A 57,671-nucleotide genomic window follows, 5' to 3' on the forward strand; every position below is an offset into this window, starting at 1 on the left:
ACTTCGGTCGGGGCGAGGCGCTGGCCGACGCCGGTGCGGTGCTGTCGCGCTACGTCGCGGCGATCGTGCTGCGCACCCACGGCGACGAGCGGATCGTGGAGGTGGCGGCGGGCGCGACCGTACCGGTGGTCAACGCGCTCACCGACGGCTTCCACCCCTGTCAGCTCCTGGCCGACCTGCTCACCGTCCGCGAACACCTCGGCGGTACGCAGGGCCGGACCCTCGCGTACGTCGGTGACGCGGCCAACAACATGGCGCAGTCGTACCTGCTGGCCGGGGCACTGGCCGGGATGCACGTACGGGTGGCCGGACCGGCCGGTTTCGGCCCCGATCCGCAGGTGCTGTCCCGGGCCGCGCAGCTCGCCGCCGGCACCGGCGGGTCGGTGCGGGCCCTGACCGACCCGGTGCAGGCGGTCCAGGACGCCGACGTGGTCGCCACCGACACCTGGACCTCGATGGGCCAGGAGGGCGACGGGCTGGACCGGATCACCCCGTTCCTGCCGTACCAGGTGAACAAGGAGCTGCTCGGCCACGCCGCGGCGGATGCGATCGTGCTGCACTGCCTGCCGGCGCACCGGGGCGAGGAGATCACCGACGAGGTGTTCGACGGCCCGCAGAGCGCCGTGTTCGACCAGGCCGAGAACCGGTTGCACGCGCAGAAGGCGCTGCTGACGTTCCTGCTGGACCCGACGATCTCGGCCGCCGACGGGCCCCGGCCGTGACCAGCCCGGTGACCCGGGCGGCCCGGCACGCCCGGATCGTCGAGCTGATCCGCGACCGGGCGGTGCGCTCGCAGACCGAACTGGCCGACCTGCTCGCCGGGGACGGCGTGGCGGTCACCCAGGCCACCCTCTCCCGGGACCTCAAGGAGCTGGGCGCGGTCACCGCCCGGGGCGGCGACGGCCGTCCGGTGTACGTCATCCCCGAGGACGGCCACCGGCCGCTGCGCGACGCCGAGGCCGCACCGGCCCGGCTGGTCCGGCTGCTGCGGGAGCTGCTCAACGAGGTCGACTCCAGCGGCAACATCGCGGTGCTGCGTACCCCGCCGGGCGCGGCACACTACCTGGCCAGCGCGCTGGACCGGGCCGGTCTGCCGGACGTGGTCGGCACCATCGCCGGCGACGACACCATCCTGGTGGTGGCCCGGGAGAGCGTCGGCGGGGCCGCGCTCGGCGACAAGCTCGCCGGCTGGGCCCGGCGGGAGGACAGTGCGGAAGGACACCCCGCGACGTGACCGAGATCATCGCCGGGTGGATGGTGCCCGGCGCACCCGACGCCCGGTGGGAGGGCTGCTGAGGATGGCAACGACAATGGGCGGCGTGGACGACAAGAGCCTCACCGAGAACAGCGCCGCCACCAACCGGACGAGTCTGTGGGGTGGCCGCTTCGCCGGCGGCCCCGCCGAGGCCCTCGCGCGGCTGTCGGTAAGTGTCCAGTTCGACTGGCGCCTGGCCCCGTACGACATCGCCGGCTCCCGGGCGCACGCCCGGGTCCTGGCCGGCGCCGGCCTGCTCGACCCGGAGGAACTGGGCCGGATGCTGGCCGCCCTGGACGACCTGGAGGCGGCCTGCGCCTCCGGCGCGTTCCGCCCCACCGTGGACGACGAGGACGTGCACACCGCCCTGGAACGCGGGCTGCTGGAGCGCCTCGGCAGCCTCGGCGGCAAGCTGCGCGCCGGCCGGTCCCGCAACGACCAGGTCGCCACCGACCTGCGGCTGTACCTGCGCGACCACGCCCGGGGCGTGGCCGCCCGGCTGGTGGAGCTGGCCGAGGCGCTGGTGGAGCAGGCCGAGCGGCACGTGGAGACGGCCGCGCCGGGCATGACCCACCTGCAGCACGCCCAGCCGGTCACCTTCGGGCACTGGCTGCTGGCGCACGTGCAACCGCTGCTGCGGGACCTGGAACGGCTGCGGGACTGGGACCACCGGACGGCGGTCAGCCCGCTCGGCGCGGGCGCCCTGGCCGGTTCCGGTCTGCCGCTGGACCCGGTGGCGGTCTCCAAGGAGCTGGGCTTCCGTACATCCTTCGCCAACTCGATGGACGCGGTCGCCGACCGGGACTTCGTCGCCGAGTTCCTCTTCGTCACCGCGCTGATCGGCGTGCACCTGTCCCGCCTCGGCGAGGAGGTGGTGCTCTGGACCTCGCACGAGTTCGGCTGGGTGGAGCTGGACGACTCGTTCGCCACCGGTTCGTCGATCATGCCGCAGAAGAAGAACGCGGACATCGCCGAGCTGGCCCGGGGCAAGTCCGGGCGGCTGGTCGGCGGGCTGGTGAGCGTGCTCACCATGCTCAAGGGGCTGCCGATGGCCTACGACCGGGACATGCAGGAGGACAAGGAGCCGGCCTTCGACGCGGTCGACACCCTGGAGCTGCTGCTGCCGGCGCTGGCCGGGATGATCTCCACGATGACGGTCCGGGTGGACCGGCTGGTCGCCGCCGCGCCGGTGGGCTTCTCGCTGGCCACCGAGGTGGCCGACTGGCTGGTCCGCAGGAACGTGCCGTTCCGCGACGCGCACGAGATCACCGGCAAGCTGGTGGCGCTCTGCGCGGCCCGGGACTGCGCCCTCGACGAGGTCACCGACGACGACCTGGCGGCGGTCAGCGAGCACCTCGACCCGTCGGTGCGCGACGTGCTCTCGGTCCGCTCGGCGCTGGCCGCCCGGACCACCCCCGGCTCCACCGGGCCCGGCCCGGTCGCCGACCAGCTCGCCACCGCCGGGGACAAGCTGGTCGGCTGGCGGGAGTGGTCCGCCGAGTCGGTCGTACCCCGCTGATCCTCAGGCCGTGGCGCACGGACCGTTCGCGCGCCACGGCCCAGGGCGGTACGGACACCGCCGGGGCGGCCATCCGGGGCGCTCGGGCTCGTGCCGGTCGGCCCGGTCGGGGGTGGTGACGGGTCAGCCGGGTGTCGGCCGTTCGCGGCGGGGGAGCTTGCCGACCACCGTGTCGTAGGAGGCGTCGACCGCCTCGACCAGCTCGTCGTCGTCGATCGCCCCGCCGAGGCGGAGGGTGTTCCACCCGGACCGGCCGATGTACGGCATCACCCGGGCGTCGTGCGGGTAGCGGTGCAGCCACTCGTCGGCCACCTCCCGGCTCGGGCCGCACTTGATCCCGACCGTCGCCCCGCCGTCGCCGGAGCCGAGGAAGGCGAAGATCCGGCTGCCCACCTTGACCACCTCCGAGTCCTGCCAGGGCCGGTCGAGCCAGGCACCGGGCTTGGCCAGGCAGTACGCCAGCATCTCGGTACGGTCCATGGGGGCAGTGTCCTCCTGATCGGGCCAGGTACGGGTTGGAGCGCCGGCGTCGGCGCGGGTCGGTGTCGGCGTGCCGGTCGGTGATCCGGTACAGGGCGGCGTACAACCAGTGGCGTTCATCCAACCTGCGGCACGTTCTACTATCTGAGCGGAACGCGGCCATCCTCACCTGCAACGGGGCGGAAACCGGGGTGCCTGCCTGATGGGAACCGATCGTCCCCCGAGGACGTGTGTCGGGCAACCGTTCGATCGACCGGATGGAAGTCGACGAGGTCCGCTCGATCATCGAGGCAGCGTGCCAGTCGATCCGGCTCATGCCGCGCGGCAAGGGTGCCAGGCTGCCCCGTGGTGAAGATGTTCAGATCACCTGGCGGATGCCCCTGACGGAAGGCTCGCCCGTTGTCGCCTGACCTGCTCGCCATCCTCGCGCAACCCGCTCCCCTGGTCGCCCCCCACCTGATCGGTTGGACGCTGACCCACCACACTCCCCACGGATCGGTCGCCATCGAACTGACCGAGGTCGAGGCGTACGCGGGGGAGAGCGATCCCGCCTCCCACGCCTGGCGTGGGCCGACCGCCCGCAACTCGGTTATGTTCGGCCCCGCCGGTCGGCTCTACGTCTACCTGTCCCACGGGCTGCATCACTGCGCCAACGTGGTGACCGGACCCGAGGGTGAAGCGTCGGCTGTCCTGCTACGCGCTGGCCGGGTGGTCGCGGGGGTTGATGTGGCGCGGCGTCGGCGGGGCGAGCAGGTAGCGCGGCACTCGCTCGCCCGTGGGCCAGGCAACCTCGGGCAGGCGCTGGCACTGACACGCCAACACAGCGGCGCACACCTGTTCGACGGTGGCCCGCTGGTGCTGTCCCCGCCCAGCCGTACCCCTGCTGCTGTGTCGAGCGGCCCGAGGGTTGGCGTCAGCCGGGCGCACGACTGGCCCTGGCGGTACTGGCTGCCTGGTGACCCGACCGTGTCCGCGTACCGGCGAGGCAAGACGGCCGACACGCAGCCTGTTCCGCACCTTCCGCTGTAGCCGCTTCTGCGAGGCGGCCAGCGCACTCCCCTTGGACCGGCATCGTCGATGTCCGGGCGTGGGGTCGCTATCAGCCGATGGCGGTTGCGTCCTCGGCTCGGTCGCCGGATTCCGTTGGTTCGCTGTCTACTGTGGGCAGTTTGTTGCCGCGCAGGAGTAGCCAGGCCAGTCCGAGGACCGCGGCGAGCATCAGCGCGTTCTGGCTCAGCTTCGCCGCCAGACTGACCCCTTCGGGCACGGGTGCCAGGAAGCCGATGAGGGTCCGGCTGACCAGCGCACCCGCGGTCAGCGCCCCGATCTGCCGCCCCGACCAGGCGGTGGCCTTGCTCCACCACCGGACGAGTGCGGCCGCCGTGACGAGCAGCAGCGCCAGCACTGCGACACCCACCCAGATCGGCGGCAGGACGTCGAAACTGAACATGCCGACCGCACCGATGAGTACCAGGGCCCAGGTCGGCGCCGGTGCTCTGTCGCCAGTCTTGACCGGTCGTCCGACACGGGTCATGGCCACTGCCCCGAGCGTGACCACGATTGCGATCACGACGAGGGTGGACGCGAGACCGGGGTGGTACTGGCGATCGGTGTCGCTACGGATCAGTAACGCCACGAGGGCACTCAGCAGCCCGATCAGGACGATACCGACGGGGCCGAGCAACGGACGGCCCCGGTGACGGGGCGCAAGCACGTGGAAGACCGCCAGGGGCGCGCCGACGCTCATCAGGACGTGGCCGGCGACCCACGACATGGCGGGAAACGCGGCGACGCCGAGTCCGTGGACGAGCGTGCCTTGGCGCAGCTCGTCCCAGTAGGCGATGTCGTCATTGTGCTCGACAAACAGTGACAGGTCCACGAGCCCGGGCATGGCGACACCGAACGCGGCAGCGAGCAGGAGAACCCCGGTCCAGCCGAGCCCCCACCGGACCGCCACCTCCCGGATGAGCAGGGCTGCGCCACCGTAGAGGGGTGCGAGGATGAGCAGGGACAGCAGCATCTCCGGTGCGTCGCCGGTCGCCGGCAGGTACGCCTGAAGGAACTCGGCGGATACGGGTGCGCCGAATAGGATCGCCAGCACGGGCAGCACTCGCTGCCGAAATGACAGTTTCGGCAAGCCCATCGTGCCAGCATAGCAGTTAATAGAGCAGCTACTCCACTAACTTAGGCTACCTGTATGCCCCGTCCAGTCGACCCAGAGCAGCACCTCCAGCGCCGTCTACACATCATCGACGCCGCGCTGACCTGCTTTGCCGCCAACGGGTTCGATGGCACCTCGACCGCGGCGATCTGCCGCCTCGCGGGCATCGGATCCGGCACCCTCTTCCACTACTTCCCCACCAAGGTCGATGTCATGGTGGCGATCCTCGAGCTCGGCGCGGAGGAGACCAAGGAGTTCTTCAACTCGCAGGCGAGCCAGCAGGACGCCGTCGATGTGCTGCTCGCCTACGCCGACCACGAGGCGGACAACGCGCAGGACCAACGGGCGAACAGCTTCATTCGCGCGGTCGTCGTCGCCGCGTCGCACGCCCGCGTCGCCACGGCCCTGACCGAGCACCAGCGACAGGTGCGGACAGGACTGACGCCGTGGGTCGAGCGCGGGCGCGAGCAGGGCGGCATCCGCACCGATCTCTCGGTGGAGCGGACGATCAGCTGGATGCTGGCCCTCATCGACGGATTTCTTAGTCAGACGGCGGAATGGCCAGCATTCGACCCCAGCCGCGAACGCGTTGTGTTGCGGGAGACCATCAGCCGGTTCCTTGCACCCTGAGCAGTCCGTGCACCCGCCCGCGCCACCCGGGCGTGCCGGACCGGGACCTCGCCCGCGGGCCGGCCCGGCTGGTGAGCCCCTGTCGTCGGCACGTGCCCCGGCTGACCCCGGCGGCGTGGCCTGGGAATTCTGTCGGGGGGCGTGGTCATAATCACGCTGCGTACTCGTCGACGGAACGGAGGACGGTCATGCCCACACTGCTCGCGGTCGGCACCGCCAAGGGGCTCTTTCTCGCCACCCGGGGTGGCGGGCCCGCCGGGTGGGAGGTCAGCGGCCCGCACTTCCCGATGACCGGCGTCTACGCCGTCGCGGTCGACCTCCGGCCCGGTCATCCCCGGCTGCTGGCCGCCATGAGCAGCTCACACTTCGGCCCGAGCGTGGCCAGCAGCGACGACCTGGGTGCTTCCTGGCAGGAGCCGGAGCAGGCACCGGTGGGTTTTCCCGCCGACACCGGGGTCAGCCTCGGCCGGGTCTGGCAGCTCACCCCCGGCGGGTCCGACGCGCCCGGGGTGGTCTGGGCCGGCACCGAGCCGTCCGCGCTGTTCCGCTCCGAGGACGGCGGTCGTAGCTTCACCCTGCTCCGTTCCCTCTGGGATCATCCGCACCGCGAACAGTGGGGGGAGGGCTTCGGCGGTCAGGCGGTGCACACCGTGCTGCCCCACCCCCGCGACCCGGACCGGATCATCGTCGCCATGTCCACCGGCGGGGTCTACCGCTCGACCGACGGTGGGGCGAGCTGGTCGGCGTCGAACACCGGGATCCGCGCCTACTTCCTGCCCGACGAGTGGCCCGAGTTCGGCCAGTGTGTGCACAAGGTCGCCCGGGACGCCGGCAACCCGGAGCGGCTCTACGCGCAGAACCACCACGGGGTCTACCGCTCCGACGACGACGGCCGTAGCTGGACGTCGATCGCCGCGGGCCTGCCCAGTGACTTCGGCTTCCCGATCGTGGCCCACCCGTCGCGCCCCGGCACGGTCTACACCTTCCCGCTGGTCGCGGACGCGCAGCGGTTCCCGGTCGACCACCGGTGCCGGGTGTTCCGGTCCACCGACGCCGGTGACAAGTGGGAACCCCTGTCGGTCGGGCTGCCGGAGGGGCCGTTCTATCCGGCGGTGCTGCGGGACGCGATGGGTGCCGGTGGTGCGGGTGACGTCTACTTCGGCACCCGCTCCGGGGAGGTCTACGCCAGCGGCGACGACGGTGACTCCTGGTCGCTGGTCGCCGCGCACCTGCCGGACGTGCTCTGCGTGCGGGCGGCGGAGGTCTGAGGCATGATCACCGTCCTGGTGCCGGGGCCGCTGCGTGGGGAGGCCGGTGGCGCGAGCCGGCTCACCGTGGTCGCCACCGGCTCGGTGGGCGCCGTCCTCGACGCCCTCGCCGTCACCTGGCCGCGACTGGTCCGCCGGATCCGCGACGAGCGCGGTGAGCTGCGTCGGTACGTCAACGTCTACGTCGACGGGGAGGACTGCCGGCACCTCGGGGGAGTGGCCGCACCGGTGGCCGACGGCGCCGAGGTCCAGGTGCTGCCCTCGGTGGCCGGTGGCTGACCCGGCGGGCCGGGGCCGGCTGCTTCACGGAATATTTGACTCGTCAAGTATGTTGTGCGCTGCGTCCGGGATCACCGGCCCGGTAGCGAGGCGAGGAGCAGATCATGCAGTTCGGAGTCTTCACCGTCGGCGACGTCACGGTCGACCCGACCAACGGGCGGGAGCCGTCCGAGCACGAGCGGATCAAGGCGATGGTCACCATCGCGCAGAAGGCCGAAGAGGTCGGCCTGGACGTCTTCGCCACCGGTGAGCACCACAACCGACCCTTCGTGCCCTCCTCGCCGACCACCATGCTCGGTTGGATCGCGGCCCGTACCGAGCGGTTGCTGCTCTCCACCGCCACCACCCTGATCACCACCAACGACCCGGTGAAGATCGCCGAGGACTACGCGATGCTCCAGCACCTGGCCGACGGCCGGGTGGACCTGATGCTCGGGCGCGGCAACACCGGCCCGGTCTACCCCTGGTTCGGCCAGGACATCCGCAACGGCATCGCGCTCGCGGTGGAGAACTACGCCCTGCTGCACCGGCTCTGGCGCGAGGACGTGGTCGACTGGTCCGGCCGGTTCCGCACCCCGCTGCAGTCGTTCACCTCGACCCCCCGTCCGCTCGACGGCGTCCCCCCGTTCGTCTGGCACGGCTCCATCCGCAGCCCGGAGATCGCCGAGCAGGCCGCGTACTACGGCGACGGCTTCTTCGCCAACCACATCTTCTGGCCCGCCGAGCACACCCGGCGGATGGTCGAGCTGTACCGGCAGCGCTACGCCCACTACGGCCACGGCAGCGCCGACCAGGCCATCGTCGGCCTCGGCGGGCAGGTGTTCATGCGCCGCAACTCCCAGGACGCGGTACGCGAGTTCCGCCCGTACTTCGACAACGCCCCGGTCTACGGGCACGGTCCGTCGCTGGAGGAGTTCACCCGCGAGACCCCGCTGACCGTGGGCAGCCCGCAGCAGGTCATCGACCGGACCCTCGGCTTCCGCGAGTACGTCGGCGACTACCAGCGTCAGCTGTTCCTGCTCGACCACGCCGGCCTGCCGCTGAAGACGGTGCTGGAGCAGCTCGACCTGCTCGGCGAGGAGGTCGTCCCGGTGCTGCGGCGGGAGTTCGCCGCCCGGCGTCCGGCGCACGTGCCCGAGGCACCCACCCACGCCTCGCGGCGCGCCGCCGGGACCGACGCCTCCCCGGCGACCGAGGCCGACGGCACCGGCGGCACGTCGGCCGGAACCGACGGCACGCCGGCCGAGCCGGCGGGAGCGCAGGCGCGGCGATGACCGACCGTAGCCTGGTCGTGCTCTCCGCCGGCCTGCGTCAGCCCTCGACCACCCGGTTGCTGGCCGACCAGCTCACCGCCGCCGTCGCCGAGCAGGCGCGGCGGCGGGAGCTGCCGCTGCGCGTCACCCCGGTCGAGGTCCGCGAGCACGCCCACGACGTGGTGAACAACCTGCTCACCGGGTTCCCGTCGACCGCCCTCGGCACGGCCCTCGACTCGGTCACCCGGGCCGACGCGTTGATCGCCGTGACCCCGGTCTTCAACGGGTCGTACAGCGGGATCTTCAAGTCGTTCCTGGAGGTGCTGGACCGCGACGCGTTGGCCGGCAAGCCGGTGCTGATCGCCGCCACCGGCGGCACCGCCCGGCACTCGCTGGCCCTGGAGCACGCGGTACGTCCGCTGTTCAGCTACGCCCGCGCGGTGGTGGTCCCCACCGCCGTCTTCGCCGCGCCCGAGGACTGGTCGGAGCAGAGCGCCGACGGCCCGCTGCGGGCCCGGATCCAGCGGGCCGCCGCCGAGCTGACCGAGCAGATCAGCCGGTACGGCGGCGCCGCGACGGCCGACCCGTTCGCCCTGACCACGTCCTTCGACCAGCTCCTCGCCAGCGGCGACTGACCCGCCCTGCGCCGGCGGCGACTGACCCGCCCTGCGCCGGCGGCGACTGACCCGCCCTGCGCCGGCGGCGACTGACCCGCCCTGCGCCGGCGGTGGCCCGGTGGGCCGGCCTCGCGCCGGCCCGCCGAGCCCGGCGGTCAGTCCGCCGAATACGGGCGGACCACCAGCACCGGGCAGTGCGCGTGCTGCACGAGGGCCTGACTGACCGAGCCGAGCAGCAAACCGGTGAAGCCACCCCGCCCCCGGGAACCCACCACCAGCAGGGTCGCGTCACCGCTGGCCGCCACCAGCGCCGGCACCGGCTTGTCCGCGCGGAGCGGCCGCTGCTCGACGACGAGGTCCGGGTGCTCGGCCCGCACGACCACGGCCGCCGCGGCGAGCAGTTCGTCGGACTCGGCCCGCCCCGCCGCCTCGGTCTCGGCCACCTCGTCGGGCACCGCCCGGGCCTCGTCGTCGCCGCGGACGTGCACCAGCACCAGCGAGGTGCCCCGCTGCGCGGCCTCGTCGGCGGCGGCCCGGACCGCGCCCAGCGCCGGGTCCGAGCCGTCCAACCCCACCAGCACCGGCCCGGCCACCGGGATCGGCTGCTCGGCCGGGCGGACCACCAGCACCGGACAGTGCGCGTGTCCGGCCACCTGCTGGCTGACCGAGCCGACCAGCAGCCCGGTGAAGCCGCCCAGGCCGCGGCTGCCCACCACCACCAGGCCGGCCCGGCGGGACTCCTCGACCAGGGTCGCCCCCGGACCGCCGGCCACCTGACGGACCTGCGCCGACAGACCGGAGAACCGGTCGCGCAGCTCCGCCGCGGTCTGTTCCAGCATCTTCTGCGCCTGCTCGGTCGGTGCCGGCACCCCCAGGTCGTACGGGTTCAACGGCACCCCGTACCCCAGCGGATGCAGGTAGCCGTGCACCAGGTGCAGCGGCACGGAACGCCGTACGGCGACCTGTGCCGCCTGTTCGGCGGCGATCAGACTGGCCGGTGAGCCGTCCACGCCCACCACGACAGGTCGGTCCATCAGCACTCCCCAGTGTCATCGGTGTGGACCCCATTGTCCGGTGCGCCGTACCCTCCGCCGGCATGCCGCGCCGACGCCGGCGTTCGGCCGGCGTTCGGGTGGTGCGTATCGTCGGTGCGGTGACCGCCGAGTTGCGCCTGCGCGAGGTCCGTGACACCGACCTGCCCGAGTTCTTCCGGCACCAGTCGGACCCGGCGGCGGTCCAGATGGCGGCCTTCGCCGCCGACGACCCGCACGACCGGCGGGCCTTCGCCGCGCACTGGCACCGGATCCGCACCGATCCGGCCATCGTCGCGCGTACGGTGACCGTCGCGGACCGGGTCGTCGGGCACGTGCTGGCCTTCCCGGTCGGCGAGCGGACCGAGGTCAGCTACTGGATCGACCGGCCGCACTGGGGCCGGGGGTACGCCACCGGCGCGCTGGCCGCACTCCTGCGCGAGCTGCCCCGACGGCCGGTGCACGCCCGCGCCGCCCAGGACAACCGGGGCTCGCTGGCGGTGCTGCGCAAGTGCGGCTTCGTGATCCGCGGCACCGACCACGGGTACTCCACGACCCGGGGCGCCGACGTGCCGGAGTACGTGCTGGAACTCACCGACTGACCCGAGCCGGCCGGGACGGGCCCGCGGGCCGACTACCCTCGCGGGGTGAGCTGGTTGGACGTCGTCGGTTGGGCCGGGTCCGCGCTGCTGGTCTGGTCCCTGGTGCAGGCGCGGATCGTCCGGCTGCGCGCGCTCAACCTGGTCGGCTGTCTGGTGCTGATCGGCTACAACGCCGCCCTGGCGGTGTGGCCGATGGTCGGCCTCAACGTGGTACTCGCCGTGATCAACCTGTGGTACCTGCGCGGCATGCTCGCCACCCGGCACGACGAGGCGACGTACCAGGTCGTCGAGGTCGGGGTGGACGACGCCTTCCTGGCACACACCCTGCGGGTACACGCCACCGACATCGCCCGCTTCAACCCCGACTTCCGCTGGACGCCGGACGTACCGCGACGCTCGGCCTTCCTGGTGGTCCGCGCCGAGGAGGTGGTCGGGGTGGTGCTGGCCCACGCCGAGCCGGACGACGTGGCCCAGATCGACCTCGACTACGTCATCGAGCGGTACCGGGACCTCACCCCCGGTGAGTTCGTGTACCGGCGCAGCAGCCTCTTCACCGACCGGGGATTCCGTCGGGTGGTGAGCCCACCCGGCATGGTCGCCCCCTACTACGGCCGGCTGGGCTTCCGGCCCGTCGCCGACCGGTGGGTGCTCGACCTGACGGCGACCGCGGTGAGCGACCCGGCCTGAGCACGTCGGCCCGGGGCGTGGGAGCCGTCGACCCCAGGCGTGAGTACCGAGGATTCACCGACCGTCGAGTTGGGCAAAAGACTGCCCTACGCCGCTGCGGGATCTCCGGGCGGCGATGCCGGTCCGTCGGCCGGCGCCGCTACGGTGAGGGAGCCCCGGAGTGCAGAGCATCTGGACCCAGTTGGCCCTGGTCGGGGTCCTGGTCGTCATCAACGCGATCTTCGCGGGTAGCGAGATGGCGCTGGTCTCCCTGCGGGAGAGCCAGATCCAACGGCTGGAACGGGCCAGCCGGTCCGGACGGGTGCTGGCCAAGCTGGCCAAGGACCCCAACCGGTTCCTGGCCACCATCCAGATCGGCATCACCCTCGCCGGCTTCCTGGCCTCCGCCGCCGCGGCGGTCTCCCTGGCCCGACCGTTGGTGCCGCTGCTGGGCTTCCTCGGCGGCGCGGCCGAGCCGGCCGCCATCGTGTTGGTGACCCTGGCGCTCACCTTCGTCACCCTGGTCTTCGGTGAGCTGGCCCCCAAGCGGATCGCCCTGCAGATGCCCGAGCGGTGGGCCCTGCTGATCGCCCGCCCGCTGGACCTGCTGGCCAGCCTCACCCGGCCGGCGGTCTGGGCGCTCGGGGCCACCACCGACCTGGTGGTACGCCTGTTCGGCCTCAACCCCGACTCCCAGCGTGAGGAGATCAGCCCGGACGAACTGCGGGACATCGTCTCGGGCAACCACGGCTTCACCAAGGAGCAGCAGACGATCATCGCCGGCGCGGTGGAGATCGCCGACCGGCGGTTGCGTGCGGTGCTCGTACCCCGGTTGCAGGTCTTCTGCCTGGACAGCGGCACCACGGCGGAGGCGGCGCGGTTGGTGCTGGCCGCCTCCGGCCACTCCCGGGCGCCGGTGGTGCGCCACGGCGGTCTGGACGACACGGTCGGGGTGATCCACCTGCGGGACCTGGTGGGCCTGCCGGACGACCGGCCGATCGACGAACGGACCCGACCGCCGATGCTGCTGCCCGACTCGGTGCCGGTGGTCGACGCGCTGCGCCAGTTCAAGGCGGAGCGGCAGCACATGGCGCTGGTGGTGGACGAGCGTGGCGCGGTCGAGGGCATCGTCACCCTGGAGGACATCCTGGAGGAGATCGTCGGTGAGATCTACGACGAGACCGACCGGGACGTGCACAGCGTCCGGACCGAGCCCGACGGCACCCTGGTGCTGCCGGGCACCTTCCCGGTGCACGATCTGCGCGACGTGCGCATCGAGCTGCCCGGCCGCCCGGAGGGTGACTACACCACCATCGCCGGGCTGCTGCTGAACTGCCTGGGGCACATCCCCACCGCGCCGGGCGAGAACGTCACGATCGACGGCTGGGAGCTGACCGTCGCCGACATCGACCACCACGCGATCACCGAGGTCCGGGCCCGCCAGACGGCCGTCCGCCCCGGCTCCGACGCCGCCGATGCTGATGCCGCCGATTCCGATGCCGCCGATGCTGATGCCGCCGGTTCCGACGGCGGCACCGGCTCTGCCGCCGCCGGTTCTGCTGGCATCGAGTCCGACGACCCGGGCAACACCGCCACCTCGGATTCCGCCGACACCCCGCAGCGCCCGACCGCGGCTCGCGACACCGACGGTCCGGACCGGCTGGTGTCCACCGGGCCGGCCGGGGACTCCCCGTCGCGGCCGGCCCCAGACACCGCCTGCGGCTGACCGGTCCGGCACGCCGCGCCGACGGGTGGTACCCGGCGGCGGCACGACCGACCGGCCGGTCGATGGCCAGCGGTCAGGGGTGGCCGGCGTCGGCCGGCGGTCCGGTGGGGAACCAGGGCAGCGGCGGATCGAACCGCACCCGCTCCACCGGGTACTGGTGGGTGCTGCGGTTGATCAGGCGGGCCGTCATCCGGATCAGCCACGGGCCGGACGGATGGTGCTCGGCGCCGACCAGCCGGCCCGCCACCCGCCCGTACCAGTGTCCGGCCACGATCAGGTCGGTCAGCCGCAGCCGGCCCCGCGTGCCGTCGGCGCGTACCACCACGTCCACCACCCGACCGAGCCGCCGCCCGTCCGGGGCGTACGCGGTCCGGCCGAGCAGCTCACCCGCCCGCACGGTGCGCTCCCGGGATCCGGTCGATCAGGTGCCGGCGCAGCCACGTCTCCACCGGTGCGGCGGGCAGCCGGTCCGCCGGCACCCGCAGCCGCACCGCGCTGTCCACCCGCGCGACCAGCGGGTACGGGATCCGCAACGGCACCACCGGCGGATCGTCGACGAACCGGTTGGTCACCGCGACCAGGAGCCGGCCCGTCCGCCCGCCGATCCGCTGCCCGAGCGCCCCCTGTCCGGTGAGCAACGCCCCCACGTACGGCACCCCGTCGGTGTCCACGGCGAACTCCACGTCGTCGACCTTCCCGACGAGCAACCCGTCGACGTCCACGATCTGCCGGTCCAGCAACTGCCGGCCGAGCTGCACCCTCACCTCACTGTCCCATCCTCGTGCCGACGGCCAGCGGGATGGCGGCGATCGACGCCGCCACGATCACCACCATCACCACCGCGCCGAGCAGGTTCGTCCACCGACCGTTCACCCGCTCACCCAGGTACGTCCGGTCGTTGGCGACGATCAGGATCGGCAGGTACGTCATCGGCAGCGCCACCGCGCTGATGATCAGCATGTACTCGGTAAGCGTGATCGGGTCGATCGTGGTCATCAGCACCAGCACCCCGAGCAGCACGCTCACCAGCAGCACGCTGTGGAACCGGGCCGCCTGGTGCGGGCTGACCTGCTTGCCCCACTGCCAGCCGAAGTACTGCGCCGCCGCGTACGCCGCGGAGAGCCCGGTCTCCAACGCGGCACCGAAGGTGACCGCGAAGAACGCCAGCACCGCCCCGGCCAGGCCGACCACCCCGAAGGCGACGACCACCGGCTGCGCCACCTGGTCCAGCCCGGTCAGCGGGGTCCGGCCGGGGTGGTACAGCACCGCGGCGGTGGCGATCAGCGACAGGGCGAGGAAGGCGCCCACCGGGAAGCCGACCAGCGCACTGAACCGGGCGTCGGCCAGGTCACGCACGCTCCAGTTCTCCTCGACCCCACCGGAGGAGAAGAAGAACACCTCGTACGGGCTGACGGTCGAGGCGAACAGGGCCACCGCGATGAACCAGTAGGCACCCCAGCCCTGCCCGGCGACCTCGGGCACCAGTGCCTGCCGACCCAACGCGGCCCAGTCGGTGGGCAGCCGGGTCAGCGCCACCGCGAACACCACCAGGGCCAATCCGGCCAGGCCGAAGACCCGCTCCATCAGCTCGAACCGCATCCGCCACAGCACCAACCACACCGCCAGCGCGGCCACCGGCACCCAGAGCAGGTACGGCAGGCCCGAGGCCAGCTGCAGCACCAACGCCACCCCGCCGAGTTCGGCGGCCAACGTCAACACCGTGACCAGGTACGACGCCACCAGGTTGAGCAGCGCCACGCGTGGCCCGAGCCGTTCCCGGACCAGGTCGAAGACCGCCCGGCCGCTGACCGCCGCGATCCGTCCGGCCATCTCGGCGTACGCGCAGATGCCGATCACGCCGACCAGCAGCACCCAGGCGTGTCCCATCCCGAAGCGGGCCCCCGCCTGGCTCGCCGCGACCAGGTCGCCGATGTCGACGAAGCCGCCGACCGCGGAGAGGACACCGAGGGTGGTGGCGAGGAGTCTCCTCACCTCGGCGGCGGATCGGGCCTGGTCATCGCCGCGACGATAACCGGACGAAAGCCGCCATCGCGGGCAGAGCGGCGATCAACCGTCCGTTCGGTCAGCCACGGCGCGGCGGTGGGGTCAGGCCGGGGAGAGGTTCTGCAGCCGGACCTGGCCCCGGGCGACCAGTCGTGCCTCGCCGTCGGTGATCTCCACCTGCCACAACTGCTGACTACGCCCCCGGTGCACCGGAGTGCCCACCGCGGTCAACTCACCCTCGCGCACCGCCCGGAGGAAGTCGGTCTGGTTGGACACCCCGACCACCCGTCCGCGCTCGCCCCACCAGAGCGCCCCGCCCACGCTGGCCGCCGTCTCCACCACCGCGCAGTACACGCCGCCGTGCTGGATTCCGTGCGGTTGGTGCAGCTGCGGTCGTACCTGCCAGCGGATCACCACCCGTTCCGCGCCCACCTCGTGGAACTCCAGGCCCAGCAGGCTGGCCAGGCCGTCCGTCAGTTCCGGCATCTTCACCGGTTCCTCCCCGATCATGTCGTTCTCCTCCCCGGTCACCGCACCGGCCGAGCACGCGACGGCCAGGGTAGCCGGGCCCGATCCCGCCGAACCCGCTATGGCCCGTCCCGGTCGATGGGGGAGAATCGGTCCCCGTGACCGACAGCAGCCTTCCGCCGTCCGGGCGGGACTCCCTGACCGATGACCTGCGCTGGCGGGGCCTGATCCAGGACTCGACCGGCCCCGACGAGCTGCGCGACCTGCTCGACGGCGGGAGGGCCACCTTCTACGTGGGCTTCGACCCCACCGCGGCCAGCCTGCACGTCGGGCACCTCGTGCAGGTCGCCACGGCCCGTCGGCTCCAACTCGCCGGGCACCGGCCGTTGCTGCTCGTCGGCGGGGCGACCGGCCAGATCGGCGACCCGAAGGAGAGCGCCGAACGTACCCTCAACTCTCCCGAGGTGGTCGCGGGCTGGGTCGACCGGATCCGCGAGCAGCTCGCGCCGTTCGTGTCGTACCAGGGGGAGAACGCCGCGCAACTGGTCAACAACCTGGACTGGACCGGCGAGATGTCGGTGGTCGAGTTCCTCCGCGACGTCGGCAAGCACTTCCCGGTGAACAAGATGCTGGCCCGGGAGGTGGTCCGGGCCCGGCTGGAGAGCGGCATCAGCTTCACCGAGTTCAGCTACCAGCTGCTGCAGGCCAACGACTTCTTCGAGCTGCACCGTCGGCACGGCTGCCAGCTCCAGTTCGGTGGTTCCGACCAGTGGGGCAACATCACCGCCGGGGTGGACTACGTGCGCCGCCGCGGCGCCGGCCCGGTGCAGGCCTTCACCACGCCCCTGGTGACCCGGGCCGACGGCACCAAGTTCGGCAAGACCGAGGGCGGCGCGGTCTGGCTCGACCCGGAGATGACCAGCCCGTACGCCTTCTACCAGTTCTGGGTCAATGTCGACGACCGCGACGTGGCACGGTACCTGCGGTTCTTCAGCTTCCGGCCCCGGGCGGAGCTGGAGGAGTTGGAGAAGGCGACCGCGGAGCGTCCGGCGGCCCGCCAGGCACAGCGTGCGTTAGCCGAGGAGCTGACCACCCTGGTGCACGGTGCGCGGGAGACGGCCCAGGCGGTGGCGGCCAGCCAGGCGCTCTTCGGTCGGGGCAGCCTCGACGACCTGGCGCCCGAGACCCTACGGGCGGCGTTGGCCGAGGCCGGTCTGGTGCGCCTCGACGGGGCGTTGCCCGATGTCGCCGGGTTGCTCAAGGAGTCCGGGCTGGTGCCGAGCATGAAGGAGGCACGTCGGGTGATCGCCGAGGGTGGCGCGTACGTCAACAACAACCGGGTCGACGCGGTCGACGCGGCCGTCACTCCCGCCGACCTGCTGCACGGGCGATACCTGGTCCTGCGCCGGGGGAAGCGGTCGTTCGCCGGCGTCGAGCTGCGGAGCTGACCCGCGGTTCCCACCGACGGCCGGCGGTTGCGCCGCTGGTCGCCCGGGCGCGCTCCGGGTCGTTCGGCGCCACGGCCGGTGGTGCGGCGGCCGGTGGTGCGGCGGCAGCCCACCACCGGTGTGACGTGCGACGCGCTCGGCCGATTTGACGATCAAACCATCGGGCGCGTAACTTTCTCTCTGCCAGCGCGGAACGGACGAAACAGGGCAAACGCCCTGCAAGGCCGGAGCGGGGTGGCCACTTCCAGGTCGACGAGCGACTCGTCAGTCCTGATCCGGGCGGTGCTCTGAGGTCGACCACGGGGTCGATTTGGCGGAGCGCAGCCGACCGGGTAGAGTGGCCCGTCGGCAGGGAAACGGGCGAGCAGCGGGTAACCGTAGCGGCCGGCCTGCCAAAACCACGGGAGATCTATCCGGCGCAAGTCGGCCTGATCGTGGTGCCCGAAAAGATTGAAAGTGTGACAGACCAGGAAACACCGGTTTGACACGGCGGAAATCAGCGGGTAACGTAGTAAAAGTGCCCGGCGCGAGAGCGGTGGGGGCGAGCGAACGAAATACCCCAGGTGGGGCTCGGTGATGCCGGGTTTCTGGTTGGTGTGTGGTTGTTCTTTGAGAACTCAACAGGGTGCTTGATAAGCCAGTGCCAATTGTTTTATACCCCGGGCTGGCCGGTTTCGATCGGTTGGTTTCGGATTCCTTTGGCAACATGTTGTTTGTTGTCGGGGTTGATTTTTCGACAAGTTTTTGTTGGAGAGTTTGATCCTGGCTCAGGACGAACGCTGGCGGCGTGCTTAACACATGCAAGTCGAGCGGAAAGGCCCTTCGGGGTACTCGAGCGGCGAACGGGTGAGTAACACGTGAGCAACCTGCCCCAGGCTTTGGGATAACCCCGGGAAACCGGGGCTAATACCGAATATTACTGCTGATCGCATGGTTGGTGGTGGAAAGTTTTTCGGCTTGGGATGGGCTCGCGGCCTATCAGCTTGTTGGTGGGGTGATGGCCTACCAAGGCGACGACGGGTAGCCGGCCTGAGAGGGCGACCGGCCACACTGGGACTGAGACACGGCCCAGACTCCTACGGGAGGCAGCAGTGGGGAATATTGCACAATGGGCGGAAGCCTGATGCAGCGACGCCGCGTGAGGGATGACGGCCTTCGGGTTGTAAACCTCTTTCAGCAGGGACGAAGCGCAAGTGACGGTACCTGCAGAAGAAGCACCGGCCAACTACGTGCCAGCAGCCGCGGTAAGACGTAGGGTGCGAGCGTTGTCCGGATTTATTGGGCGTAAAGAGCTCGTAGGCGGCTTGTCGCGTCGACTGTGAAAACCCGCAGCTCAACTGCGGGCTTGCAGTCGATACGGGCAGGCTAGAGTTCGGTAGGGGAGACTGGAATTCCTGGTGTAGCGGTGAAATGCGCAGATATCAGGAGGAACACCGGTGGCGAAGGCGGGTCTCTGGGCCGATACTGACGCTGAGGAGCGAAAGCGTGGGGAGCGAACAGGATTAGATACCCTGGTAGTCCACGCTGTAAACGTTGGGCGCTAGGTGTGGGGGGCCTCTCCGGTTCTCTGTGCCGCAGCTAACGCATTAAGCGCCCCGCCTGGGGAGTACGGCCGCAAGGCTAAAACTCAAAGGAATTGACGGGGGCCCGCACAAGCGGCGGAGCATGCGGATTAATTCGATGCAACGCGAAGAACCTTACCTGGGTTTGACATGGCCGCAAAACCTCCAGAGATGGGGGGTCCTTCGGGGGCGGTCACAGGTGGTGCATGGCTGTCGTCAGCTCGTGTCGTGAGATGTTGGGTTAAGTCCCGCAACGAGCGCAACCCTCGTTCGATGTTGCCAGCGCGTTATGGCGGGGACTCATCGAAGACTGCCGGGGTCAACTCGGAGGAAGGTGGGGATGACGTCAAGTCATCATGCCCCTTATGTCCAGGGCTTCACGCATGCTACAATGGCCGGTACAATGGGCTGCGATACCGTGAGGTGGAGCGAATCCCAAAAAGCCGGTCTCAGTTCGGATCGGGGTCTGCAACTCGACCCCGTGAAGTCGGAGTCGCTAGTAATCGCAGATCAGCAACGCTGCGGTGAATACGTTCCCGGGCCTTGTACACACCGCCCGTCACGTCACGAAAGTCGGCAACACCCGAAGCCGGTGGCCCAACCCTTGTGGAGGGAGCCGTCGAAGGTGGGGCTGGCGATTGGGACGAAGTCGTAACAAGGTAGCCGTACCGGAAGGTGCGGCTGGATCACCTCCTTTCTAAGGAGCACCTTCCGACGAAAGTCGGTAAGGAGCCCGCACTGCCCGAATGTGGTGGTGGGGTGCTCGAATGGCGGAGACACTGGTGAGTTTTTCCTCGGCAACGGCCGATCATGCCTAGTACAGCCATCTTCGGGTGGTGGGAGCGGTGGTGGTTGGTGCGGCTGGGTAGAGGCGGAGAGCACCCTGTTGGGTCCTGAAGGAACAACTGCGTGATGTGGTTGTGGTCTTCAGTGCCATTGCGCCCCTGCGTGTGTGGGGGTGGTGGTTGCCAGGCATGGCCTGGCCTCGCATACCGGATCCTGGTGGGTTGCTGGTGTGGGGTTGGTGGGTTGTGGGTTGGTCGTTTGTTGAGAATTGCACAGTGGACGCGAGCATCTTTGTGGTCAAGTTGTCAAGGGCGAACGGTGGATGCCTTGGCACCAGGAGCCGATGAAGGACGTGGGAGGCCGCGATAGGCCTGGGGGAGCTGTCAACCAAGCTGTGATCCCAGGGTGTCCGAATGGGGAAACCTGGCATCAGTCATGTGATGTCACCCGCATCTGAATACATAGGGTGTGTGGGGGGAACGCGGGGAAGTGAAACATCTCAGTACCCGTAGGAAGAGAAAACAATTTAGTGATTCCGTGAGTAGTGGCGAGCGAAAGCGGATTGAGGCTAAACCGGTTGCGTGTGATACCTGTCAGGGGTTGCGTGGTCGGGGTTGTGGGACCCTGCTACACGAGCTGACACTCGTGTGAGGAGTGATAAAGCCAGTTGCTAGCTGAACAGTCTGGGAAGGCTGACCGTAGTCGGTGAGAGTCCGGTAGGTGAAAGTGGCTGGTCTTCTGTGGGTGTTCCCGAGTAGCGGCGGACTCCTGAAATCTGCCGTGAATCTGCCAGGACCACCTGGTAAGCCTAAATACTTCCTGGTGACCGATAGCGGACGAGTACCGTGAGGGAATGGTGAAAAGTACCCCGGGAGGGGAGTGAAATAGTACCTGAAACCGTTCGCCTACAATCCGTCGGAGCCTTTAGGGGTGACGGCGTGCCTTTTGAAGAATGAGCCTGCGAGTTAGTGGCATGTGGCGAGGTTAACCCGTGTGGGGGAGCCGTAGCGAAAGCGAGTCTGAATAGGGCGTTTGAGTCGCATGCTCTAGACCCGAAGCGGAGTGATCTAGCCATGGGCAGGCTGAAGCGTGGGTAAGACTACGTGGAGGGCCGAACCCACCAACGTTGAAAAGTTGGGGGATGACCTGTGGTTAGGGGTGAAAGGCCAATCAAACTCCGTGATAGCTGGTTCTCCCCGAAATGCATTTAGGTGCAGCGTCGTGTGTTTCTTGCCGGAGGTAGAGCACTGGATGGTCTAGGGGGCCCACAAGCTTACCGAAATCAGCCAAACTCCGAATGCCGGTAAGTGAGAGCGCGGCAGTGAGACTGCGGGGGATAAGCTTCGTAGTCGAGAGGGAAACAGCCCAGATCACCAGCTAAGGCCCCTAAGCGTGTGCTAAGTGGAAAAGGATGTGGGATCGCATAGACAACCAGGAGGTTGGCTTAGAAGCAGCCACCCTTTAAAGAGTGCGTAATAGCTCACTGGTCAAGTGGTTCCGCGCCGACAATGTAGCGGGGCTCAAGTACACCGCCGAAGCTGTGGCATTCACATTTTTACTTCGTCCCCGTCTTTGGGTGGGGGTGCAGGTGTGTGGATGGGTAGGGGAGCGTCGTGCCGGGGGTGAAGCAGCCGAGTGATCGAGTTGTGGACGCGGCACGAGTGAGAATGCAGGCATGAGTAGCGAAAGAAGGGTGAGAAACCCTTCCGCCGGATGACCAAGGGTTCCAGGGCCAGGCTAATCCGCCCTGGGTGAGTCGGGACCTAAGGCGAGGCCGAGAGGCGTAGTCGATGGACAACGGGTTGATATTCCCGTACCCGCGAAAGAGCGTCCCTGATGAACTTCGTTGTGCTAACCATCCGAACTGCTTGAGGCCTTCGGGTTGATGGTGGGGAGCGTGGGAACCTGGCGGGTAGTAGTCAAGCGATGGGGTGACGCAGGAAGGTAGCTGATCCCGGCCGGTGGTTGTGCCGGGGTAAGCGTGTAGGCCGTGCCATAGGCAAATCCGTGGCGCATGAGGCTGAGACGTGATGCCGAGCCGATTCAGGTGAAGTCAGTGATCCTATGCTGCCGAGAAAAGCCTCTAGCGAGTTCTTAGCGGCCCGTACCCCAAACCGACACAGGTGGTCAGGTAGAGAATACCGAGGCGATCGGGCGAACTGTGGTTAAGGAACTCGGCAAATTGCCCCCGTAACTTAGGGAGAAGGGGGGCCGGAGACGTGAAGCCCCGCGCGGGTGGAGCGTTGTATGGCCGCAGAGAGCAGGGGGAAGCGACTGTTTACTAAAAACACAGGTCCATGCGAAGAAGTAATTCGATGTATATGGACTGACGCCTGCCCGGTGCTGGAACGTTAAGGGGACCTGTTAGCTCTTCGGGGCGAAGCGGAGAACTTAAGCGCCAGTAAACGGCGGTGGTAACTATAACCATCCTAAGGTAGCGAAATTCCTTGTCGGGTAAGTTCCGACCTGCACGAATGGCGTAACGACTTCCCCACTGTCTCAACCACAGGCCCGGCGAAATTGCATTACGAGTAAAGATGCTCGTTACGCGCGGCAGGACGGAAAGACCCCGGGACCTTTACTATAGCTTGACATTGGTATCCGAATTAGCTTGTGTAGGATAGGTGGGAGCCGGTGAAGTCCATACGCCAGTATGGGTGGAGGCAATCTTGAAATACCACTCTGGTTGATTTGGGTATCTAACTTCGGGCCGTGATCCGGTTCAGGGACAGTGTCTGGTGGGTAGTTTAACTGGGGCGGTTGCCTCCTAAAGGGTAACGGAGGCGCCCAAAGGTTCCCTCAGCCTGGTTGGCAATCAGGTGTTGAGTGCAAGTGCACAAGGGAGCTTGACTGTGAGACTGACAGGTCGAGCAGGGACGAAAGTCGGGACTAGTGATCCGGCACTTGCGTGTGGAAGCGGTGTCGCTCAACGGATAAAAGGTACCCCGGGGATAACAGGCTGATCTTCCCCAAGAGTCCATATCGACGGGATGGTTTGGCACCTCGATGTCGGCTCGTCGCATCCTGGGGCTGTAGCAGGTCCCAAGGGTTGGGCTGTTCGCCCATTAAAGCGGTACGCGAGCTGGGTTTAGAACGTCGTGAGACAGTTCGGTCCCTATCCGCCGTGCGCGTAGGATACTTGAGAAGGGCTGTCCCTAGTACGAGAGGACCGGGACGGACGAACCTCTGGTGTGCCAGTTGTCCCGCCAGGGGCACGGCTGGTTAGCTACGTTCGGAAGGGATAACCGCTGAAAGCATCTAAGCGGGAAGCTCGCTTCAAGATGAGGTATCCCATCCACCTTTGGTGGAGTAAGGCCCCCAGCTAGACGACTGGGTTGATAGGCCGGAAATGTAAGCTCGGTAACGGGTTGAGTTGACCGGTACTAATAGGCCGAGGACTTGACTACGAAGCTGCTACGCGTCCACTGTGCAACTCTTGACAAACGAACGACATCACCGTGTGTGGGTGTTGTTTGATATGTCGATAGGGTTACGGCGGTCATGGCGGAAGGGAAACGCCCGGTTACATTCCGAACCCGGAAGCTAAGCCTTCCAGCGCCGATGGTACTGCACTCGGGAGGGTGTGGGAGAGTAGGACACCGCCGGACATTCTTACAGTCGAGGGCCGCCCCATATGGGTCGGCCCTCGACTGCGTGGCGCCGTTGTGGCGCAATGAGGAAGGAATTACCTGTGAGTTCAGGACCGCAGGGCGGAGATCGTCCCCGACGTCACGAAGACCGCACCGATCGCCCGCACCGAACCGACGGAGCCCGGCGCGACGACCGCCCCCCGTACCGGGGTGGCCGCGACGACCGCAGTGGACACGCGGGTCGAGGTGACGGTGGATACCGCAGCGACGATCGCGGCCAGAGCAGCTTCCGTCGGGACAGCGGTCCCTCCCGGGACGGTGGTTTCCGGGCCGGCCGCCCGGACAGCCCGCGTGGGGGGTCCCACGAGGGCGGGTTCCGGCGTGACGCCGGCTCCACCCGGGACGGTGGATACCGCGGCGCGGAGCGTGGTAGCGGTGACCGCGATGGCGGTTTCCGCAGCGGGGACCGCCGTGAAGGAGGCTTCCGGGACGATCGACGTGGCGGTGGGTTCCGCGACGAGCGGCGTGAGGGCTCCGCCTCCCGGGGCGGCGACCGGTCGTCCGCTGGCGGCTACCGGCCTGCCGAGCAACGCGGCTTCCGGGATGGCGACCGCCGTACCGGCGGCGACCGCGAGGGTGGCTACCGAGGTGGCCCACGTCGTGACGCTGGCGCCGGAGGTGACCGCCGTGAGGGTGGTTTCCGTAGCGCGGACCGCGATGGCGGTTTCCGCGGCGGTGACCGCCGTGAGGGCGGTTTCCGGGGCGGTGACCGCCGTGAGGGCGGTGACCGCCGTGAAGGTGGTTTCCGCGGTGCGGACCGCGATGCTGGTTTCCGGGGCGGTGACCGGCGTGAGGGCGGTTTCCGGGGCGGTGACCGGGACGGTGGTTTCCGTGGTGGTGACCGGCGTGAGGGCGGTTTCCGGCGGGACGACCGGGACGGCGGTGCCCGTGGTGCCGACCGGCGCGACGAAGGCCCCCGGGGCGAGCGGCGTGAGGGCGGCTTCCGCGGCGGGGACCGCCGGGACAGCGGTTTCCGTCCCGACCAGCGTCGGGACGACCGCGACGGTGGCTCCCGGGGCGGCGACCGCCGCGAGGGCGGCTCCCGGGGCGGCGACCGCCGCGAGGGCGGCTTCCGTGGGGGCGACCGCGACGGTGGTTTCCGTGGTGGGGACCGGGACGGCGGTGCCCGTGGTGGTGACCGCCGCGAGGGCGGCTTCCGTGGTGGGGACCGCGACGGTGGTTTCCGTGGTGGTGACCGCCGCGAGGGCGGCTTCCGTGGGGGCGACCGGGACGGTGGTTTCCGTGGTGGGGAACGGCGTGAGGGCGGTTTCCGACGGGACGACCGGGACGGCGGTGCCCGGGGTGGTGAGCGCCGTGATGCCGGGCACTCCGGGCCGCGGCGCGATGGTGGCGAGCGGCGCGGCGGTGGTTACCGGGGTGACCAGGAGCGGCCCCGGTTCGACCGGGCGTCCGACGACCGGGGCGGCTATCGGCCGCGCCGGGACGAGCGACCGACGTCCGACGACCGGCGCCGCGAGGGCGGGGCGGCGACCTACCCGGACCGTCGGGACAACCGACGGGACGACCAGGCCGACCGGGTGCAGTCCCCGGCGCTGCCGGACGACATCGTGGCGAGCGACCTCGACACCGCGGTCCGGGCCGAGCTGCTCTCGCTGGCCAAGCCGGTGGCGGAGACCGTGGCGCGGCACCTGGTCGCGACCGGGCAGCTGATCGACGAGGATCCGGCCGAGGCGTTGGCCCACGCGGTTGCCGCACGCCGGCTGGCCGCGCGGATCTCCGCGGTCCGGGAGGCGGTCGGGTTGGCCGCGTACCACGCTGGCGAGTGGCAGACGGCGATCGCCGATCTGCGTACGTTCCACCGGATGACCGGGTCGCAGAGTCACCTCGCGGTGATCGCCGACTGCGAGCGGGCGCTGGGTCGGCCGGAACGGGCCATCGACCTGTTCCGTGGTGCCGACCGAGACGCGCTCGACCGGGCTGTCGCCGTCGAGCTGCTGATCGTGGCTGCGGGGGCGCGGGGCGACCTGGGCCAGAAGGACGCGGCGGTGGCGATGCTCCAGGTCCGGGAGCTGACCAGTGAGTCCACCGAGGCGTGGACGGCCCGCCTGCGGTACGCCTACGCCGACGCGCTGCTTGCCGTGGACCGTCGGGAAGAGGCCCGGGAGTGGTTCTCGCGGGCGGCCGACGCGGACCTCGACGGGGAGACCGACGCTGCCGAACGGCTGCTCGAACTCGACGGCGTGGTGATCGAGGGTGACGAGGAGGAGGAAGCCGCAGTCGAGCAGGACGTGGCTACCGGTCCGGGTGCCCCGGGCGGTGTGCCGGCCGTGGCCGAGGACCGTACCGTCGACGACGGCGCGGCTGACGCGGACCTCGGGCTTGAGGACGCGGCTGAGGCGGACGCGGCCGCCGTGGCGGACTCGGCGGCAGTGGCGGACTCGGCGGCCGAGGACACGGGTGTCGACGGTGCCACCGGGGCCGACCGCACCACCGGGGCCGACGCCTCGGAGCGGGACGGTGCCGAGCCGGTGCGGCGGGACGGGGCTGCTGGTTCGTCGGCGGACCAGCGGTGAACGCGGCCCCCACCGGCCCGCTGGTGGACGGGTACCAACTGGTCGCCTTCGACCTGGACGGGGTCGTCTACCTCATCGACCGGCCGATTCCCGGCGCGGTGGAGGCGATCGGTCGCCTGCACGCCGGGGGCCGGTCGGTGGCCTACGTGACGAACAACGCCTCGCGGCGTTCCTCGGACGTGGCGCAGCTGCTGACCGGGATGGGCGTACCGGCCCGGCCGGAGGAGGTGCTCACCTCCGCCGGCGCGGCCGCCGAGCTGCTTCGGGACCGGCTGCCCGCCGGTTCCGCCGTGCTGGTCGTCGGGGCCGAGGCGTTGCGCGCCGAGGTCAGCGCGGTCGGGCTCAAGCCGGTCACCACCGCCGACGAGTCGCCGGTGGCGGTGGTGCAGGGGTACGGGCCGCTGGTGGGCTGGGCCGACCTCGCCGAGGCGTCGATCGCGGTCCGTGCCGGTGCGCTCTGGATCGCCACCAACACCGACCGGACCCTGCCCAGCGGTCGCGGACCGTTACCCGGCAACGGTTCACTGGTGGCTGTCCTGCGTACCGCGTTGGATCGGGAGCCCGACGTGGTGGTGGGCAAGCCGGAACCGGCGCTGTTCGCCACCGCCGCCCGGCGCGCCGACGGCGGTCGTACGCTGGTCGTCGGTGACCGGTTGGACACCGACATCGAGGGCGCCGTGCGAGCCGGACTGGACAGTCTGCTCGTGCTGACCGGTGTCAGTGACGTGCCGGAGCTGCTCACGGCCGGGCCGCAGCGTCGTCCCACGTACGTCTGCTTCGACCTGGCCGGGCTCTCCGACCCGGCGGCCGTGGTCCGGGTCGGCGGCGGGCCCGCCGGTGACCGGTCGGCGGACGCCCCGTCGGTGGGTAGCGGTTGGACGGTGTCGGTCGCCGACGGTGTGCTGGAACTGACCGGTTCGGGACGTCCGCTGGATGCCGTGCCGGCACTCTGCGCGGCGGCCTGGTCCCGCGGGCCGGAGGCGGCCGGGTCCACTCCGACCGCGCCCCGGGTCCGGGCCGGCTCGGCGGAGGCGGAGGCGGCACTACGGGCCCTGGGCCTGTCCGTCTGAGCGTCGGGTCGGGTCCGGTCCCGACAAGGGACGTGTCGGCGGCGGCCACCGGAAGGGCGATCCTCCCGGTGGCCGCCGCCGCTTGTTCGTCCGGCGCGGCCGGTCCCCGCTTCAGAGCAGCTTGCGGAGCTTCATCAGGTCGAACGGGTTGGCCTTGATGGAGATCCGACGCGCGGCCAGCGCCTTCGCGATGTCGAGCTGACCACGCACCAGAGCCACCAGGTCGTCGCTGGTGGCGTTCAGGGCGATCTTCGCCTTCGGGTCGTCGCCGTCGGCCAGGTCGACCAGCTGGCCGCCGGTGAGCCGGCCGTGGAAGGCGGTACCGAGGTCGGTGACCCGGCACGCCAACGTCCGGTCCAGGTCGACCCGTTCCCGCACGCTGGCGGCATTGCTTGCCAACCGGGCGGACAACTCCTGCAACGCCTGCCGGCACTCGTCCACGCTGGCCACCATCGTCTCCTCACCGCACGCCACGCCGTTTCCCGGCACCGTACCGCACGGGAGGTCAACCGGTGCCCGGTAGCGTGGCACCTGCACACCCACCCCCGCGGAAGGACTCAGGCATGCAGGACGCGTGGCGCGCCTACCTCGAGTTGGCCATGGGCCTGACGGAGGCGCCGCGGAAGAGGGCCCAGGACGTCGTACGGCGGGTGGTCGGCTCGGGTGGGGCGACCGCCGGTCAGCTGCAGGTACTCGCCGAGGAACTGGTCTCCACCGGGATGGCCAACCGGGAGGCGCTGACCAAACTGGTCCGGTTCGAGGTGGACCGGGCGCTGGGCGCGGTCGGGTTGGCCACCGCCGACGAGGTCGCCGAGTTGACCCGCCGGGTGCACGAGTTGGAGCAGCAGCTTCGCCAGGCCCGGGCCGGATCGCCCCTGCCCGCAACGTCGGCATCGGCTGCCTCCGCGTCCGCTGAGCCGGCTGCCGACGGTGGTGCGGCGATCCGCGCGATGGCCGCGGCACCGGCCGGCCCGCCGATGACGAACCGCGCCGTGGCGAAGAAGACGGTGGCGAAGAAGCCGGTCGTCGAGCCGGCCGACGCCGGGCAGCCGGCGACCGAGCCGGCTGTTGCCCGACGGCCGGTGGCGAAGAAGGCCGTGGCCCGGAAGGCGACGACGAAGGCCGTGGTCAGGAAGGACCCGGCGGCGTCGACACCGGTGCCGCACCCCGACGACGTGACCGGGCCGGCCCGGCCGACGCCGGGCCGTACCCCGCCGCCCGGCGGTGCGGCATGACGACCACGGATCCCCGTCGGAGCCGGCGGTGAGCGGCCCGCGCCCCGGCCCCCCGCCGGGCCCCCGCCCCGGACCGGGCCCTGCCGGTCGCCCCGGGCCGGTCCCTGGTCCGCCCCGCGGCGGTGGCGTGGGAGGGGGCGCGTCGGGGCCACGTCCCGGCCCGCCGAGCGCTCCCGGTGGCCACCCGGCCGGTCCGGCCGAGGTGGACGGGAGCGACGAGGTCCGGCACCCGGCGGTGGACGCCGCGGTCCGGGCGATGGCGAACGCCGCCGAACTCTCCCCGGCGGACCAGATAGCCCAGTACGAGGCGGCGTACCAGACGCTGCGGGAGACCCTCGCCAGCATCGACCAGGCCTGAGGAGGCCCGACAACCGTGGCACGTCGTAACCGGCTGGACGCCGAACTTGTCCGCCGAGGTCTGGCCCGGTCCCGGGAACAGGCCACCGAACTGGTGGTGGCCGGCCGGGTCCAGGTGCGCGGGGTGGTGGCCCGCAAGGCCGCCGCCCTTGTCGATCCCGCCGACGCGGTGCTGGTCACCGGCGCGGACCCGGGTTCCGAGTACGTCTCCCGGGGCGGTCACAAGCTCGCCGGCGCGCTCGCCGCCTTCGAGGGGCTGCGGGTGTCCGGTCGGCGTTGCCTGGACGCCGGGGCGTCGACCGGCGGCTTCACCGACGTGCTGCTGCGTGCCGGTGCGGCCGAGGTGGTCGCGGTCGACGTGGGTTACGGCCAGTTGGCCTGGTCGTTGCGGACCGACGACCGGGTACGCGTACACGAGCGGACAAACGTCCGGAGCCTGGCCCCGGAGCTGATCGGTGGCCCGGTCGACCTCACCGTGGCGGACCTGTCGTTCATCTCGCTGCGGCTGGTGCTGCCGGCCCTGGCCGGGTGCAGCCGGCCCGACGGTGACCTGGCCCTGATGGTGAAACCCCAGTTCGAGGTGGGCAAGGAGCGGGTCGGCGCGGGTGGGGTGGTCCGTGATCCGCAGCTGCGCGCCGAGGCGGTGCTCGACGTGGCCGCCGCGGCGGCCGGCCTGGGCCTGGGGCTGGCCGGTGTGGCGGCGAGCCCGCTACCGGGCCCCAGCGGCAACGTCGAGTTCTTCGTATGGTTACGCCGGGACGCGCCACCGGCCGATCCGGCACGGGTACGTTCCGTGGTGGCCGCCGGTCCGGCGGGTCCGGTCCGTTCCGGCGCGTTGCCGGACCCGACTGCCGAGGAGGTGGCAGGGTGAACCCGCCGACGCCCGAGGTCCGTACCGCGCTGCTGGTGACCCACACCGGTCGTCGCCGCAGCACCGAGCACGCCCGGGCGGTGGCCGCGGACCTGATCTCGGCCGGCTTCGAGGTGCGGGTGGTGGCCGAGGAGGCCGACGACCTGGACCTGCCCGGTGTGGTGCCGGTGGCCGGGCCGGAGGCCGCCGAGGGCGCCGAGATCGTGTTCGCGCTCGGCGGGGACGGCACCTTCCTGCGCGCCGCCGAGCTGGCCCGGCCGGCCAAGGTTCCGTTGCTCGGCATCAACCTGGGCAAGGTCGGCTTCCTGGCCGAGGCGGAGATCGACGACCTGGACGTCGCGGTACGGGACGTGGTCGGGCGCAACTACACGGTGGACGAGCGGCTCACCCTCGACATCACCGCCGAGTTCGACGGCGGACCGACAATCGAGTCGTGGGCGCTCAACGAGATCAGTGTGGAGAAGGGCGAGCGGGCCCAGATGCTGGAGCTCCTCGTCGACGTCGACGGCCGCCCGTTGTCTCGGTACGGCTGCGACGGGGTGGTCTGCGCGACACCCACCGGTTCCACCGCGTACGCGTTCTCCGGCGGTGGGCCGGTGGTCTGGCCGGAGGTGGAGGCGCTGCTGCTGGTGCCGATCAGCGCGCACGCGTTGTTCAGCCGGCCGTTGGTGACCGCACCCACCTCCACCTTCGTGATCACCGTCGACCCGTTCACCACCCTGGCGGTGCTCTCCTGCGACGGCCGGCGGGTCTACGACCTGCCGCCGGGCGCGCGGGTCACGGTGCGGCGGGGGGCGCTGCCGGTGCGGGTCGTCCGGTTGCGCGACCGCCCGTTCACCGACCGGCTGGTGGCGAAGTTCGGGTTGCCCGTGCACGGGTGGCGCGGCAGCCGCCGCTGAGTCCGGCCGGCGGCGCACCGGTCCGCGCCGGTCGGGCTGACCGCCCGTCGCCGCGCTGACCAGCGGTGCGGCCCGACCGCGGACCGTCGGCGACCGACGGCGCGCCGGTGGTGTGCGTCGTGCCGGCTGGTCAACTGTCGGGCACCGCGTCTACTGTCGGGTGCTGTGCTGGAAGAGCTGCGGATCACCGGACTGGGCGTCATCGAGGACACCACGCTGCCCCTGGCCGACGGGATGAACGTCATCACCGGTGAGACCGGTGCCGGCAAGACGATGGTGGTGACCGGTCTCGGGCTGCTCTTCGGCGGCCGGGCCGACGCCGGTCGGGTCCGGGCCCAGCCGGGCAAGGCGGTGGTGGAGGGGCGGCTGCGGCTGCGCGGCCGGGTGGCCGACGGGGTGCACGCCCGGATCAGTGACGCCGGTGGTGAACCGGACGACGACGGGGCGCTGCTGCTGAGCCGTACGGTCACCGTGGAGGGTCGGTCCCGGGCGTACCTGGGGGGCCGGAGCATGCCGGTGGCGATGCTCGGTGAGGTGGGCGAGCAGGTGGTGGCCGTGCACGGCCAGTCCGACCAGCTGCGCCTGCTGCGTCCGGCCGAGCAGCGGGCCGCGCTGGACCGGTTCGCCGGCCCGGAGCACGAGAAGCTGCTGGAGGCGCTGCGGGAGGCGTACACCGGGTGGCGGCGGGTGGTCGACGACCTGGCCGACCGGCGGCGTAACGCCCGGGCGCGGCACCAGGAGGCGGACCTGCTGCGGCTCGGGCTGGACGAGATCACCCGGGTCGATCCGCAGCCGGGTGAGGACGACGAGCTGAAGGCGGAGGCGCGGCGGCTGGAGCACGCCGAGGGGCTGCGGACGGCGGCGCAGCTGGCGTACCAGTGTGTCGCCGGGGCGGGGGAGCCGGCCGACGAGACCCCGGACGCCACCGCGTTGCTGGGCACCGCCCGGCGGACGCTGGAGGCGCAGGCCGGCACGGACGCGTCCCTGGGTGACCTGGCGGCGCGGCTGGAGGAGGCGGCGACCCTGGTCGGGGACGTCTCCGCCGAGTTGTCGGCCTATCTGGCGGTGCTGGACGCCGATCCGGCCCGGTTGCAGGTGATCCACGAGCGGCGGGCGGCGCTGCGGGCGTTGACCCGCAAGTACGCCGACGACGTCGACGGGGTGGTGGCGTGGGCCGAACGGGCCCGGGCCCGGCTGTCCGAGCTGGACACCTCCGACGAGCTCTTCGACGAGCTGGAGCGGGAGGCGGCCCGGTCGGCCGCCGAGGTCGCCGAGTTGGCCGGGCGGGCCTCGACGTCGCGTCGGGAGGCCGCGGGTCGGTTCGCCGAGCAGGTCACCGTGGAGCTGGCCGGGCTGGCCATGCCGCACGCCCGGATCGAGGTGGCGGTGCTGCCCCGGCCGGTGGGCCGCAGCGAGCCGACGCTGTCGGTGAACGGCGCCGAGGTGGGGGTGGGTCCGGACGGCGGCGACGAGGTAGAGCTGCGGTTGCTGGCCCACCCGGGGGCGCCGGCGTTGCCCCTGCAGCGGGGTGCCTCCGGTGGTGAGCTGTCCCGGGTGATGCTCGCCATCGAGGTGGTCTTCGCCGGTTCCGGTGGGCCGCCCACGCTGGTCTTCGACGAGGTGGACGCCGGGGTCGGCGGTCAGGCGGCGGTGGAGATCGGCCGTCGGCTGGCCCGGTTGGCCCGTAGTCACCAGGTGCTGGTGGTGACCCACCTGCCGCAGGTGGCCGCCTTCGCCGACCGGCACCTGGTGGTGGCCAAGGACACCGGTGGGGCGGTGACCACCAGCGGAGTGCGGGTGGTGGAGGACACCGCGCGGGCCCGTGAGCTGGCCCGGATGCTCGCCGGCCTGCCGGACTCGGATCTGGGTATCGCCCACGCCGAGGAGTTGCTGGCGGTGGCGACCCGGGAGCGCCGTTCCTGACCGGGTTTGTGAGCGCAAGCACACCGGCGGCGGCCCCGGTGTGCTTCCCTGGGTAGGCGGCCCTGCTAAGGCATGTCGCGTCAGATTTGCCTGCCTCACATGCCAGGATGGTCAGGATGCGTCTTCCCACGTTGCGCCGGACCCGGAATGCGGAACCGGGCCGGGTCATCGGCACCGCCCGCCTGGACCGCCGGACCAAACGACTGGCCGGGCGGTTGCGCCCCGGTGACATCGCGGTCATCGACCACGTCGACCTGGACCGGGTCGCCGCCGACTCGTTGGTGGCCGTCGGTGTCGGTGCGGTGCTCAACGCCAAGCCGTCGGTCTCCGGCCGCTATCCCAACCTCGGCCCGCAGGTGCTGGTCGCGGCCGGCATCCCGCTCCTGGACGACCTGGGTGAGGGGGTCTTCGAACGGATCCACGAGGGCGACCTGGTCCGGATCGAGGGCAACACGGTCTTCATCGGTGACGAGCCGGTCGCGCACGGCAGTCTGCAGGACGCCGAGTCGGTGGCCAAGGCGATGGCCGACGCCCGGGAGGGACTGTCGGTCCAGTTGGAGGCCTTCGCCGCCAACACCATGGACTACCTGCGGCAGGAGCGTGACCTGCTGCTCGACGGGGTCGGGGTGCCGGAGATCCAGACCCAGGTCCAGGGTCGGCACTGTCTGATCGTGGTGCGCGGGTACGACTACAAGGCCGACCTGGACGTGCTGCGCCCGTACATCCGGGAGTACAAGCCGGTGCTGATCGGCGTCGACGGTGGGGCGGACGCGCTGGTCGAGGCGGGTTACACCCCGGACATGATCATCGGGGACATGGACTCGGTCACCGACGACGTGTTGCGCTGCGGCGCCGAGGTGATCGTGCACGCGTACCCGGATGGCCGGGCGCCCGGGTTGGCCCGGGTGAACAGCCTCGGTGTGTCGGCGATCACCTTCCCGGCCGCGGCGACCAGCGAGGACCTGGCGATGCTGCTGGCCGACGAGAAGGGCGCGTCGTTGCTGGTGGCCGTCGGCACCCACGCCACCCTGGTCGAGTTCCTGGACAAGGGGCGCGGCGGAATGGCCTCGACGTTCCTGACCCGGCTGAAGGTCGGCGGCAAGCTGGTCGACGCCAAGGGGGTCAGCCGGCTCTACCGGCAGAGCATCTCCGGCTCCTCGCTGCTTCTGCTGGTCCTCGCGGCGTTGGCCGCGATGGCCTCCGCGGTGGCGGTCTCCACCGTCGGTCAGGCGTATTTGGGCGTGGCCTCCGAATGGTGGGACAATTTCGTGTTCCAGCTCGGCCAGCTCTTCTAGCTCCCGACCCGATAGAGGCTGCAAGCGTGATCAACTTTCGTTACCACGTGGTGTCCCTGACCGCGGTGTTCCTGGCGCTGGCGATCGGCCTGGTGGTGGGCACGGCCGCCCTCAACGGCCCGGTGGTCGACTCGATCAAGGAGCGGGTCAACGCGCTGAGCAAGGACAACCAGCAGCTGCGCCAGTCGGTGCAGAACATGCAGAAGGAACTGGAGCAGGAGGAGGAGTTCGCCACCGACATGGCCCAGGTCTTCCTGCCGGGGCAGCTCGCCGACCGGCGGGTGGTGGTGCTCAGCCTGCCCTCCGGGCGGGACCACACCGACGGGGTGCTGCAGAGTCTGCGGCTGGCCGGGGCCAACCTGACCGGCCGGGTCGACCTGCAGGACAAGCTCATCGAGCCGGAGAACAACAGCAACCTGATGGAGCTGGCGAACACCGCCGCCCGGCCCACCGCCCCCGCCACCGGCCTGCCCGGCAACGGGCACGGGGTGGAGACCTCCAGCGCGATGCTGGCCAGTGTCCTGCTGGACCGCCCCGAGGGCACCCCGCCGGTCACCGACGCCGACCGGCGGGCGGTGCTGGCCGCGTACGTCAACGCCGGGTACGTCGCCACCGAGCAGGACGTGACCGGGCCGGCCGAGGCGGTCGTGGTGGTCAGCGGGCAGCCGTACGTGGACAAGGACTTCGGCAAGAAGGACGAGTCGGTGGTGAAGATCGTCGAGCAGTTCGACCGGACCGGCGCCATCGTCGTCGGCGGCAACGGGTCGGCCGGCGGCAACGTGGTCTCCATCGTCCGGGGCGATCCGGTGCTGTCGCAGACCATCTCCACCGTCGACAACGCCAACACGCCGCAGGGGCAGCTGGTCACCGCCCTGGCGCTGGTGCAGCAGTTGACCGAGAAGAAGGCCGGGCAGTACGGCGTGGGCGACAACGCCGCCGCCAGGATGCCTAAACTGCCCCAGTGAGCCAACGCCGCGCCGTCCGGTCCGCAGTCCGCCGCCTCGTGACGGGAGTGACCCCGTGAGCCTGCTGGGACGTCTGCTGGTCGCCGGCGCCGGTGCCGCCGCCGCCCGGTACCTGCTGCGGGAGGTCCGTACCGCACCGGTCGGGCCGGCGCTGGAGCGGACCAACTTCCGCGGCCGGACGGTGACCCTGGCCGCCGGGCCGGCGCTCGCGGTCGGTGCCGCCGGTGCCGGGGCGCTCGGCGCGCCCAGCGCCGCCGCCGGCTCGGCCGCCCTGCTGGCCGGGGTGGGCGCCGGCGCGGTCGGGCTCTACGACGACGTGGTGGGCGCCCGCCCGGAGCAGAAGTCCGCCAAGGGATTCGCCGGGCACCTGGCCGCGCTGCGGCAGGGACGGGTCACCGCCGGCCTGGTCAAGATCATCGGAGTGGGGGCGGCCGGGCTCGGCGCCGCCGCCCTGCTCGCCGCCGACCCGCAGGTGCGGGCGCACCGGCGCCGGCAGCGGCAGGGGCCGCTCGGGCACGCCGCCGACGTGCTGCTCGGCGCCGGCGTGGTCGCCGGCACCGCGAACCTGGTGAACCTGCTCGACCTGCGACCCGGCCGGGCGATCAAGTCCGGCCTGCTGATCGGTACGCCGCTGACCGGTGGCCGCCACGGCGGGATCGCCGCCGGCGCCGTCGGTGCCGCGGCCGGGCTGCTCGCCGCCGACCTCGACGAGGAGGTGATGCTCGGCGACAGCGGTGCCAACGCCCTCGGCGCGCTGCTCGGGGTCGGGTTGGCCGCCCGGACCGGACCGCTCGGCCGGGCGGTCGCGCTCACCGTGCTCGCCGGCCTCACCGCCGCCAGTGAGAAGGTCAGCTTCACCAAGGTCATCCAGGGCACGCCCGTCCTGCGCGAGCTGGACGAGCTGGGCCGCCGATCCGACTGACGTGACGACACCGGCCCCGCTGGCCGGCGCCGGCCGGCTGGCCGGGGCCGCCGCCCTCATCGCCGTGCTCACCGTGGCCGCCCGGCTGGCCGGTTTCGGCCGTACCGCCGTCTTCACCTGGGTGGTGCAGAAGAGCGACCTCGGCGGCATGTACGTGATCGCCAACACGGTGCCGAACATCATCTTCGAGATCGTCGCCGGTGGGGCGCTGGCGAGCCTGGTGGTGCCGCTGCTGGCCGGTGCGGTGGCCAACGGCGACCGGCGGGCGGTGGCGGCCACCACCGGCGCCCTGCTCACCTGGACGGTCACCCTGCTGGTGCCGCTGGCGGTGCTGGTGGCGCTTCTCGCCGACCCGATCATCGCGCTGATCGGTGCCGACCCGTCCGCCGCCGAACGTGCCGCCGGGGCCCGGATGCTGCGGGTGTTCGCCCCGCAGCTGCCGCTCTACGGCATCGGCATCGTGCTGACCGGGGTGCTCCAGGCGCACCGCCGGTTCGCCTGGCCGGTGCTCGCGCCGTTGCTGTCCAGCCTCACCGTGATCGTCGTCTACGCGGTCTTCGGCGTCACCCAGGGGCGTGGGGCGTCGGTGGCCGAGGTGGGCGTCGGCGGTGAGCTGGTCCTCTCCGTCGGCACCACCCTCGGTGTGGTGGTGCTGTCGTTGTCGCTGCTGATCCCGCTGCGCCGGCTGGCCGTACGTCCCCGGGCCGGGTACGGCTTCCCGGTCGACGCGCGGGCCCGGATCGGCGGGCTGGCGGTGGCCGGCGCGGTCACCGTCACCGCCCAGCAGCTCGCCCTGCTGGTCGTGCTCAACCGGGTCGCCGGCGGCCCCACCGGCTCACCCCAGGTGTTCAACCTGGCCCAGACCATCTACCTGCTGCCCTGGGCGGTGCTCGCGGTGCCGCTGGCGGTGGCCGCGTACCCGAGCCTGGCCGCCGCCGCGACCACCGGCGACGAGGCCGGCTACCGGCGGACCCTGGCCTCGACCACCCGGGGGGTGCTGCTGTTCAGCAGTCTCGGCGCGGCCGCGCTGGTGGGCACCGCCGGCCCGGTGGCGCGGATCTTCTACCCGGCCGACCCGACCTCCACCGCCGAGGCGATCATCGGGTACGCCCCGGGCCTGCTCGGTTACGGTGTGTTCGCGGTGCTCTCCCGCGCCCTGTACGCCCGGGGGGACACCCGGCCCGCCACGCTGGCGATCACCGCCGGTTGGCTGGTCGTCCCGGTGGCGGCGCTGCCGTTGGCCGCGCTGCTGCCCAGCGCCGACCGGGTGCTGGCCGTGACGGTGGCCAACTCGGCGGGCATGCTGCTGCTCGGCGCGCTGCTGCTCGGCGCCGTCCGGCGGACCGCCGGACGGCAGGCGCTGGCCGGGGTCGGCCGGGCCGGGGCGTCGGGTCTGCTCGCCGGCGTGCTCGCCGCCGCCGGTGGCGTCGGGGTGGTGCAGTGGCTGGCCGGGCGGGGCGACGGCACCCCGACGACATTCACCGCACTCGGTCAGGGCATGCTGTCCGGGATCGTGGTCGGTGTGGTGTTTCTGATCGTGGCCCTGGCGACCGACCGGCGGGACGTGCAACCGTTGCTGGCCGGCGTGCTCCGGCGGGTCGCCGCGGTGCTCCGGCGGGTCGGCGGCCGGGACACCAGCGACCGTGCCGACGCGGCGCGCGAGGACGACACACCCCCTCCAGCGGGGTGACGGGAAGGAGACGGTGTCCCGATGACCGACGCCTCGTCGGCTCCCCGGTGGCCCGGCCGAGTGGTCCTGCTGCTCGCCTCCAGCACCGGCGGGGTGGGACAGCACGTCCGGTCGGTGGCCCGGGGTCTGGTCGCCGCCGGCGCGAGCGTGCTGGTCTGCGGCCCGTCGGCCACCCAGGACCAGTTCGACTTCACCGGTGTCGGCGCGCGCTTCGAGGCGGTGGAGATCCCGGCCAGCCCCACCCCCGCCGACGCCCGCGCCGTCGCCGCGCTGCGGCGGGCGCTGGGTGCCGCACCCGTCGACGTCGTGCACGCGCACGGGCTGCGGGCCGGCCTGGTCGCCGTCCTGGCCCGACCGGCCGCGCCACTGGTGGTCACCTGGCACAACGCGGTCCTCGCCGGCGGGGTGCGCGGTGGCCTGTCCCGGCTGGCCGAGCGGCTGGTGGCCCGGTCGGCACGGGTCGCCCTGGGCGCCTCCGCCGACCTGGTCGAGCGGGCCGCGGCACTGGGCGCGGCCGATGCCCGGCTCGCGCCGGTGGCCGCGCCGACGCTCTCCTCCGCCCGGCGGCGTCGGGCCGCCGTACGCGCCGAGTTCGGCGTCGTCGGTGACCAGCCGCTGGTGCTCTCCGTCGGCCGGCTGCACCCGCAGAAGCGGTACGACGTGCTGGTCGACGCCGCCGCCCGCTGGCGTACCCGCACCCCACCGCCGGTGGTGGTGATCGCCGGCAGCGGACCGGCCTACCTGTCGCTGGCCGCCCGGATCTCCGCCGCCCGGGCCCCGGTGACCCTGCTCGGTCACCGCACCGACGTGGCCGATCTGCTGGCCGGGGCCGACCTGGCGGTGGTCACCAGCGACTGGGAGGCCCGGCAGCTCTTCGCCCAGGAGGCGCTGCGTGCCGGCGTACCGCTGGTGGCGACCTCGGTCGGCGGCCTGCCGGAGCTGGTCGGCGACGCCGCGCTGCTGGTGGCCCCGGGTGACGTCGACGCGGTCGACGCGGCGGTGCGCAGCCTGCTCGACGACGCCGCGCTGCGGGCCGACCTGGCCGCCCGGGGCACGGCCCGGGCCACCACCTGGCCGACCGAGCGGGACACCGTGGCCGAGTTGGCCGCCCTCTACGCCGAGCTGGCCCCGCACCCGGCGGCCCCCGACGCCGGCACCGCCTCGACGGGACGCCGGTGATGCTGCGCCGACTCGCCCCGGTCCTGCTGACCCTGGTCGTGGTGGCGCTCGGGGTGACCGCGCTCACCGCCCGCCCGGAGCAGGGCAGCCCCCGGCCGCGCGCCGACTACGTGGTGCTCGTCGGCATGGCCGGGCTGCGGTGGGACGACGTCGACCCGGAGCACACCCCCACGCTGTGGCGGATGGCCCGCGACGGTTCGATCGGCTCCCTGTCGGTCCGCTCCGCGCACCGGCCGACCTGCCCGGTCGACGGCTGGTTGACCCTGGGCGCCGGCAACTTCGCGGCCTGGGCCGGTAACCGGCAGGCGCAGGTCTGCCCGCCCGGCCAGGTCACCGTGGAACAACCCGACTCCATCGGGGCGAACCTGCCCGACCAGGAGGCCCAGGTCCTGCACAACCAGGAACGGCTGCCCTGGGGCACGGTGCCGGGAGCGCTGTCGGAGTCGGTGCGCTGTTCGGTCGCGGTGGGACCGGGTGCCGCCGTGGCCGCGGCCCGGCCGTTCGGTCGGGTGGACCGGTACGCCCCGGCGTTGCCGGCCGATCCGGCCGAGCTGCTCGGCTCCTGCGTGCTCAGCATCGTGGACCTGGGCACCGTCACCGGGGAGGATCCCACCCTCCGGGCGGAGGCGGTGCGGGCCGCCGACGCGGACCTGGCCCGGGTGCTCGCCGCCCGACCGCCGCAGTCGCTGGTCGTGGTGGCCGGCATCTCCGACACCGAGCAACCCTCCCGGTTGCACGTGGCCGTGGCCGACGGGCCCGGCTGGGAGCGGGGCTGGCTGACCTCGGCCAGCACGGGCCGGGAGGGCTACCTGCAACTGGTCGACCTGGCACCGACGGCGCTGGCGGTGCTCGGCCGGCCGATGCCGGAACGGTTGTTCATCGGCCAGCCGGCGGCCCCGGTCGAGGGCCGGCCGGCGGACCTGGCCACCGCCATCACCGCGCCGGCCGACGCCGACCGGGAGGCCGGCGCGCAACGCCGGGTGGCCGACGGGTTCTTCGTCGTCGTCGCGGTGGTGCAGGTGCTGCTCGCGATCGCGGTGCTGCCCCTGCTGCGCCGCGCCCGCCGGCACGCCGGGGTGGGGCGGGCACCGGTGCCCCGACGGGTGGTGGCGGTGGTGGAGGTGCTGCTGGTCGCCGCCGCGTTGGCCCTGCCGGCGGCCCTGCTGGCCGACCTGGTGCCGTGGTGGCGGGGCGAGCACGCCGGCTGGTACTTCGCCGTGGTCACCGCCGCGGTGCTGGCCGCCGCGACCACCCTGGTACGGCTGGCTCCCGGGTACGCCGCCACACTGGGTCCGCTCGGCGTGGTCGCCGCGTTGGCCACCCTGGTCGTCGGGGCGGACGTGCTCACCGGAGCGCGGTTGCAGCTCAACGGCGTGATCGGGTACTCGGCGCTGCAGGGCGGGCGGTACGCCGGACTCGGCACGGTCGGTCTGGGGATCTTCGTCGGCGGGTCGCTGCTGACGGCGGGGTGGCTGGCCCAGCGGGTCCGGCGGGCCTGGCGGCCGATGGTCATGGTCAGCGTCGGTGGTCTCGCCGTGGTGGTCGTCGGCAGCCCGTACCTGGGATCGGACTCGATCGGGGCGATCGCGCTGACCGCCGGGGTGAGCGTCGCCGCGGCGATCAGCGCCGGCGGTTGGCTGACCGTCAGCCGGTTGGCCTGGGCGAGCATGGCCGCGCTGGCGGTGACCGTCGGCTTCGCCGTGCTGGACCTGCGCCGGCCGGCCACCGAACGGGGCAGCCTTGGCCGGTTCCTCGCCGCGCTCGGCGACGGCACCGGAGGGCTCACCGTGCACCGGTCCAGCACCGCCAACGTCGAGACGCTCACCAACAGCCCGCTGACCGTGCTGGCCCTGGCCGGTGCCCTGCTCGTGTGGTTCGCCCTGCTGCAGCCCTGGGGCGGGCTGAAGCGACTGTTCGGGATCTACCCGGCGATGCGGGGGGCGATGGCCGGTACGGCGGTGGCCGCGCTCGTCGGCGGGCTACTGAGCGGGGCCGCGCTGGACGTGGCCGGGGCGGCCGGGGCGCTGGTGGTGCCGATGGCGGCGCTGGCCGCGCTGCGGGTGCTCGACCACTCGGCCGACCGTACCCAGCCGGTGGGGGACCGCCCGCAGGACGCCGTACCGGCCGCTGGCCGGGCCGACGGTGGTGCGGTTGCCTCGACCGCGGGTGGCCGCGGTGCGGGTGCCTCGACCGCGGGTGGCCGCGGTGCCGGTGCCTCCGCCGGGGTCAGCCCGCCATAGCCGGCCGGCCACGGGCGGGTGGCCACGGCCGGCGGGCCACGGGCGGGTGGGACGTCGGGTGCGGCCTGCGAGTGGTCCGGGTCATGGTGTTAGCGTGGAATCCCGTGGATCGCGTGATCGTTTCCGACCGCAGCCGGCCCGGCTGGTTGGTCGGCACTGATCGGCACGGCGGTCTGCACGACCGCAACGGACGACACGGGAGCAGGCGTTGGCCCCTTCAGCACGGACGACCAGGCACATCTTCGTCACCGGGGGCGTCGCCTCCTCGCTGGGCAAGGGCCTCACCGCCTCCAGCCTCGGCAATCTGCTCAGCGCCCGCGGGCTGCGGGTGGTGATGCAGAAACTCGACCCGTACCTCAACGTCGACCCGGGGACAATGAACCCGTTCCAGCACGGTGAGGTCTTCATCACCGAGGACGGCGCCGAGACCGACCTCGACGTGGGGCACTACGAGCGGTTCCTCGACCGGGACCTCTCCGGCAAGGCGAACGTCACCACCGGCCAGATCTACTCCGACGTGATCGCCAAGGAGCGGCGCGGCGAGTACCTCGGCGACACCGTCCAGGTGATCCCGCACATCACCAACGAGATCAAGGCACGGATCCTGGGCATGGCCGACCCGGACGGCGACGGGCAGGTCCCGGACGTGGTGATCACCGAGGTCGGCGGCACGGTCGGCGACATCGAGTCGCTGCCGTTCCTGGAGGCGATCCGGCAGGTCCGCCACGACCTGGGTCGGGACAACTGCTTCTACCTGCACGTCTCGCTGGTGCCGTACCTGGCCCCGTCGGGGGAGCTGAAGACCAAGCCCACCCAGCACTCGGTGGCCCAGCTGCGCAACATCGGTATCCAGCCCGACGCCATCGTGTGCCGCTCCGACCGGGAGATCCCGGACAAGCTCAAGCACAAGCTGTCGCTCTACTGCGACGTCGACCGGGAGGCCGTGGTGGCCGCCCCGGACGCCCCCAGCATCTACGACATCCCGAAGGTGCTGCACCGGGAGGGTCTGGACGCCTACGTGGTGCGCCGGCTCGGGCTCTCCTTCCGGGACGTGGACTGGACCCGCTGGGACGACCTGCTGGAGCGGGTGCACCAGCCCCGGCACACCGTCGAGGTGGCGGTGGTCGGCAAGTACGTCGACCTGCCCGACGCGTACCTGTCGGTGAGCGAGGCGATCCGGGCCGCCGGCTTCGGCCACCGGGCCCGGGTGAAGCTTCGCTGGGTGCCCAGCGACGACTGTGTCACCCCGGCCGGGGCGGCGTCGGCGCTGGCCGGCGTGGACGGCATCGTCATCCCCGGCGGGTTCGGCGTCCGCGGTATCGAGGGCAAGATCGGCACCGCCCGGTACGCCCGGGAGAACCGGATCCCGCTGCTCGGGCTCTGCCTCGGGTTGCAGTGCATGGCGATCGAGGTGGCCCGGCACCGGGCCGAGCTGGACGGGGCGAACTCGTTGGAGTTCGACGAGCAGGCCCACCACCCGGTCATCGCCACCATGGCCGACCAGGAGGACATCGTCGCCGGCAAGGGCGACCTGGGCGGCACGATGCGGCTCGGGGCGTACCCGGCGGCCCTGGCGAAGGGGTCGATCGTGGCCGAGGCGTACGGCAGCACCGAGGTCAGCGAACGGCACCGGCACCGGTACGAGGTGAACAACGCCTACCGGGAGGCGCTGACCCGCGCCGGGCTGCGGATCTCCGGCACCTCGCCGGACGGCCGGCTTGTCGAGTTCGTCGAGCTGGACCGGGAGCTGCACCCGTTCTTCGTGGCCACCCAGGCGCATCCGGAGCTGAAGAGCCGCCCGACCCGGCCGCACCCGCTGTTCGCCGCCTTCGTCCGGGCCGCCATCGACTACTCCGAGGCCGACCAGTTGCCGGTGGACCTCGACGCCGTCGACAGCGCCCCGGCGCGGGCCGGGTCCGCGTCGTGAGCGCCGTCGAGCACCGCTACGAGCTGCGTTCCCGGCAGGAGCGGTACGCCGGCCGGATCTTCACCGTGCTCAGCGACGAGGTCACCATGCCCGGCGGGGGCACGGCGGGCCGGGACTGGGTCCGGCACGTCGGCGCGGTCGCCGTGGTGGCGCTCGACGACGCCGGCCAGGTGGTGCTGGTCCGGCAGTACCGGCACCCGCTCGGTCGGCACCTGTGGGAGTTGCCGGCCGGGCTGACCGACGTCGAGGGGGAGGACCTGCCGGCGGCGGCGCTGCGCGAGCTGGCCGAGGAGGTCGACCTGACCGCCGCGACGGTCGACGTGCTGGCCGACCTGAACACCTCGCCGGGCTTCTCCAACGAGCTGGTGCGGATCTTCCTCGCCCGCGACCTCGCCGAGGTGCCCGCCGAGCGGCGTCACCAGCGCTACGACGAGGAGGCCGACATGCAGGTGGTCCGGCTCGACCTGGACGAGGCGGTGTCGATGGTGCTGGCCGGCGAGATCACCAACGCGGCCTGCGTGGCCGGCCTGCTGGCCGCCGCGCGGGCCCGGGACACCGGCTGGTCCGCCCTACGCCGCCCCGACGCCCCCCTCCCGGGGTAAGGAAGGGCCCCCGCTTAACGCATCCGGTCGAGCGGGGTACCCCGCTCACACCGGGCGCGGGGAGTGTGTGACGCATCGGGCCCGAGGTGCATGACGTACCGGGCTGGGAGATCGTGACGTACGGGGACCGTGACGTACGGGCACGAGGGAACTGTGTGACGTACCGGGCCGGGGCCGTGCGGGTGACCGCTCGGCCCCGGGTTTCCCGTCGATGTGCGGGCCCGTCGGTGTGCGGGCCCGCCGTAGCGGGCCCGCACACCGACGGGCCCGCAGGTCAGTCCCGCAGCGGGCGGCCCTGCCCGTCGACGCCACCGTTGACCAGGATCAGAATGCCGTCGATGAAGCCCCAGAGGCCGCCGATGCCGCAGGTGACGAGGCTCACCACCAGCTGCAGGACACCGGTCTTGGTGTCGCCCATGTAGAACCGGCCTGCGCCGAAGGTGCCCAGCAGGATGCCGAGGACGCCCGCGACGACCTTGCTCTTGTCCGAGACCTGCCCGGGGTACTGCTGATACGGAGGTGTGGTCATGAGGCGACACATTAGTGATCGACGGGCCGGGCTCCCGCAGCGCGGGGTGGGTGATCGGACGATAATGGCCGGACACTGTCCTGACGGCTGAGGTCGCCTCGACCGCCGGCCGGTCCGGGCCTGACACAGTGTCAGGGCAGCCGGCCAGTGGCTGTCACTCTGCTGGCTGCCCTGAAGTGGCGGCGGGCCTAGACTGCCGCCTGCGGGACCGGTGGACCGCGCCGGCAACGTGGCCGGCGCGCACCGGCGCAGTCGGGTGATCCCCGGCCGGCGAGAAAGGTGTGCACATCGTGAAGGTCGGAATCCCCCGCGAGGTCAAGAACCACGAGTACCGGGTGGCGATCACGCCGGCAGGCGTCAACGAGCTCACCCGCGCGGGCCACCAGGTCTTCGTCGAGTCCGGCGCGGGAGCGGGGTCAAGCATCGGCGACGAGGAGTTCACCGCCGCCGGTGCCAAGATCCTGCCGCACGCCGACGAGGTCTGGGACGTGGCGGAGCTGGTGCTCAAGGTCAAGGAGCCGGTCGCCGAGGAGTACCACCGGATGCGACCCGGGCAGGTGCTCTTCACCTACCTGCACCTGGCCGCCTCCCGGGAGTGCACCGACGCGCTGGTGCGCCGGCAGGTCACCGGCATCGCGTACGAGACCGTCGAGCTGCCCGACCGGTCGTTGCCGCTGCTGGCCCCGATGTCCGAGGTGGCCGGTCGGCTCGCCCCGCAGGTAGGCGCGTACCACCTGCAACGTCAGGGCGGCGGCCGGGGCGTGCTGATGGGCGGCGTCTCCGGGGTGTACGCGGCCAAGACCGTGGTCATCGGCGCCGGCGTGTCCGGGATGAACGCCGCGGCCATCGCGCTCGGCCTGCAGGCCGAGGTGCTGCTGCTGGACAAGAACGTGGCCCGGCTCCGGCAGGCCGACGCCATCTACCGGGGGCACCTGCAGACGGTCGCCTCCAACGCCTACGAGGTCGAGCGGGCCGTGCTCGACGCCGACCTGGTCATCGGCGCGGTCCTGGTCCCCGGGGCGAAGGCCCCCACGCTGATCAGCAACGAGCTGGTCTCCCGGATGAAGCCGGGCAGCGTGCTTGTCGACATCTCCATCGACCAGGGGGGCTGCTTCGAGGACTCCCGCCCCACCACCCACGACGAGCCGACGTACCAGGTGCACCAGTCGCTGTTCTACTGCGTGGCGAACATGCCCGGGGCGGTGCCGCACACCAGCACGTACGCGCTCACCAACGTCACCCTGCCGTACGTGCTCGAACTGGCCAACCACGGGTGGCGCCAGGCGCTGCGCCGGGACCCGGCGCTGGCCGCGGGCCTGAACACCCACGACGGACAGGTCACCTACGGTCCGGTCGCCGAGGCGCACGGTCTGCCCACGCTCGCCCTGGCCGACGTGCTCGCCTGACCGCAGGGGGAGCAGACCGGTGACCCGCCCGGAGCCCACGCCGGCGTTGCGCCGGGCCGTGCGCGGCTACCTGGACCACCTGACCGTCGAGCGGGGACTGTCGGCCAACACCCTCTCGTCGTACCGGCGGGACCTGGCGCGTTACCTGGGCACCCTGGCCGACGCGGGCGTCGGTGACCTGGCCGACGTCGGCGCCGGCCAGGTCGAGACGCACCTGGCCCGGCTGCGCGCCGGTGGGGACGGGCATCCGCCGCTGGCCGCGTCGTCGGCGGCCCGGGCCGCCAGCGCGGTACGCGGCCTGCACCGGTTCGCGCTGCGCGAGGGCCTGGCCGGCGTCGACCCGAGCCGCGACGTGCGGCCACCGACCCCGCCGCGCCGGCTGCCCCGGGCGCTGCCGGTCGACGCGGTGGTGCGGCTGTTGGAGACCGCCGGCTCACCGACCGCGGTGGGTGACGGCGCACCCCTGGCGCTGCGGGACCGGGCACTGCTGGAGTTCCTGTACGGCACCGGGGCGCGGATCTCCGAGGCCGTCGGCGCCGCCGTGGACGACCTGGACGTCGCCGCCGGCACGGTGCTGCTGCGCGGCAAGGGAGGCCGGACCAGGCTGGTACCGATCGGCGGGTACGCGGTCGAGGCGCTGCGCGCCTGGCTGGTGCGGGCCCGCCCGGTGCTGGCCGCCGCCGGCCGGGGCACCCCGGCGGTCTTCGTCAACGCCCGCGGCGGCGCGCTGACCCGCCAGGGTGCCTGGACCATCCTGCGGCGGGCCGCCGACCGGGCCGGGCTGCCGGTCGACGGCCCGGGGGCGGTCTCGCCGCACACCCTGCGCCACTCCTACGCCACCCACCTGCTCGACGGCGGCGCCGACGTCCGGGTGGTGCAGGAACTGCTCGGGCACGCCTCGGTGACCACCACGCAGGTCTACACGCTGGTCACCGTGGAACGGCTGCGCGAGGTGTACGCCACCGCCCACCCCCGGGCCCGCTGAGCCGCCCCGCCGGCCGTACCGCGCCGGTCCGCGCGGCTGCCGGGTCGACGTCCACCCTGCCCGGCCGGGTTGCCTGGTCGGCGGGGGAGCCGACACGCCGCACCGGTGCCGACCGGGTCGCCGGCCGGTGGCGTACAGTCGGCATCGGCGCGGACCTCCTGGGGCGGACAGCCGGGGTGCGTAGACCGGGCTGACCCGGTTCTGGTGCGTAGACCGGGATGAACCCGGTTCTGGTGCGTAGGCCGGGGTGACCCGGCCCTGGTGTCGTAGCGGCGCCGCGAGGGACGTCGGTCGGTTCCGGCACCGGGTGGTCGTCGGGAGGGGGCAACAAGGACATGGCTGGCAACGGTGATCGTGCCGAGACCTGGACGACGGAGCTCCGAGAGCAGCAGGCGACGCTCGGCGCGGACCTCGGTCCGGCCGACCCTGCGGCGTACACCATGCGTAAGCCCATTCCCGAACCGATGCCCACGGACCGGCACGGGCCGGCCCGGATCATCGCGATGGCCAACCAGAAGGGTGGCGTCGGCAAGACCACGACGACCATCAACCTCGGTGCGGCCCTGGCGGAGTACGGGCGCAAGGTACTGCTTGTCGACTTCGACCCGCAGGGTGCCCTCTCGGTAGGCCTGGGGGTCAACCCGCACAACCTGGACCTGTCGGTCTACAACCTGCTCATGCAGGACGACGTCACCGCCGAGGACGTCCTGATCAAGACCGACGTGGCCGGTCTGCACCTGTTGCCGGCCAACATCGACCTCTCGGCGGCCGAGATCCAGCTGGTCAACGAGGTCGCCCGGGAGATGGCCCTGGCCCGGGTGCTGCGCAGCATCCGCAAGGAGTACGACTACGTCCTGATCGACTGCCAGCCCTCGCTCGGCCTGCTGGCGATCAACGCGCTGACCGTCGCCCACGGCGTGCTGATCCCCCTGGAGTGCGAGTTCTTCAGCCTGCGGGGCGTGGCGCTGCTGCTGGACACCATCGACAAGGTGCGGGAGCGGCTCAACTTCGACCTGGAGTTGGAAGGCATCCTCGCCACCATGTACGACAGCCGGACCACGCACTGCCGGCAGGTGCTGCAGCGGGTGGTGGAGGCCTTCGGCGACAAGGTGTACCAGACGGTCATCACCAAGACGGTCAAGTTCCCCGAGTCGACCGTGGCCGGTGCCCCGATCACCACGCTCGATCCGGCCTCGTCCGGCGCGCGCAACTACCGGCAACTGGCCCGTGAGGTGATCGCCGCGCAGGCGGAGCGGTAGGTGCACCGGCGCGGTGACCCGTACCGGCGCTGTGACCTGCCCGGACGGTCGACTACGGTCGTCGGGTGACCGTCCCGCTCCGCACCCCGGAACCGTCCCCGCCCGACGCCTCGGCGGTCGCGGTCGACGTCGTCTCTGGCGACGACAGTGCTTCCGGCGGTGACACCGCTTCCGGTGGTGGCTTCACCGTCCGGCTGGTCAACTTCACCGGCCCGTTCGACCTGCTGCTGCAGCTGATCAGCAAGCACAAGCTCGACGTCACCGAGGTGGCGCTGCACCAGGTCACCGATGAGTTCATCGCCTACATCCGGGCGATGGACGACCAGTGGGACCTCGACGAGGCCAGCGAGTTCCTGCTCGTCGCCGCCACCCTGCTCGACCTGAAGGCCGCCCGGTTGTTGCCCTCGGCGCAGGTAGAGGACGAGGAGGACCTCGCCCTGCTGGAGGCGCGGGACCTGCTCTTCGCCCGGCTGCTGCAGTACAAGGCGTACAAGGAGGCCGCAGCGCACATCGCCGACCTGGAGGCGGTGGGCGGCCGGCGGTACCCGCGGGCGGTCACCCTGGAGCCCCGGTACGCCGAGGCACTGCCCGACCTGGTCCTGGGCATCGGCGTGGAGCGGCTGCGTGCCCTGGCGGTCCGGGCGATGACACCGAAGCCGGTGCCGGAGGTCTCCATCGACCACGTGCACCTGGTCCGGGTGAGCGTCCGGGAGCACGCCGAGGTGCTGACCGAGCGGCTGCGGCGGGCCGGGGAGGCGACCTTCAGCCTGCTCTGCGCCGACTGTACGGCCACCCTGGAGGTGGTGGCACGGTTCCTGGCCCTGCTGGAGCTGTACCGGGAGGGTCTGGTCGCGTTCACGCAGGACCAGGCACTGGAGGAGCTGACCGTACGGTGGACCGGCCCGGCCGACGGCGGTCCCGCGTTGGCCATCGACGAGTACGCCGGCAGCGACCAGCCGCCGCCCGAGGCGGATCCGTCGCCCGGGACTGGTCCGTCGGCCGGGGCTGGTCTGGCGCCCGGGGCGGATCCGTCCGTCGGGGCTGGTCCGTCGCCCGGGGCTGGTCCGTCGACCGGCGGCCGGGACGGGGCCGGCGGGGACGTGGGTGCGCCCGAAGCGGGTGTGGCCGGCAGAGGCGAGGAGTGATCGGGGATGGGTAACGAGGACCGCCGGGATTCACTGGCCGATCAGGCCGCCGCCTGGGTGCCGCCGTGGGCCCCCGAACGTCGTCCCGCCCCCGCAGACGCCCCCGCCCCGGCCCCGCTGTCAGAGCCGGGCACCGAAGAACCCGCGCCGGACGCCGAAGAACCCGCGCCGGGCACCGAAGAACCCGCGCCGGGCACCGAAGAACCCGCGCCGGGCACCGAAGAACCCGCGCCGGGTGCCGTGGTACCCGCGCCGGATCTCGCGTCGGACGCCGGGGGGCCTGCCCCGGACGCCGCGACCGGGCCCGCGACCGGGCCCGCGACCGCGACCGCGACTCAGACCGGGTCCGGGGCCGGAGCCGGGCTGGGTGCGGGCGGGCGTAGGGGGCGGGGCAGGCGGGTCGCCGTACCGGAGCCGACGGTCGTGGAGCTGGACGACGCCGAGTTGCGGGGGGCCCTGGAGGCGATCCTGCTGGTGGTCGACGAACCGGTAAGCGAACTGCTGCTGGCCCAGGTGGTGGAGCAGGCGCCGGAGCGGGTCGGCCGGATGCTGGACGAGATAGCCGCCGGGTACACCGCCGCCGGGCACGGCTTCGAGCTGCGCCGGGCGGCCGGCGGTTGGCGGCTCTACACCCGGGGCGAGTACGCCAGCTACGTGGAGCGGTTCGTGCTCGACGGGCAGTCGGTACGGTTGACCCAGGCCGCACTGGAGACCCTGGCCGTGGTCGCCTACAAGCAGCCGGTGACCCGGGGCCGCATTTCGGCCATCCGGGGTGTCAACTGTGACGGGGTGATCCGTACCCTGGTCTCGCGCGGTCTGGTCGAGGACTGCGGCACCGAGCCGGACAGCGGGGCGTTCCTGTACCGGACCACCACGATGTTCCTGGAGAAGCTCGGCTTGAACTCGGTCCACGAACTGCCGCCGCTCGCCCCGTTCCTCCCCGATGACGTAGAAGAGCTTGCCGATGCCACGCGATGACCGCCCCGTCCGTTCCTCCGCGCGCGCCGACCGGTCCGGCCCCCGGCCCGGGGTACGCGCCGACCGGTACACCCGGTCGGGACCGCGTGCCGACCCGCCGCGCTCCCAGCCGACCCCGCGTGGTGAGCAGCCGCCGCCCGGCCGGTCGGCCCCGCATCCGGAGCCGCAGCCGCGACGCTCGCCGACCGAGCCGACCTCGCGGGGCCGGTCGAAGCCGGAGCCGTCCGCGCGGGACCGGTCGGCCGGAGCGGCGCGGCGTCCGGTCGAGTCCGCCGAGCCGGTCGAGGGGGCGCAGCGGTTGCAGAAGGTGCTCGCCGCCGCCGGTGTCGGCTCCCGGCGGGCCTGCGAGGATCTGATCTTCCGGCGGCGGGTCACCGTCGACGGCCGCGTCGCGCAGCTCGGTGACAAGGTCGACCCGGCCACCGCGGTCATCCACGTCGACGGCGAACGGCTGGTCGTCGACACCCGCCTGGTGTACCTGGCGATGAACAAGCCCCGTGGGGTGGTCTCCACGATGGCCGACGAGAAGGGGCGTACCGCGCTCGCCGACTTCCTCGACGGTCGGGTCGAGCAGCGGGTCTACCACGTGGGGCGGCTCGACGCCGACAGCGAGGGGCTGCTGCTGCTCACCAACGACGGCACCCTGGCGCACCGGTTGATGCACCCCTCCTACGGGGTGGCCAAGACCTACCTGTGCGAGGTGGCCGGCCCGATCCCGCGTAACCTCGGCAAGCGGCTGGCCGCCGGGGTGGAGCTGGAGGACGGCCCGGTGCAGGTCGACGCGTTCCGGGTGGTGGACACCCTGGGGCGGACCGCCCAGGTGGAGCTGACCCTGCACGAGGGGCGCAAACACATCGTCCGGCGGTTGTTGGACGAGGTCGGGCACCCGGTGTCGCGTCTGGTGCGTACCACGATCGGTCCGATCCGGCTCGGTGACCTGCGTGCCGGGCGGACCCGCAGGCTTACCAACGCGGAGGTCGCCGCCCTGTTCAAGGCGGTGGGTGACTGACCCGTCATCGGTGGGTACGGCTGCCGGTAGGCTTCCGTGCGGTCCGGGGCGGGGCGCCGCCCGGACGCGGCGTTTCTCGCGCCGGCGGGCATCATTGACCACGCAACACCGCTCGCGGGGACTCGACCCCGTGGGGAACGGGCTGAGGAGGAACACGGTGGAGGAGAACGTACCGACCGGGCGCTGTGTGGTCGCTGTGGATGGGCCGTCCGGTTCGGGTAAGTCCACCGTCTCCCGGCGGCTGGCCGCCGGGCTCGGCGCCCGCTACCTGGACACCGGGGCGATGTACCGGGCGATCACCTGGGCGGTGCTGCGCTCCGGGGTCGACCCGGCCGACGCCGAGTCGGTGGCCAAGGTCGCCGGCGAGGTCGACCTGCGCATCGGCACCGACCCGGCGGGGTACGGCGTGACCGTCGACGGTCACGGTGTCGACGCCGACATCCGGGGGCCGGAGGTGACCGGTGCGGTCTCCGCCGTGGCCGCCGTGCCGGCGGTCCGGGCGCTGCTCGTGGGCCGGCAACGCGACATGATCACCACCGCCGGCCGGATCGTGGTCGAGGGCCGCGACATCGGCTCGGTGGTCGCCCCGGACGCCGACCTGAAGGTGTACCTGACCGCCTCGGAGGCGGCGCGGGCGGCCCGGCGTAGCGCCGAGGACGCCGTCGACGTGGCCGCCACCGCGGCCGACCTGGCCCGCCGGGACCGGCTGGACTCCACCCGCAAGGCCGACCCGTTGCAGCAGTCCACCGACGCGGTGGTGCTGGACACCACCGCGCTCGGCATCGACGAGGTCGTGACCCGGCTGCGCGAGCTGCTCACCGAGCGGGGCGTGGCATGAACGACGACGGTGGTTGGGTCGAGCTGCGCGAGCCCGAGGTCGAGCAGCCGGCCGGCCCGGTGCCCGTGGTGGCGGTCGTCGGCCGGCCCAACGTCGGCAAGTCGACGCTTGTCAACCGGATCATCGGCCGTCGTCAGGCGGTCGTCGAGGACGTGCCCGGGGTGACCCGCGACCGGGTCCCCTACGACGCCCAGTGGGCCGGGCGGGCGTTCACCGTGGTGGACACCGGCGGTTGGGAGCCCGACGCGAAGGACCGGGCCGCGGCGATCGCGGCGCAGGCCGAGACGGCGGTCGTCACCGCCGACGTGGTGCTCTTCGTGGTCGACGCGGTGGTCGGTTCGACCGATGTGGACGAGGCCGCGGTGAAGATGCTGCGGCGCAGCGCCAAGCCGGTGATCCTGGTGGCGAACAAGGCCGACAACGCCGCGATCGAGGTGGAGGCGACCACGTTGTGGTCGCTCGGGCTCGGCGAGCCGTACCCGGTCTCGGCGCTGCACGGCCGGGGCTCGGGCGAGTTGCTCGACGCGATCCTGCAGGCGTTGCCGGAGGCCCCGCCGATCGACGAGAACCGCCCCCGGGGCCCCCGCCGGGTGGCCCTGGTGGGCCGGCCCAACGTGGGCAAGTCCAGCCTGCTCAACCGCTTCTCCGGTGAGGAACGCGCGGTGGTCGACGCGGTCGCCGGCACCACCGTCGACCCGGTGGACAGCCTGGTCACCATCGGCGGGGAGACCTGGCAGCTGGTGGACACCGCCGGGCTGCGCAAGCGGGTCGGCAAGGCCAGCGGCACGGAGTACTACGCCAGCCTGCGTACCGCCTCGGCGATCGAGGCCGCCGAGGTGGCGGTGGTGCTGCTCGACGCCAGCGAGGTGATCAGCGAGCAGGACCAGCGGATCCTGTCCATGGTGACCGAGTCCGGCCGGGCTCTGGTGATCGCCTTCAACAAGTGGGACCTGGTCGACGGCGACCGTCGGTACTACCTGGACAAGGAGATCGAGCGGGAGCTGCGCCGGATCCCGTGGGCGCTGCGGCTGAACCTGTCGGCGATGACCGGCCGGGCGGTGGACAAGCTCGCCCCGGCGCTGCGCAAGGCCCTGGCCAGCTGGGAGACGCGGGTGCCGACCGCGCAGCTCAACTCGTGGCTGACCGCCCTGGTGCAGGCCACCCCGCACCCGGTACGCGGTGGCCGGGCGCCGAAGATCCTCTTCGCCACCCAGGCCGGGGTGGCCCCGCCCCGGTTCGTGCTCTTCACCACCGGCCCGCTGGACGCCGGCTACCAGCGTTTCGTCGAGCGCAAGCTGCGTGAGGAGTTCGGCTTCGAGGGCAGCCCCATCGAGATCTCGGTACGCCCGCGCAAGAAGCTCGGCCCCGGTGGGCGCGGCAAGGCCCACGGCTGACCACCCGCGGCCCCCTTCCACCCCACCCTCCTAGGACGGCCTAGGGGGTGTGGGGTGACCCGACAACGTCGATGTGATGGATCGAGAACATGCACCCCATCTGGATCACCACGCCGATCACTGCGGACCTGGTACGCGGCGCGCTCGACCTGCGGCACACCGAACGTGGAGTGGTGCCGCACCGACTGCCCGCCTGGGCCCGTGCCCAGAACACCGACGGGCAACTCGCCATGGTGGAGGCCCAACCCGCCGGCGTACGGCTGGCCCTGCGCACCCGGGCCACCACGGTCGAGCTGGACACGCTGCCCACCAGGTACGTCTACCCCGGACTGCCGGCCCGTCCGGTCGGCGTCTACGACCTGCTCGTCGACGGTCAGTTGACCGACCAGGCCAGCGTGACCGGCGGCGACACGGTGACCGTCGACCTGACCACCGGCAGCAGCGCGCACCAGCCGGGGCCGCCCGGCACCATCCGGTTCAGCGGCCTGCCCGACCGGATGAAGGACCTCCAGATCTGGCTGCCGCACCAGGAGACCACCGAACTCGTGGCCCTGCGTACCGACGCCCCGGTCGCACCGGTGCCCGGCGAGGGGCGCCGGGTGTGGTTGCACCACGGCAGTTCCATCAGTCAGGGCTCCAACGCCACCAGCCCCACCGCCACCTGGCCGGTGCTCGCGGCGTCCCTCGGCGACGTCGAACTGGTCAACCTCGGGTACGGCGGCAGCGCGCTGCTCGACCCGTTCACCGCCCGCACCATGCGGGACACCCCGGCCGACCTGATCAGCGTGAAGATCGGCATCAACCTGGTGAACACCGACGTGATGCGGCTACGCGCCTTCGCCCCGGCCGTGCACGGCTTCCTCGACACCATCCGCGACGGTCATCCCACCACGCCGATACTGGTCGTCTCCCCGATCCATTGCCCCATCCACGAGGACACCCCCGGTCCCGGCGCGTTCGACCTCGCCGCGCTCGGTGCCGGCCAGGTGCGCTTCCGGGCCACCGGCGACCCGGCGGAACGGGCGAGTGGCAAACTGACCCTCGGTGTCATCCGCGACGAACTGGCGCGGATCACCGCCCAGCGTGCGGCCGACGACCCCCACCTGCACCACCTCGACGGCCTCGACCTCTACGGCGAGGCCGACTTCGCCGAGCTGCCGCTGCCCGACGAACTCCACCCGGACACCGCCGCCCACCGGCGCATCGCCGAACGCTTCGCCGAGCGGGCCTTCGCCCCGGACGGGCCGTTCGCCCGACGCTGACTCCGACCGGCCCGCTGGCCGGCAGGGCGCTGCCACTTCGCCGCCTGGCAACAGCCGGAACTCTTCGCCGACGGAGGTGCGTGCCAGCTTCCGCTCCGCGCGCTGACGCCCGCGGTGGGGCTCACGCGCTGACGAGTTCCGTGCGGTGCGCGCGGTTGGCGGCGATCAGCTCGTCGAGCACCGACCGGGTCCGGATCAGGTCCTCGATGTGCCGGTCGAGCCGGTCCCGTTCCTGGTGCATCCGCTCCAGGGCCGCCTCGGAGGTGTCCGTGTTCGGCGACTCGACGCAGGGCAGCAGGTCGACGATCGTCCGACTGCTCAGACCGGCGGAGAACAACCGTTGGATGAAGAAGATCCGCTCGACCTGAGTCTCGAGGTAGCGGCGGTGGCCGCTCGGGGTGCGCAGACTGGTCAGCAGCCCCTGCTCCTCGTAGTAGCGCAGGGAACGCACGCTGACCCCGGTACGCGCGGCCAGTTCACCTATCCGGACGGTTGCCGTCATCGCTGCCTCCCCGCGCCTGACCTCACGTCCATGTGAGTATCACTCTACCGACCTGTCGGGTCGGGAAACCGCCCCAGCGATCGGTGACCCCGGTCCCGGGCGAGGAATCCCGACAGCAGTTGCCGGAACTCGTCCGGATGCTCGATCGCCGGCACGTGCCCGCATCGGCCGAACACGTGCAGACGGACATCGGCCAGCTGTTCGAGCAGGGGCTGGGCTGCCGTCCGGAGCGGGGTGACCCGGTCCTCGGCGCCGTGTACGAGCAGCACGGGCGCGCGGACCGCTGCCAACGTCTGCGCCGGGAGGGTGAGCCCGTCGACCCATCGTGCCCTGGGTGGCGGGAACAACGACGCGAACGCGGCCGCACCCGCCCGCATCGCAGCCGCCCGGGCAGCGACGGCCGCATCGGTCACGAGCGCCTGGTCGAGGACGAGGCGACTCAGCATGTCCCGGGCCCCGAGCGGGCCGGCGGGGGCGGCCCAGACCGCGTCGAGATCGGCGGACAGCGGCGCCCCGGGTGCGCCCATCGTCGAGACCGCCACGACCCGGGTGACCTGCTGGGGACGGGCGGCCGCCAGGGCCAGCGCCACGGCACCACCCATGGAGTGACCCACCACGGCGTAGTGCTCCACACCGAGCGCGTCCATCAGGCCCGCGGCCTGCTCCGTCCACAACCGCAGCCCACCCCGGGAGCCCGCCGGGACAGGTGTACGGCCGAAACCCGCCTGGTCAGGAGCCACCAGGTGCCAGGACGTACCCAGCGCCCGCGCCGTCGTCGCCCAGGCGCCGGACCCGGTCGTACCGGGTCCGGAGCCGTGCAGCATCAGCACCGCGGGCCCGGCGCCGCTCGCCAGGACGTGGACGGGGGAGCCGTCGACCGTGACGGTCCGACGTGTCGTCACCGGGGCACGCCCCGGCCGCTCATGCCGGTGCGGAACTGACGGACTTCGAGAAGAGCTCCATCATCGCCTTGCCGAACTGCGGCATGTCGGGCCAGCCCCGGCAGGAGACGAGGTTGCCGTCCACCACGTCGGGAGCGTCGATGACCGTCGCGCCGGCGTTCTCCATGTCACCGGTGATGGGGGGAAAGCACGCCGTCTTCCGGCCCTTCAGCAGCCCGTACACCGCTGGCACCTGCGCGCCGTGGCACACCAGCGCCACCGGGAGGTCGCGTGCGAAGAAGTGCTCGGTGATGCGCCTGACGTCGGCGTCGACCCGGATCCACTCGGGGGCGCGTCCCCCGGGGATGATGAGGGCGTCGTAGCGCTCGACGTCGACCTCGGCCCAGGGCACGTCGACCGGCAGCTTCCGGCCGTTCTTCTCCACGTAGGCATCGGAGTTGGGGTCGAACTCGTGGATGACCAGTTGCACGTCACGCGTCGTCCGGGACGCGACGTCGACGTCCCAGCCGCCCTCCTGCACACGGTAGTAGGGATACATGGTGTCGAGTTCCTCGGCGGCGTCGCCGGTCAGGAGCAGCGCTCTGGGCACCTGCTTCTCCTCGCGTTCGGGGACGGGCGAGATAGATCCAATACGATCTGATCCGGTGGGGTCAGCATTCCTCGACCCGGCCCACCCGTCAAGCCTCCACCGCCGTTGCGTCGGCCTCCTCGGCCTCGTCGAACACGCGCCGGAACCGCTCGCCGGAGCGCAGGATGTGCCGGCGCATCGCGTAGGCGGCGGCGTCGGGGTCACGCGCGGCGATCGCGGCCACCACCGCCTCGTGCTCGGCCATCGCCAGCCGCGTGACCTGGGCGTCGTGGTGCAGCCGGAAGAGGTGTACGTGGCTGTGCAGGCGGGCGAGCGACTCCCGGATGACCTGGTTCTGACCGCTCCGGGCGACGAGATCGTGGAAGGCGGCGTCGCGTAGCCCGAAGGCGCCGTAGGCGGTGGGCCCGGTGCTCCCCTCCAGCTCCGCCATCTCCGCCAGCATCCGTCGCAGCCCGGCCACCTGCTCCGGGGTGGCGCGTTCGGCGGATCGGCGCGCCGCCGCCGGCTCCAGGAGCAGGCGGACCTCGAGCATGTCCGCGAACCGGTGCCGGGTGATCTGGGGAGGAATGCGGTAGCCGGCATGGGGCACCCGCACGACCAGGCCCTCGGCCTCCATGCGGTTCAGCGCGTCCCGGATCGGCGTTTGCGAGACCCCAAGCTCTCGCGCCAGGGCGTCGATCGTGACCCGGGAGCCAGGCTCGATCCGTAGCGACATCAGCTGTCCGAGCAGCGTGTCGTACACCTCGTCGGCAAGCCGGCCGCCAGTTCTTCCCGGCGGCGTTCCGACCGCCGCGGTCCGGTGGACCCGGGCGGCCTTCGTGTCGTCGGCCATCGTGACCTGCGGTCCCTTCTTGCGTCTTCGGGCGGCTGTTGACATCGGTCACTACACCGCGACATGCTGACGCCTCCGCTCGATCGTATAGGAAATGTGCCGGCTGATCGTCATCCGGCACCATCGCGGAACCGCCCGCCATCGCCCTACCTCGATCACCTGGAGCTCCGATGAACGTCCTGGCGCCCGCGCACCGGCGGCTGCGGATCGGCGACGCCTGGCGCGACGCCGCAGGCGGAGCCACCTTCGCCGTCGAGGACCCGGCCACCGGCAAGACCATCGCGCAGGTGGCGGACGCCGACGTCGTGGACGGGCTCGCCGCGCTGGACGCGGCGAGCAGGGCCATGGCGCAGTGGGCGGCGACCCCGCCACGGAAACGGTCGGAGTTGTTGACCGCGACGTACCGGGCGCTGACCGGGCGATCCGAGGAGGTCGCCCGGCTGATCACGCTCGAGATGGGCAAGCCGCTCGCCGAGGCCCGGGCAGAGGTGGCCTACGGTGCCGAGTTCTTCCGGTGGTTCGCCGAGGAGGCGGTACGCGTCGAGGGGGGCTACCGCACCGCTCCTGCCGGTGGATACCGCATCCTCACCGTGCCGAAGCCGGTCGGACCGTGCGTCTTCGTGACGCCCTGGAACTTTCCGTTGGCCATGGGCGCCCGCAAGATCGCTCCCGCGCTGGCCGCGGGCTGCACCACGATCACCAAGCCGGCCGCCCAGACGCCACTGACCATGCTGTTGCTGGCCCGCGTCATGGAGGAGGTAGGCGTTCCCCCGGGCGTGGTCAACGTGGTGACCACCACGCGTGCCGGCGAGGTGGTCGCCGCGCTGCTGGCCGACCGTCGGACCCGCAAGCTGTCGTTCACCGGGTCGACCGAGGTCGGCCGGGTGCTGCTCCGGCAGGCGGCGGACAACGTACTGCGTACCTCCA

At 71.8% G+C, this 57,671-nt stretch carries 51 protein-coding genes, 3 rRNA genes and 2 pseudogenes (2 of these 56 only partly in view); 42 read left to right on the forward strand and 14 right to left on the reverse strand.

Translation table 11 applies throughout. From position 1 onward, the window contains the following. From argF to argH, 3 genes are all read left to right on the forward strand, one after another. Positions 1-722: the 3' portion of an ornithine carbamoyltransferase gene (argF, locus tag GA0070617_RS12525; protein ID WP_091436678.1), read on the forward strand. 229 nt of this gene lie to the left of the window's left edge; the window shows 722 of its 951 coding nt (coding positions 230-951); its start codon lies off the left edge, out of view; the stop codon is at positions 720-722. Further along, positions 719-1,234, forward strand: coding sequence for an arginine repressor (locus GA0070617_RS12530; protein ID WP_091436679.1), 516 nt, complete (start codon positions 719-721; stop codon positions 1,232-1,234). The genes argF and GA0070617_RS12530 overlap by 4 nt, the downstream gene beginning before the upstream one ends. Before the next feature lie 76 nt (positions 1,235-1,310). Then, positions 1,311-2,774, forward strand: a complete 1,464-nt coding sequence (argH, locus tag GA0070617_RS12535) for an argininosuccinate lyase (RefSeq protein WP_091436680.1) — start codon at positions 1,311-1,313, stop codon at positions 2,772-2,774. 123 nt (positions 2,775-2,897) lie between these two features. On the opposite strand, the gene GA0070617_RS12540 is transcribed toward argH, so the two are convergent. Beyond that, positions 2,898-3,254: an MmcQ/YjbR family DNA-binding protein gene (locus GA0070617_RS12540; RefSeq protein ID WP_091436681.1), complete on the reverse strand. Its 357-nt coding sequence runs from the start codon at positions 3,252-3,254 to the stop codon at positions 2,898-2,900. 257 nt (positions 3,255-3,511) lie between these two features. Between GA0070617_RS12540 and GA0070617_RS30535 the strand changes: the two genes are divergently transcribed. Both GA0070617_RS30535 and GA0070617_RS12550 read left to right on the forward strand, forming a co-directional pair. Next, a complete protein-coding gene (locus GA0070617_RS30535) occupies positions 3,512-3,664 on the forward strand; it encodes a hypothetical protein (RefSeq protein WP_175440507.1) in 153 nt (50 codons plus the stop codon). Further along, entirely contained in the window at positions 3,654-4,283 is a 630-nt protein-coding gene (locus GA0070617_RS12550; RefSeq protein ID WP_217628792.1) for a DNA-3-methyladenine glycosylase, read from the forward strand. Before GA0070617_RS30535 ends, GA0070617_RS12550 begins: the two co-directional genes overlap by 11 nt. Before the next feature lie 70 nt (positions 4,284-4,353). Here GA0070617_RS12550 and GA0070617_RS12555 read toward each other — a convergent pair whose 3' ends face one another. After that, on the reverse strand, positions 4,354-5,397 hold the full coding sequence (locus GA0070617_RS12555; protein WP_139135640.1) for a hypothetical protein: 1,044 nt from the start codon (positions 5,395-5,397) through the stop codon (positions 4,354-4,356). A gap of 54 nt (positions 5,398-5,451) precedes the next feature. Between GA0070617_RS12555 and GA0070617_RS12560 the strand changes: the two genes are divergently transcribed. The 5 genes from GA0070617_RS12560 (at position 5,452) to GA0070617_RS12580 (ending at position 9,480) form a co-directional block, all read left to right on the forward strand. After that, on the forward strand, positions 5,452-6,045 hold the full coding sequence (locus tag GA0070617_RS12560) for a TetR/AcrR family transcriptional regulator (protein ID WP_091436685.1): 594 nt from the start codon (positions 5,452-5,454) through the stop codon (positions 6,043-6,045). Positions 6,046-6,233: 188 nt separating this feature from the next. Beyond that, entirely contained in the window at positions 6,234-7,313 is a 1,080-nt protein-coding gene (locus GA0070617_RS12565; protein WP_091436688.1) for a WD40/YVTN/BNR-like repeat-containing protein, read from the forward strand. A 3-nt stretch (positions 7,314-7,316) separates the two neighbouring features. Next, positions 7,317-7,592 (forward strand): ubiquitin-like small modifier protein 1, encoded by a 276-nt coding sequence (locus GA0070617_RS12570; RefSeq protein ID WP_091436690.1) that lies wholly within the window; start codon positions 7,317-7,319, stop codon positions 7,590-7,592. A gap of 104 nt (positions 7,593-7,696) precedes the next feature. Next, positions 7,697-8,866 carry an LLM class flavin-dependent oxidoreductase gene (locus GA0070617_RS12575; protein ID WP_229688294.1) on the forward strand — a complete coding sequence of 390 codons (1,170 nt, stop codon included), beginning with the start codon at positions 7,697-7,699 and terminating at the stop codon, positions 8,864-8,866. Then, on the forward strand, positions 8,863-9,480 hold the full coding sequence (locus GA0070617_RS12580; RefSeq protein ID WP_091436695.1) for an FMN reductase: 618 nt from the start codon (positions 8,863-8,865) through the stop codon (positions 9,478-9,480). Before GA0070617_RS12575 ends, GA0070617_RS12580 begins: the two co-directional genes overlap by 4 nt. A gap of 137 nt (positions 9,481-9,617) precedes the next feature. On the opposite strand, the gene GA0070617_RS12585 is transcribed toward GA0070617_RS12580, so the two are convergent. Beyond that, positions 9,618-10,502: a universal stress protein gene (locus tag GA0070617_RS12585; RefSeq protein WP_175440508.1), complete on the reverse strand. Its 885-nt coding sequence runs from the start codon at positions 10,500-10,502 to the stop codon at positions 9,618-9,620. Positions 10,503-10,615: 113 nt separating this feature from the next. Here GA0070617_RS12585 and GA0070617_RS12590 point away from each other — a divergent pair, with 113 nt between their 5' ends. From GA0070617_RS12590 to GA0070617_RS12600, 3 genes and pseudogenes are all read left to right on the forward strand, one after another. Next, a complete protein-coding gene (locus GA0070617_RS12590; RefSeq protein WP_091446315.1) occupies positions 10,616-11,095 on the forward strand; it encodes a GNAT family N-acetyltransferase in 480 nt (159 codons plus the stop codon). A 45-nt stretch (positions 11,096-11,140) separates the two neighbouring features. Beyond that, positions 11,141-11,782 carry a hypothetical protein gene (locus GA0070617_RS12595; RefSeq protein ID WP_091436697.1) on the forward strand — a complete coding sequence of 214 codons (642 nt, stop codon included), beginning with the start codon at positions 11,141-11,143 and terminating at the stop codon, positions 11,780-11,782. 160 nt (positions 11,783-11,942) lie between these two features. After that, positions 11,943-13,289, forward strand: a pseudogene (locus GA0070617_RS12600) (hemolysin family protein); the annotation flags it as partial. Positions 13,290-13,560: 271 nt separating this feature from the next. Here GA0070617_RS12600 and GA0070617_RS12605 read toward each other — a convergent pair. The 4 genes from GA0070617_RS12605 to GA0070617_RS12620 form a co-directional block, all read right to left on the reverse strand. After that, a complete protein-coding gene (locus GA0070617_RS12605) occupies positions 13,561-13,884 on the reverse strand; it encodes a hypothetical protein (protein ID WP_091436700.1) in 324 nt (107 codons plus the stop codon). Beyond that, positions 13,871-14,251 (reverse strand): hypothetical protein, encoded by a 381-nt coding sequence (locus GA0070617_RS12610; protein WP_091436702.1) that lies wholly within the window; start codon positions 14,249-14,251, stop codon positions 13,871-13,873. The genes GA0070617_RS12605 and GA0070617_RS12610 overlap by 14 nt, the downstream gene beginning before the upstream one ends. A 1-nt stretch (position 14,252) precedes the next feature. Beyond that, positions 14,253-15,479, reverse strand: a complete 1,227-nt coding sequence (locus GA0070617_RS12615) for an NRAMP family divalent metal transporter (protein WP_091436705.1) — start codon at positions 15,477-15,479, stop codon at positions 14,253-14,255. A 114-nt stretch (positions 15,480-15,593) separates the two neighbouring features. After that, the gene (locus GA0070617_RS12620) at positions 15,594-16,001 is read right to left on the reverse strand and encodes a PaaI family thioesterase (protein WP_091446318.1); all 408 of its coding nucleotides are present in this window, start codon (positions 15,999-16,001) and stop codon (positions 15,594-15,596) included. Between the two features lie 116 nt (positions 16,002-16,117). Here GA0070617_RS12620 and tyrS point away from each other — a divergent pair, with 116 nt between their 5' ends. The 4 genes from tyrS to rrf all read left to right on the forward strand — a co-directional run bounded on the left by tyrS (position 16,118) and on the right by rrf (position 23,363). Next, positions 16,118-17,407: a tyrosine--tRNA ligase gene (gene tyrS / locus GA0070617_RS12625; protein ID WP_091436708.1), complete on the forward strand. Its 1,290-nt coding sequence runs from the start codon at positions 16,118-16,120 to the stop codon at positions 17,405-17,407. Positions 17,408-18,151: 744 nt separating this feature from the next. Further along, positions 18,152-19,666, forward strand: a 16S ribosomal RNA gene (locus tag GA0070617_RS12630). Positions 19,667-20,050: 384 nt separating this feature from the next. Further along, positions 20,051-23,162 (forward strand): 23S ribosomal RNA (locus tag GA0070617_RS12635). Between the two features lie 84 nt (positions 23,163-23,246). Continuing rightward, positions 23,247-23,363 (forward strand): 5S ribosomal RNA (gene rrf / locus GA0070617_RS12640). The 16S, 23S and 5S rRNA genes sit together here, the layout of an rRNA operon. 89 nt (positions 23,364-23,452) lie before the next feature. Here rrf and GA0070617_RS12645 read toward each other — a convergent pair. Further along, entirely contained in the window at positions 23,453-24,733 is a 1,281-nt protein-coding gene (locus GA0070617_RS12645) for a hypothetical protein (RefSeq protein ID WP_091436711.1), read from the reverse strand. A 309-nt stretch (positions 24,734-25,042) separates the two neighbouring features. Between GA0070617_RS12645 and GA0070617_RS12650 the strand changes: the two genes are divergently transcribed. Beyond that, positions 25,043-25,939 carry a tetratricopeptide repeat protein gene (locus tag GA0070617_RS12650; protein ID WP_229688662.1) on the forward strand — a complete coding sequence of 299 codons (897 nt, stop codon included), beginning with the start codon at positions 25,043-25,045 and terminating at the stop codon, positions 25,937-25,939. Further along, positions 25,936-27,009 carry an HAD-IIA family hydrolase gene (locus GA0070617_RS12655; protein WP_091436713.1) on the forward strand — a complete coding sequence of 358 codons (1,074 nt, stop codon included), beginning with the start codon at positions 25,936-25,938 and terminating at the stop codon, positions 27,007-27,009. Before GA0070617_RS12650 ends, GA0070617_RS12655 begins: the two co-directional genes overlap by 4 nt. Positions 27,010-27,120: 111 nt before the next feature. Here the strand turns inward: GA0070617_RS12655 and GA0070617_RS12660 are convergent, their stop codons facing one another. Further along, complete coding sequence (locus GA0070617_RS12660; RefSeq protein ID WP_091446320.1) at positions 27,121-27,459, reverse strand: SCP2 sterol-binding domain-containing protein; 339 nt, start codon at positions 27,457-27,459, stop codon at positions 27,121-27,123. A gap of 113 nt (positions 27,460-27,572) precedes the next feature. On the opposite strand from GA0070617_RS12660, the gene GA0070617_RS12665 reads away from it, so the two are divergent. From GA0070617_RS12665 to GA0070617_RS12725, 13 genes and pseudogenes are all read left to right on the forward strand, one after another. Next, entirely contained in the window at positions 27,573-28,244 is a 672-nt protein-coding gene (locus GA0070617_RS12665; RefSeq protein ID WP_091436715.1) for a hypothetical protein, read from the forward strand. Positions 28,245-28,272: 28 nt separating this feature from the next. Continuing rightward, positions 28,273-28,602, forward strand: coding sequence for a hypothetical protein (locus tag GA0070617_RS12670; protein WP_373868443.1), 330 nt, complete (start codon positions 28,273-28,275; stop codon positions 28,600-28,602). Positions 28,603-28,617: 15 nt separating this feature from the next. After that, on the forward strand, positions 28,618-29,472 hold the full coding sequence (locus GA0070617_RS12675; protein ID WP_091436722.1) for a TlyA family RNA methyltransferase: 855 nt from the start codon (positions 28,618-28,620) through the stop codon (positions 29,470-29,472). After that, positions 29,469-30,371, forward strand: a complete 903-nt coding sequence (locus GA0070617_RS12680; protein WP_091436725.1) for an NAD kinase — start codon at positions 29,469-29,471, stop codon at positions 30,369-30,371. The genes GA0070617_RS12675 and GA0070617_RS12680 overlap by 4 nt, the downstream gene beginning before the upstream one ends. Positions 30,372-30,536: 165 nt before the next feature. Beyond that, on the forward strand, positions 30,537-32,294 hold the full coding sequence (gene recN, locus GA0070617_RS12685) for a DNA repair protein RecN (protein WP_091436728.1): 1,758 nt from the start codon (positions 30,537-30,539) through the stop codon (positions 32,292-32,294). A gap of 116 nt (positions 32,295-32,410) precedes the next feature. Beyond that, the gene (gene steA / locus GA0070617_RS12690; protein WP_091436731.1) at positions 32,411-33,589 is read left to right on the forward strand and encodes a putative cytokinetic ring protein SteA; all 1,179 of its coding nucleotides are present in this window, start codon (positions 32,411-32,413) and stop codon (positions 33,587-33,589) included. A gap of 26 nt (positions 33,590-33,615) precedes the next feature. Further along, positions 33,616-34,554: a copper transporter gene (locus GA0070617_RS12695; protein WP_091436733.1), complete on the forward strand. Its 939-nt coding sequence runs from the start codon at positions 33,616-33,618 to the stop codon at positions 34,552-34,554. 55 nt (positions 34,555-34,609) lie between these two features. Next, positions 34,610-35,476 carry a hypothetical protein gene (locus GA0070617_RS12700; protein WP_091436736.1) on the forward strand — a complete coding sequence of 289 codons (867 nt, stop codon included), beginning with the start codon at positions 34,610-34,612 and terminating at the stop codon, positions 35,474-35,476. Between the two features lies 1 nt (position 35,477). Next, positions 35,478-37,191, forward strand: a pseudogene (gene murJ, locus GA0070617_RS12705) (murein biosynthesis integral membrane protein MurJ). Then, entirely contained in the window at positions 37,188-38,345 is a 1,158-nt protein-coding gene (locus tag GA0070617_RS12710) for a glycosyltransferase family 4 protein (RefSeq protein WP_091436741.1), read from the forward strand. The pseudogene murJ and the gene GA0070617_RS12710 overlap by 4 nt, the downstream one beginning before the upstream one ends. After that, positions 38,345-40,585: a hypothetical protein gene (locus GA0070617_RS12715; protein WP_373868444.1), complete on the forward strand. Its 2,241-nt coding sequence runs from the start codon at positions 38,345-38,347 to the stop codon at positions 40,583-40,585. The genes GA0070617_RS12710 and GA0070617_RS12715 overlap by 1 nt, the downstream gene beginning before the upstream one ends. 208 nt (positions 40,586-40,793) lie before the next feature. Continuing rightward, a complete protein-coding gene (locus tag GA0070617_RS12720) occupies positions 40,794-42,512 on the forward strand; it encodes a CTP synthase (protein ID WP_091436743.1) in 1,719 nt (572 codons plus the stop codon). After that, the gene (locus GA0070617_RS12725) at positions 42,509-43,114 is read left to right on the forward strand and encodes an NUDIX domain-containing protein (RefSeq protein WP_091436745.1); all 606 of its coding nucleotides are present in this window, start codon (positions 42,509-42,511) and stop codon (positions 43,112-43,114) included. Before GA0070617_RS12720 ends, GA0070617_RS12725 begins: the two co-directional genes overlap by 4 nt. Positions 43,115-43,388: 274 nt before the next feature. On the opposite strand, the gene GA0070617_RS12730 is transcribed toward GA0070617_RS12725, so the two are convergent. Beyond that, positions 43,389-43,709: a TM2 domain-containing protein gene (locus tag GA0070617_RS12730; protein WP_308472696.1), complete on the reverse strand. Its 321-nt coding sequence runs from the start codon at positions 43,707-43,709 to the stop codon at positions 43,389-43,391. Between the two features lie 224 nt (positions 43,710-43,933). Between GA0070617_RS12730 and ald the strand changes: the two genes are divergently transcribed. From ald to GA0070617_RS12775, 9 genes are all read left to right on the forward strand, one after another. Next, on the forward strand, positions 43,934-45,049 hold the full coding sequence (ald, locus tag GA0070617_RS12735; protein ID WP_091446322.1) for an alanine dehydrogenase: 1,116 nt from the start codon (positions 43,934-43,936) through the stop codon (positions 45,047-45,049). Between the two features lie 19 nt (positions 45,050-45,068). After that, positions 45,069-46,034, forward strand: coding sequence for a site-specific tyrosine recombinase XerD (locus tag GA0070617_RS12740; protein WP_091436749.1), 966 nt, complete (start codon positions 45,069-45,071; stop codon positions 46,032-46,034). A gap of 335 nt (positions 46,035-46,369) precedes the next feature. Continuing rightward, positions 46,370-47,293 (forward strand): ParA family protein, encoded by a 924-nt coding sequence (locus GA0070617_RS12745; protein ID WP_091436751.1) that lies wholly within the window; start codon positions 46,370-46,372, stop codon positions 47,291-47,293. A gap of 65 nt (positions 47,294-47,358) precedes the next feature. Next, positions 47,359-48,438, forward strand: a complete 1,080-nt coding sequence (locus GA0070617_RS12750) for a segregation and condensation protein A (RefSeq protein ID WP_091436753.1) — start codon at positions 47,359-47,361, stop codon at positions 48,436-48,438. Between the two features lie 6 nt (positions 48,439-48,444). Then, a complete protein-coding gene (gene scpB, locus GA0070617_RS12755) occupies positions 48,445-49,416 on the forward strand; it encodes an SMC-Scp complex subunit ScpB (RefSeq protein WP_091436755.1) in 972 nt (323 codons plus the stop codon). A 298-nt stretch (positions 49,417-49,714) separates the two neighbouring features. Then, entirely contained in the window at positions 49,715-50,425 is a 711-nt protein-coding gene (locus GA0070617_RS12760) for a pseudouridine synthase (protein WP_229688663.1), read from the forward strand. Positions 50,426-50,582: 157 nt separating this feature from the next. Next, complete coding sequence (gene cmk, locus GA0070617_RS12765; protein ID WP_091436757.1) at positions 50,583-51,263, forward strand: (d)CMP kinase; 681 nt, start codon at positions 50,583-50,585, stop codon at positions 51,261-51,263. After that, complete coding sequence (gene der / locus GA0070617_RS12770; protein ID WP_091436760.1) at positions 51,260-52,657, forward strand: ribosome biogenesis GTPase Der; 1,398 nt, start codon at positions 51,260-51,262, stop codon at positions 52,655-52,657. The genes cmk and der overlap by 4 nt, the downstream gene beginning before the upstream one ends. Before the next feature lie 89 nt (positions 52,658-52,746). After that, a complete protein-coding gene (locus tag GA0070617_RS12775; RefSeq protein ID WP_091436762.1) occupies positions 52,747-53,919 on the forward strand; it encodes an SGNH/GDSL hydrolase family protein in 1,173 nt (390 codons plus the stop codon). Positions 53,920-54,040: 121 nt separating this feature from the next. Here GA0070617_RS12775 and GA0070617_RS12780 read toward each other — a convergent pair whose 3' ends face one another. The 4 genes from GA0070617_RS12780 to GA0070617_RS12795 all read right to left on the reverse strand — a co-directional run bounded on the left by GA0070617_RS12780 (position 54,041) and on the right by GA0070617_RS12795 (position 56,744). Then, the gene (locus tag GA0070617_RS12780; protein ID WP_091436764.1) at positions 54,041-54,421 is read right to left on the reverse strand and encodes a MerR family transcriptional regulator; all 381 of its coding nucleotides are present in this window, start codon (positions 54,419-54,421) and stop codon (positions 54,041-54,043) included. Between the two features lie 44 nt (positions 54,422-54,465). Next, entirely contained in the window at positions 54,466-55,323 is an 858-nt protein-coding gene (locus GA0070617_RS12785; RefSeq protein WP_091436767.1) for an alpha/beta fold hydrolase, read from the reverse strand. Between the two features lie 19 nt (positions 55,324-55,342). Continuing rightward, on the reverse strand, positions 55,343-55,912 hold the full coding sequence (locus GA0070617_RS12790) for a DJ-1/PfpI family protein (RefSeq protein WP_091436769.1): 570 nt from the start codon (positions 55,910-55,912) through the stop codon (positions 55,343-55,345). Between the two features lie 88 nt (positions 55,913-56,000). Then, on the reverse strand, positions 56,001-56,744 hold the full coding sequence (locus GA0070617_RS12795) for a GntR family transcriptional regulator (protein ID WP_229688659.1): 744 nt from the start codon (positions 56,742-56,744) through the stop codon (positions 56,001-56,003). A 170-nt stretch (positions 56,745-56,914) separates the two neighbouring features. Between GA0070617_RS12795 and GA0070617_RS12800 the strand changes: the two genes are divergently transcribed. Continuing rightward, positions 56,915-57,671 carry the 5' portion of an NAD-dependent succinate-semialdehyde dehydrogenase gene (locus GA0070617_RS12800; protein WP_091436774.1) on the forward strand. The gene runs 692 nt beyond the window's last position, so only the first 757 of its 1,449 coding nucleotides appear in the window; its start codon is at positions 56,915-56,917; the stop codon falls past the right edge of the window.

Origin of the sequence: Micromonospora yangpuensis, from assembly GCF_900091615.1 — a bacterium.
Taxonomy (GTDB): Bacteria; Actinomycetota; Actinomycetes; order Mycobacteriales; family Micromonosporaceae; genus Micromonospora; species Micromonospora yangpuensis.

What these genes read in the sequence shown, in the direction of transcription:
- argH (WP_091436680.1), top strand. Translation starts at nt 1,311, where the DNA reads ATGGGCGGCGTGGACGACAAGAGCCTCACCGAGAACAGCGCCGCCACC.
- GA0070617_RS12540 (WP_091436681.1), bottom strand. Translation starts at nt 3,254, where the DNA reads ATGGACCGTACCGAGATGCTGGCGTACTGCCTGGCCAAGCCCGGTGCC.
- GA0070617_RS30535 (WP_175440507.1), top strand. Translation starts at nt 3,512, where the DNA reads ATGGAAGTCGACGAGGTCCGCTCGATCATCGAGGCAGCGTGCCAGTCG.
- GA0070617_RS12555 (WP_139135640.1), bottom strand. Translation starts at nt 5,397, where the DNA reads ATGGGCTTGCCGAAACTGTCATTTCGGCAGCGAGTGCTGCCCGTGCTG.
- GA0070617_RS12560 (WP_091436685.1), top strand. Translation starts at nt 5,452, where the DNA reads ATGCCCCGTCCAGTCGACCCAGAGCAGCACCTCCAGCGCCGTCTACAC.
- GA0070617_RS12565 (WP_091436688.1), top strand. Translation starts at nt 6,234, where the DNA reads ATGCCCACACTGCTCGCGGTCGGCACCGCCAAGGGGCTCTTTCTCGCC.
- GA0070617_RS12570 (WP_091436690.1), top strand. Translation starts at nt 7,317, where the DNA reads ATGATCACCGTCCTGGTGCCGGGGCCGCTGCGTGGGGAGGCCGGTGGC.
- GA0070617_RS12575 (WP_229688294.1), top strand. Translation starts at nt 7,697, where the DNA reads ATGCAGTTCGGAGTCTTCACCGTCGGCGACGTCACGGTCGACCCGACC.
- GA0070617_RS12580 (WP_091436695.1), top strand. Translation starts at nt 8,863, where the DNA reads ATGACCGACCGTAGCCTGGTCGTGCTCTCCGCCGGCCTGCGTCAGCCC.
- GA0070617_RS12620 (WP_091446318.1), bottom strand. Translation starts at nt 16,001, where the DNA reads ATGATCGGGGAGGAACCGGTGAAGATGCCGGAACTGACGGACGGCCTG.
- GA0070617_RS12665 (WP_091436715.1), top strand. Translation starts at nt 27,573, where the DNA reads ATGCAGGACGCGTGGCGCGCCTACCTCGAGTTGGCCATGGGCCTGACG.
- steA (WP_091436731.1), top strand. Translation starts at nt 32,411, where the DNA reads ATGCGTCTTCCCACGTTGCGCCGGACCCGGAATGCGGAACCGGGCCGG.
- GA0070617_RS12710 (WP_091436741.1), top strand. Translation starts at nt 37,188, where the DNA reads ATGACCGACGCCTCGTCGGCTCCCCGGTGGCCCGGCCGAGTGGTCCTG.
- GA0070617_RS12715 (WP_373868444.1), top strand. Translation starts at nt 38,345, where the DNA reads ATGCTGCGCCGACTCGCCCCGGTCCTGCTGACCCTGGTCGTGGTGGCG.
- GA0070617_RS12745 (WP_091436751.1), top strand. Translation starts at nt 46,370, where the DNA reads ATGGCTGGCAACGGTGATCGTGCCGAGACCTGGACGACGGAGCTCCGA.
- scpB (WP_091436755.1), top strand. Translation starts at nt 48,445, where the DNA reads ATGGGTAACGAGGACCGCCGGGATTCACTGGCCGATCAGGCCGCCGCC.
- der (WP_091436760.1), top strand. Translation starts at nt 51,260, where the DNA reads ATGAACGACGACGGTGGTTGGGTCGAGCTGCGCGAGCCCGAGGTCGAG.
- GA0070617_RS12775 (WP_091436762.1), top strand. Translation starts at nt 52,747, where the DNA reads ATGCACCCCATCTGGATCACCACGCCGATCACTGCGGACCTGGTACGC.
- GA0070617_RS12780 (WP_091436764.1), bottom strand. Translation starts at nt 54,421, where the DNA reads ATGACGGCAACCGTCCGGATAGGTGAACTGGCCGCGCGTACCGGGGTC.
- GA0070617_RS12795 (WP_229688659.1), bottom strand. Translation starts at nt 56,744, where the DNA reads ATGGCCGACGACACGAAGGCCGCCCGGGTCCACCGGACCGCGGCGGTC.